Annotated in this window: 53 protein-coding genes, 1 tRNA gene and 2 pseudogenes (1 of these 56 only partly in view); 29 read left to right on the top strand and 27 right to left on the bottom strand. The window is 67.5% G+C overall.

The features are described 5' to 3' along the window. The first annotated feature begins 46 nt into the window (after positions 1-46). The gene (locus C457_RS16395) at positions 47-361 is read left to right on the top strand and encodes a DUF7573 domain-containing protein (protein ID WP_008096429.1); all 315 of its coding nucleotides are present in this window, start codon (positions 47-49) and stop codon (positions 359-361) included. 111 nt (positions 362-472) lie between these two features. Here C457_RS16395 and mutL read toward each other — a convergent pair whose 3' ends face one another. Together mutL and mutS are read right to left on the bottom strand one after the other, a co-directional pair. Then, positions 473-2164, bottom strand: a complete 1692-nt coding sequence (mutL, locus tag C457_RS16390) for a DNA mismatch repair endonuclease MutL (RefSeq protein ID WP_008096427.1) — start codon at positions 2162-2164, stop codon at positions 473-475. Next, positions 2161-4905 carry a DNA mismatch repair protein MutS gene (gene mutS / locus C457_RS16385; protein WP_008096425.1) on the bottom strand — a complete coding sequence of 915 codons (2745 nt, stop codon included), beginning with the start codon at positions 4903-4905 and terminating at the stop codon, positions 2161-2163. Before mutS ends, mutL begins: the two co-directional genes overlap by 4 nt. A 186-nt stretch (positions 4906-5091) precedes the next feature. Here mutS and C457_RS16380 point away from each other — a divergent pair, with 186 nt between their 5' ends. The 6 genes from C457_RS16380 (at position 5092) to yciH (ending at position 12310) form a co-directional block, all read left to right on the top strand. Further along, entirely contained in the window at positions 5092-6048 is a 957-nt protein-coding gene (locus C457_RS16380; RefSeq protein ID WP_004976321.1) for an AAA family ATPase, read from the top strand. 5 nt (positions 6049-6053) lie between these two features. Beyond that, a complete protein-coding gene (locus C457_RS16375) occupies positions 6054-7076 on the top strand; it encodes a DUF58 domain-containing protein (protein ID WP_008096423.1) in 1023 nt (340 codons plus the stop codon). Positions 7077-7137: 61 nt separating this feature from the next. Continuing rightward, complete coding sequence (locus tag C457_RS16370; protein ID WP_008096420.1) at positions 7138-9435, top strand: transglutaminase TgpA family protein; 2298 nt, start codon at positions 7138-7140, stop codon at positions 9433-9435. Between the two features lie 52 nt (positions 9436-9487). Beyond that, positions 9488-10765 (top strand): helix-turn-helix transcriptional regulator, encoded by a 1278-nt coding sequence (locus C457_RS16365; protein WP_008096417.1) that lies wholly within the window; start codon positions 9488-9490, stop codon positions 10763-10765. 147 nt (positions 10766-10912) lie between these two features. After that, the gene (locus C457_RS16360) at positions 10913-11950 is read left to right on the top strand and encodes a DUF7096 domain-containing protein (protein ID WP_008096415.1); all 1038 of its coding nucleotides are present in this window, start codon (positions 10913-10915) and stop codon (positions 11948-11950) included. A 66-nt stretch (positions 11951-12016) separates the two neighbouring features. After that, entirely contained in the window at positions 12017-12310 is a 294-nt protein-coding gene (yciH, locus tag C457_RS16355) for a stress response translation initiation inhibitor YciH (protein ID WP_004976316.1), read from the top strand. Positions 12311-12434: 124 nt separating this feature from the next. Here yciH and C457_RS16350 read toward each other — a convergent pair whose 3' ends face one another. The 8 genes from C457_RS16350 to C457_RS16315 form a co-directional block, all read right to left on the bottom strand. After that, positions 12435-12785, bottom strand: coding sequence for a rhodanese-like domain-containing protein (locus C457_RS16350; RefSeq protein ID WP_008096411.1), 351 nt, complete (start codon positions 12783-12785; stop codon positions 12435-12437). Then, positions 12786-13349, bottom strand: coding sequence for an NUDIX hydrolase (locus tag C457_RS16345; RefSeq protein ID WP_008096409.1), 564 nt, complete (start codon positions 13347-13349; stop codon positions 12786-12788). Further along, on the bottom strand, positions 13346-13849 hold the full coding sequence (locus C457_RS16340; RefSeq protein WP_008096408.1) for a DUF5809 family protein: 504 nt from the start codon (positions 13847-13849) through the stop codon (positions 13346-13348). The genes C457_RS16345 and C457_RS16340 overlap by 4 nt, the downstream gene beginning before the upstream one ends. A gap of 24 nt (positions 13850-13873) precedes the next feature. Beyond that, a complete protein-coding gene (locus C457_RS16335) occupies positions 13874-14362 on the bottom strand; it encodes a DUF5810 domain-containing protein (RefSeq protein WP_008096406.1) in 489 nt (162 codons plus the stop codon). A gap of 233 nt (positions 14363-14595) precedes the next feature. Continuing rightward, positions 14596-14943, bottom strand: a complete 348-nt coding sequence (locus tag C457_RS16330) for a HalOD1 output domain-containing protein (protein WP_008096404.1) — start codon at positions 14941-14943, stop codon at positions 14596-14598. A gap of 161 nt (positions 14944-15104) precedes the next feature. Then, positions 15105-18317: a bacterio-opsin activator domain-containing protein gene (locus C457_RS16325; RefSeq protein WP_049913692.1), complete on the bottom strand. Its 3213-nt coding sequence runs from the start codon at positions 18315-18317 to the stop codon at positions 15105-15107. Positions 18318-18399: 82 nt separating this feature from the next. Further along, positions 18400-18888, bottom strand: coding sequence for a ribosomal protein S18-alanine N-acetyltransferase (gene rimI / locus C457_RS16320; protein WP_008096400.1), 489 nt, complete (start codon positions 18886-18888; stop codon positions 18400-18402). Between the two features lie 166 nt (positions 18889-19054). Then, positions 19055-21019 carry an aconitate hydratase gene (locus C457_RS16315; protein WP_008096398.1) on the bottom strand — a complete coding sequence of 655 codons (1965 nt, stop codon included), beginning with the start codon at positions 21017-21019 and terminating at the stop codon, positions 19055-19057. Positions 21020-21323: 304 nt separating this feature from the next. Between C457_RS16315 and C457_RS16310 the strand changes: the two genes are divergently transcribed. From C457_RS16310 to C457_RS16290, 5 genes are all read left to right on the top strand, one after another. Beyond that, complete coding sequence (locus C457_RS16310) at positions 21324-21797, top strand: deoxyuridine 5'-triphosphate nucleotidohydrolase (protein WP_004976305.1); 474 nt, start codon at positions 21324-21326, stop codon at positions 21795-21797. A gap of 403 nt (positions 21798-22200) precedes the next feature. Further along, positions 22201-23439, top strand: a complete 1239-nt coding sequence (gene pan2 / locus C457_RS16305; protein WP_008096396.1) for a proteasome-activating nucleotidase Pan2 — start codon at positions 22201-22203, stop codon at positions 23437-23439. Between the two features lie 107 nt (positions 23440-23546). After that, on the top strand, positions 23547-24020 hold the full coding sequence (locus tag C457_RS16300; protein WP_008096394.1) for a pyruvoyl-dependent arginine decarboxylase: 474 nt from the start codon (positions 23547-23549) through the stop codon (positions 24018-24020). 93 nt (positions 24021-24113) lie between these two features. Beyond that, a complete protein-coding gene (locus C457_RS16295; RefSeq protein ID WP_008096392.1) occupies positions 24114-24962 on the top strand; it encodes a sensor histidine kinase in 849 nt (282 codons plus the stop codon). A 148-nt stretch (positions 24963-25110) separates the two neighbouring features. After that, positions 25111-25494 (top strand): DUF5811 family protein, encoded by a 384-nt coding sequence (locus C457_RS16290; protein ID WP_004976300.1) that lies wholly within the window; start codon positions 25111-25113, stop codon positions 25492-25494. A gap of 270 nt (positions 25495-25764) precedes the next feature. Here the strand turns inward: C457_RS16290 and C457_RS20230 are convergent, their stop codons facing one another. Continuing rightward, positions 25765-26199, bottom strand: a complete 435-nt coding sequence (locus C457_RS20230) for a hypothetical protein (protein ID WP_152420039.1) — start codon at positions 26197-26199, stop codon at positions 25765-25767. 311 nt (positions 26200-26510) lie between these two features. Between C457_RS20230 and C457_RS20700 the strand changes: the two genes are divergently transcribed. Then, a complete protein-coding gene (locus C457_RS20700; protein ID WP_008096390.1) occupies positions 26511-26672 on the top strand; it encodes a hypothetical protein in 162 nt (53 codons plus the stop codon). A 29-nt stretch (positions 26673-26701) separates the two neighbouring features. Here the strand turns inward: C457_RS20700 and C457_RS21115 are convergent. Beyond that, a pseudogene (locus C457_RS21115) lies at positions 26702-27027 on the bottom strand (hypothetical protein). A gap of 73 nt (positions 27028-27100) precedes the next feature. Continuing rightward, positions 27101-28903 (bottom strand): translation initiation factor IF-2, encoded by a 1803-nt coding sequence (infB, locus tag C457_RS16285; protein ID WP_049913668.1) that lies wholly within the window; start codon positions 28901-28903, stop codon positions 27101-27103. A 195-nt stretch (positions 28904-29098) separates the two neighbouring features. On the opposite strand from infB, the gene C457_RS16280 reads away from it, so the two are divergent. Next, positions 29099-29344: a PRC-barrel domain-containing protein gene (locus C457_RS16280; protein WP_008096388.1), complete on the top strand. Its 246-nt coding sequence runs from the start codon at positions 29099-29101 to the stop codon at positions 29342-29344. 18 nt (positions 29345-29362) lie between these two features. Continuing rightward, positions 29363-29821, top strand: a complete 459-nt coding sequence (locus C457_RS16275; RefSeq protein WP_008096387.1) for an NOB1 family endonuclease — start codon at positions 29363-29365, stop codon at positions 29819-29821. A 39-nt stretch (positions 29822-29860) separates the two neighbouring features. Here the strand turns inward: C457_RS16275 and C457_RS16270 are convergent, their stop codons facing one another. Together C457_RS16270 and C457_RS16265 are read right to left on the bottom strand one after the other, a co-directional pair. Further along, a complete protein-coding gene (locus C457_RS16270) occupies positions 29861-30598 on the bottom strand; it encodes a CPBP family intramembrane glutamic endopeptidase (protein WP_008096386.1) in 738 nt (245 codons plus the stop codon). A gap of 329 nt (positions 30599-30927) precedes the next feature. Then, positions 30928-32220: a hypothetical protein gene (locus C457_RS16265; RefSeq protein ID WP_008096385.1), complete on the bottom strand. Its 1293-nt coding sequence runs from the start codon at positions 32218-32220 to the stop codon at positions 30928-30930. A gap of 72 nt (positions 32221-32292) precedes the next feature. Here C457_RS16265 and C457_RS16260 point away from each other — a divergent pair, with 72 nt between their 5' ends. Then, complete coding sequence (locus C457_RS16260; protein WP_008096384.1) at positions 32293-32826, top strand: hypothetical protein; 534 nt, start codon at positions 32293-32295, stop codon at positions 32824-32826. Between the two features lie 33 nt (positions 32827-32859). Here C457_RS16260 and C457_RS16255 read toward each other — a convergent pair whose 3' ends face one another. Then, complete coding sequence (locus C457_RS16255) at positions 32860-33567, bottom strand: CDP-alcohol phosphatidyltransferase family protein (protein ID WP_008096383.1); 708 nt, start codon at positions 33565-33567, stop codon at positions 32860-32862. Between the two features lie 127 nt (positions 33568-33694). After that, positions 33695-34330 carry a GNAT family N-acetyltransferase gene (locus C457_RS16250; protein ID WP_008096381.1) on the bottom strand — a complete coding sequence of 212 codons (636 nt, stop codon included), beginning with the start codon at positions 34328-34330 and terminating at the stop codon, positions 33695-33697. Positions 34331-34444: 114 nt separating this feature from the next. Here C457_RS16250 and C457_RS16245 point away from each other — a divergent pair, with 114 nt between their 5' ends. Further along, positions 34445-34954, top strand: coding sequence for a DUF5812 family protein (locus C457_RS16245; RefSeq protein WP_008096379.1), 510 nt, complete (start codon positions 34445-34447; stop codon positions 34952-34954). A gap of 57 nt (positions 34955-35011) precedes the next feature. Here the strand turns inward: C457_RS16245 and C457_RS16240 are convergent, their stop codons facing one another. Further along, positions 35012-35353, bottom strand: a complete 342-nt coding sequence (locus tag C457_RS16240) for a hypothetical protein (RefSeq protein WP_008096377.1) — start codon at positions 35351-35353, stop codon at positions 35012-35014. A gap of 127 nt (positions 35354-35480) precedes the next feature. Here C457_RS16240 and secF point away from each other — a divergent pair, with 127 nt between their 5' ends. From secF to C457_RS16225, 3 genes are all read left to right on the top strand, one after another. Then, positions 35481-36344, top strand: coding sequence for a protein translocase subunit SecF (secF, locus tag C457_RS16235; RefSeq protein ID WP_049913667.1), 864 nt, complete (start codon positions 35481-35483; stop codon positions 36342-36344). After that, on the top strand, positions 36341-37918 hold the full coding sequence (gene secD / locus C457_RS16230; protein WP_008096374.1) for a preprotein translocase subunit SecD: 1578 nt from the start codon (positions 36341-36343) through the stop codon (positions 37916-37918). The genes secF and secD overlap by 4 nt, the downstream gene beginning before the upstream one ends. A gap of 285 nt (positions 37919-38203) precedes the next feature. Beyond that, positions 38204-38434: a DUF7511 domain-containing protein gene (locus C457_RS16225; protein WP_008096372.1), complete on the top strand. Its 231-nt coding sequence runs from the start codon at positions 38204-38206 to the stop codon at positions 38432-38434. Positions 38435-38501: 67 nt separating this feature from the next. Here C457_RS16225 and rnhB read toward each other — a convergent pair whose 3' ends face one another. From rnhB to C457_RS16210, 3 genes are read right to left on the bottom strand one after another with little or no spacing between them, the layout of a single operon-like run. After that, positions 38502-39149, bottom strand: a complete 648-nt coding sequence (rnhB, locus tag C457_RS16220) for a ribonuclease HII (RefSeq protein WP_008096369.1) — start codon at positions 39147-39149, stop codon at positions 38502-38504. 26 nt (positions 39150-39175) lie between these two features. Continuing rightward, positions 39176-39805, bottom strand: a complete 630-nt coding sequence (locus C457_RS16215) for a hypothetical protein (protein ID WP_049913666.1) — start codon at positions 39803-39805, stop codon at positions 39176-39178. 39 nt (positions 39806-39844) lie between these two features. Then, on the bottom strand, positions 39845-41128 hold the full coding sequence (locus C457_RS16210) for a tRNA pseudouridine(54/55) synthase Pus10 (RefSeq protein WP_008096365.1): 1284 nt from the start codon (positions 41126-41128) through the stop codon (positions 39845-39847). 193 nt (positions 41129-41321) lie between these two features. On the opposite strand from C457_RS16210, the gene C457_RS16205 reads away from it, so the two are divergent. Next, positions 41322-42299: a DMT family transporter gene (locus tag C457_RS16205; RefSeq protein WP_008096363.1), complete on the top strand. Its 978-nt coding sequence runs from the start codon at positions 41322-41324 to the stop codon at positions 42297-42299. 149 nt (positions 42300-42448) lie between these two features. Here the strand turns inward: C457_RS16205 and C457_RS16200 are convergent, their stop codons facing one another. From C457_RS16200 to C457_RS16180, 5 genes are all read right to left on the bottom strand, one after another. Next, a complete protein-coding gene (locus tag C457_RS16200) occupies positions 42449-43057 on the bottom strand; it encodes a twin-arginine translocation signal domain-containing protein (protein WP_008096361.1) in 609 nt (202 codons plus the stop codon). A 100-nt stretch (positions 43058-43157) separates the two neighbouring features. Further along, a complete protein-coding gene (locus C457_RS16195) occupies positions 43158-43733 on the bottom strand; it encodes a DUF4112 domain-containing protein (protein WP_008096359.1) in 576 nt (191 codons plus the stop codon). A gap of 214 nt (positions 43734-43947) precedes the next feature. Continuing rightward, a complete protein-coding gene (aceB, locus tag C457_RS16190) occupies positions 43948-45249 on the bottom strand; it encodes a malate synthase AceB (protein WP_008096357.1) in 1302 nt (433 codons plus the stop codon). Then, the gene (gene aceA, locus C457_RS16185; RefSeq protein ID WP_004041865.1) at positions 45242-46279 is read right to left on the bottom strand and encodes an isocitrate lyase; all 1038 of its coding nucleotides are present in this window, start codon (positions 46277-46279) and stop codon (positions 45242-45244) included. The genes aceB and aceA overlap by 8 nt, the downstream gene beginning before the upstream one ends. After that, on the bottom strand, positions 46276-46530 hold the full coding sequence (locus C457_RS16180) for a hypothetical protein (protein ID WP_008096354.1): 255 nt from the start codon (positions 46528-46530) through the stop codon (positions 46276-46278). The genes aceA and C457_RS16180 overlap by 4 nt, the downstream gene beginning before the upstream one ends. Positions 46531-46876: 346 nt before the next feature. Between C457_RS16180 and C457_RS16175 the strand changes: the two genes are divergently transcribed. The 4 genes and pseudogenes from C457_RS16175 to C457_RS16155 form a co-directional block, all read left to right on the top strand. Further along, a complete protein-coding gene (locus C457_RS16175) occupies positions 46877-47830 on the top strand; it encodes an ABC transporter ATP-binding protein (RefSeq protein ID WP_008096352.1) in 954 nt (317 codons plus the stop codon). Then, positions 47827-48603 (top strand): ABC transporter permease, encoded by a 777-nt coding sequence (locus tag C457_RS16170; protein ID WP_008096350.1) that lies wholly within the window; start codon positions 47827-47829, stop codon positions 48601-48603. The genes C457_RS16175 and C457_RS16170 overlap by 4 nt, the downstream gene beginning before the upstream one ends. 126 nt (positions 48604-48729) lie before the next feature. Further along, complete coding sequence (locus tag C457_RS20225; protein ID WP_152420038.1) at positions 48730-49593, top strand: hypothetical protein; 864 nt, start codon at positions 48730-48732, stop codon at positions 49591-49593. Between the two features lie 329 nt (positions 49594-49922). After that, positions 49923-50624, top strand: a pseudogene (locus C457_RS16155) (hypothetical protein); the annotation flags it as partial. A 178-nt stretch (positions 50625-50802) separates the two neighbouring features. Here C457_RS16155 and C457_RS16150 read toward each other — a convergent pair. Then, positions 50803-52704, bottom strand: coding sequence for an ABC transporter ATP-binding protein (locus tag C457_RS16150; RefSeq protein WP_008096345.1), 1902 nt, complete (start codon positions 52702-52704; stop codon positions 50803-50805). A gap of 163 nt (positions 52705-52867) precedes the next feature. On the opposite strand from C457_RS16150, the gene trmY reads away from it, so the two are divergent. The 4 genes from trmY to C457_RS16130 form a co-directional block, all read left to right on the top strand. Next, the gene (gene trmY, locus C457_RS16145; RefSeq protein WP_008096343.1) at positions 52868-53464 is read left to right on the top strand and encodes a tRNA (pseudouridine(54)-N(1))-methyltransferase TrmY; all 597 of its coding nucleotides are present in this window, start codon (positions 52868-52870) and stop codon (positions 53462-53464) included. Positions 53465-53548: 84 nt separating this feature from the next. After that, positions 53549-53621, top strand: a tRNA-Pro gene (locus tag C457_RS16140). A gap of 708 nt (positions 53622-54329) precedes the next feature. Further along, positions 54330-55571 (top strand): ABC transporter substrate-binding protein, encoded by a 1242-nt coding sequence (locus C457_RS16135; protein WP_008096341.1) that lies wholly within the window; start codon positions 54330-54332, stop codon positions 55569-55571. A gap of 105 nt (positions 55572-55676) precedes the next feature. Next, a protein-coding gene (locus C457_RS16130; protein ID WP_008096339.1) for a hypothetical protein crosses the window boundary here: on the top strand, positions 55677-55904 show its 5' portion. The gene runs 2079 nt beyond the window's last position; the window shows 228 of its 2307 coding nt (coding positions 1-228); its start codon is at positions 55677-55679; its stop codon lies off the right edge, out of view.

Genomic DNA, 55904 nt, shown 5'->3' with positions numbered 1-55904 from the left:
TGGCTCGGTCGGCACCGATAAGGACCGCGCCCACGGACGCTGACGCATGCCGAACCGCTCGCTCGACGACTTCGCCGGCGGCGACGACGAAGCGGCCGACGACTCCGATTCGGTCGATACCGTCGCGTCGGCCGCCGACCCCGAACCGACCGACGCCGCGACTTCGGCCGACGAACCGGCTACCGCCGACGATGTTGATGGCTCCTCCGATTCGGACGACGCCGACGGCCGCGACGTGAGCACCCTCGCCACCTACCGGTGGACGCCCGAAGCCACGGCGTGCCCGCAGTGCGGCGAGTCGGTGCGAAAGCGGTGGCTCGACGGCGACGAGTACGTCTGTCTGGACTGCAAGGACTGGTAGCGGCCGGGCGCAACGAGCCGGTAACTATGTCGTAACCTTCTCTGCACCGGCTACTGCGCCACTTCGCACGACAGCGTCCGGGTGGCTCGGCAACGTTGTGCCCGCCGAGCGCTATCCGAGCCGACCGCTTCGCCGGCCGAACCCGCGGACGAACGTCTCCTCGTCGATGGCGAGCACCGTGGGTCGGCCGTGCGGACAGGTGTAGGGCGTCTCGCACGACCCGAGTCGCTCGACCAGTCGCGCGGCCTCGTCGTCTGTGAGGTCGTCGCCAGCTTTTATCGACGGATGGCACGCGAGGTCTTTGAGGAGTTCGTCCCGCGGGTCGGCGTCGTCGCCGGTGGCAATGTCGGCGACCACGTCCGCGAGCGCGTCGGGTGCGAACGGCCGGCCGAGCGGCGCGGGCACGGCCTCGACGCGGTAGGTGCCGCTCCCGCTCCCACCGCCGAACTCGGCGACGCGGAAGCCCAGTTTCTCCACGAGGTCGCGGTTCGCGTCGAGGAGCGCCGCGTCGGTCGGCGACAGCGAGACAGTCGCCGGCGGGTCGACGGGGACGGCGTCGATACCCGCCGACTCGACCGCCTCGCGGAGTCGCTCGTAGTTGATGCGCTCGTGGGCCGCGTGCTGGTCGACGACGAGGAGTTCGTCGCCGGCCTCACAGAGCAGGTACAGGCCGCGGAAGCGCCCGATGACGCGGCGGTCGTCGAACACCGACGCGGCCTCGACGGGCGCGAGCGAGCTATCGAGGTCCATCGCCACCTCGCCGCTCCGCCGGAGGTCGGCCGTCGAGAGCGCGTCGCGGACGCTCGCTTCGACCGCCTCGGCGACCGCGTCGGCGTCTCTGAACCCCACCTCGTCCTTCGCGGGGTGGACGTTGTGGTCGACCCATCCGGGCGGTAGACGGAGTCTGACGACGCCGACCGGTTCGCGCCCGTCGGGCAGGAGCGTCCCGTAGCCGTCGGCGACCGCCCGGCGGAGTCGCGGTTCGGCGAGGGCGCGGCCGTTGACCGAGACGTGGACGTGGTCGCGTCGGGAGCGCGTCACCTCCGGGTGACAGAGCGCGCCGTCGACTTCGACCGTGGTCGTCTCGCCGGCCGCCGAGACCTCCCGCGACGACTCGAACGTCGAGGCGTGGCCCGCGGCGTCGCGGCCGTACACCGCCAAGAGCGCGTCGGCGAAGCGGTCGGTGCCGGGCGTCGCGAGCGTCTCGCGGCCGTCGTGCCGCAGGCCGAACCGCACGTTCGGCCGCGTGAGCGCGTAGCGCGTGACGACCGCCGAGACGCGGGCGAACTCGGATTTCGGCGACGCGAGCGACTTCTTCCGCGCCGGCCGGTCAGAAAAGAGGCCGGTCACTTCGACGGTCGTCCCGCGCGCCCGACCTGCGGGTGAGACGGTCTTGCCGTGTTCGCCGTCGGTCGCGTTCTCGGCACCGTCGACGACGACTCGCGTCCCGCGCGGACCGCCGTCGTTCGTCGTCAGTTCGAGGCGGGCGGCGGCCGCGGCGATGCTCGGGAGCGCCTCGCCCCGGAAGCCGAGCGTCTCGACGGTTTCGAGGTCGCCGGCCGCCGAGAGTTTGCTCGTCGTGTGTCGTTCGACCGCGAGCGCGGCGTCGGACTCGGCCATTCCGCGGCCGTCGTCGGCGACGCGGATTCGGTCGGTCCCGTCGCCGTCGACCTCGATTTCGACGGTCTCCGCGCCGGCGTCGAGGGCGTTTTCCACCAGTTCGACCGCGACGCTCGCGGGGCGGGCGACGACCTCGCCGGCGGCGATTTTCGAGCGCGTCCCCGGGTCGAGTCGGCGAATCATTCGAGCTTCCCTTTGAGGTCGGAGAGGAGGTTCAGCGCCGCCAGCGGCGTGGTGTCCGCGAGGTCGGCCTCGCGGAGCGCCTCGGCGACGGCTTCGAGTTCGGGGGTCGGCTCGGCCGTCGCGGTCGTCGCAGTTGCTCGGTTCGGATTCTCGGTCTCTCGGTGGCCGTTCTCCAACCCATCGACGTAGGCCGCGAGCGTGCCGTCTTCGGCCGCCGCCTCGGACTCGCCGTTCGCGGCGGCGACGCCGTCTACCGCTGTGCTCTCGGCGTCGGTCTCGGTTTCGTCAACGAGGTCTCGCGCCCGCTCGACCACGCTCGCCGGCACGCCGGCCAACTGCGCCACTTCGACCCCGTAGGACGACGAGGAGGGACCGTCGGCGACGCTGTGGAGGAACGTGACCTCGCCGTCGCGCCGCGCGGCGGTGAAATGGTGGTTGAACACGCCCTCGCGGTCGTCAGCCGCGTCGGTGAGGTCGTGGTAGTGGGTCGCAAAGAGCGTCGTCGCGCCGACCTCGTCGTGCAGGAACTCGGTGGCCGCGCGGGCGATGGCGAGGCCGTCGGCGGTGGAGGTGCCGCGGCCGACCTCGTCGAGGAGGACCAGCGAGTCGCCGGTGGCGTTGTGGAGGATTTCGGTCAGTTCGCTCATCTCGCGCATGAACGTGGACTGCCCGCCTGCGATGTCGTCGGACGCGCCGATGCGGGTGAACACGCGGTCGAGGACCGGCAGTCGGGCCGACTCTGCGGGGACGAAGCTCCCGACCTGCGCGAGGACGCAGACGAGCGCGACCTGCCGCATGTACGTGGATTTCCCGGACATGTTGGGGCCGGTGACGAGTGCGACGCTCCCCCGCGGGAGGTCGGCGGGGTTCGGGACGAACTCGTCCTGTGCGCGCTCGACGACGGGATGTCTGCCGGCGTCGATGTGGATGCCACCATCGCCGACGCCGCCCGCGCGGAACTCGGGGCGGGCGTAGTCGTTCGCGACCGCCACGTCCGCGAGGGTTCGGAGCACGTCGAGGTCGGCGAGGGCGTCCGCGACGGCCTGAATCCGGGCGGATTCGGTCGCCACGTCGGCGCGAACCTCGCAGAACAGGTCGTATTCGAGGGCGTCGGCGCGGTCCGAGGCGCGGAGAATCTCGTCTTCGCGCTCCTTCAGTTCGGGCGTGTAGAACCGTTCCGAGTTCTTCAGCGTCTGGCGGCGCCGGTAGTCGTCGGGGACGCGGTCGAGGTTCGGGTTCGTCACCTCGATGTAGTAGCCGTGGACCTGATTGTAGCCGACTTCGAGCGAGTCGATGCCGGTGCGCTCCTGCTCGCGGGCTTCGAGGTTCGACACCCACTCGCGGCCCGCCTCGGCGGTGCCGCGGATGTCGTCCAACTCGGCGTCGAAGCCGTCCGCGATGACGCCGCCTTCCGTAATCTCCTGCGGCGGGTCGGAGACGACCGCGTCGCCGACGAGGTCGCGCACGTCTTCGAGTTCGTCCAGCGAGTCGCGGAGGTCCGCGAGGAGGTCGGAATCGGTTCCGGCGAGCGCCTCGCGGACCTCCGGAACCCGGTCGAGCGTCGTCTTCAGGGAGCGCAGGTCGCGGGCGTCGGCGCGCTCGCGGGAGACGCGGGCGACCAGTCGTTCGAGGTCGTACACCGACGAGAGATGTTCTCGCAGGTCGGTGCGGGCGAGCGCGTCGTCGCAGAGGGCGTCCACGGCGTCCAGTCGGGCCTCGATTTCGTCGCGGTCGACGAGCGGGCGGCGGAGCCACGCCTCCAGTCGGCGACGGCCGAGCGCGCAGGCCGTCTCGTCGAGGACCGAAAACAGCGTGCTTCCGGCGCGGGCGCTCCGCGACTCGAACAGTTCGAGGCTCCGGATGGCCGTCGCGTCGAGTTGGAGGAACTCGCGAGGGTCGAACCGCGTGACGCGGGTGACGTACTCCAGTTTCGAGTCGCCCTGGGCGTACTCGGCGTAGGCGAGCGCCGCGCCGACCGCTCGGAGTTCGGCGTTCGACTCGACCACGGCGTCCGGCCGGGGCGCGTAGGCCGACAGCGTTTCGCGGGCCGCGTCGACGTCGAACGCCCCCGGTTCGAACGGCGTCTCCATCGGGTCGAACGAGAGGTCCGGGAGGTCGCAGTCGGGGCCGACGACGAGTTCGGCGGGCGCGAGTCGCTCCAGTTCTTCGAGCGCCAGCGCGCGGTCCGCCCCGGTGACGAGACACTCGCCGGTCGAGACGTCCACGACGGCGAGGCCGTAGGTGTCGGCGTCGGCGTCGCCGTCGCGGGTCTCGGCGTTGCCGCCGCCCCGAGCGACCGCGCCGAGGTAGGTCGCCCGCCCGGCGTCGAGCAGTTCCTCGTCGACGACGGTGCCGGGCGTGATGAGTTGGGTGACCGCGCGGTCCACGAGGCCGGACGCCTCCTCGGCGTCCTCGACCTGCTCCGCGAGCGCGACCCGGTAGCCGGCGTCGAGCAGGCGTTCGAGGTAGCCCGCGGCGTTGTCGATGGGGATGCCCGCCATCGGCCACGTCCCGGTGGAGTCCTCGCGCTGGGTCAGCGTCACCTCGCAGGTGCGGGCGACGGCCTCCGCCGCGCCGCAGAACGCCTCGTAGAAGTCGCCGACCTGAAACAGCACGACCGCGTCGTCGTGTTCCTCGCAGAGGTCGGCGTACTGCGAGAGCATCGGCGTCAGGTCGTCCCGCACTTCCAGCATCTCCGGCGGCGCGCCGTACACCGCCCCCCGCTGGGCGTCCGCGTTCATACTCACAAGGCGGGCGGCCGAGCAATAAAAACGGCCGGGAACGACGCGGTCGGCGGCCGTTTGCCCGAACCACCGCCCGGACTGGGTCGTGCACACACCCAGCAAGGTTAGGTAGACTGAAGCAATAATAGCACACAGAGACCCGTCGTCCCTCTCGGCACGGTCGGCGGGTAATCCGGGATATCAATGACTGATGCACATGCAGACGCCGACTTCGACCCCGCGCTCTCGGTCGAGGCGGTGTCGGACCTCGCGACACGAATCTCCGAGAACGTCGAACGCGTCATCGTCGGCCACCACGACGCCATCGAAGACATCATCGTGGCGCTGTTCGCCCGCGGTCACCTCCTCTTGGAGGACGTGCCGGGCGTCGGCAAGACGATGCTCGCCCGCGCCATCGCCACCTCGATAGAGGGGGAGTTCGAGCGCATCCAGTTTACGCCCGACCTCCTCCCGTCCGACGTGACGGGTGTGAACGTGTTCAACCAACAGACGAGCGAGTTCGAGTTCCGCGAGGGGCCGGTCTTCGGGAACGTCGTCCTCGGCGACGAGATAAACCGCGCGCCACCGAAGACGCAGGCCGCTCTCCTCGAAGTCATGGAGGAGCTACAGGTCACGGTCGACGGCGTCACCCGCCGCGTCCCCGACCCCTTCACCGTCATCGCGACGCAGAACGACGTGGAACCCGACCGAACGTACGACCTCCCGCTGGCCGAACTCGACCGGTTCATGAAGAAGATTCATCTCGGCTACCCCAACGAGGCCGAGGAGACGGAACTGCTCGGCCGCGTCTCGGGACACCACCCCATCGAGTCGCTCGAACCGGTCGCGTCGGCCGGTGACGTGCGCGACGCCCGCGAGCGCATCCTCGACGTGACGGTGAGCGAGCCGGTCCGCCGCTACGTCTCTCGGCTCGCGGCCGACACCAGAGCGCGCGCCGACCTCGGCGTGAGTCCCCGCGGTTCCATCGCCCTCGTGCGCGCCGCGCAGGCCCGCGCCGCCCTCGACGCCCGCGACTACGTCGTCCCCGACGACGTCCAGCGCGAGGTGCGGAGCGTCTGGGCCCACCGCGTCCGGACGACCGACGAGCGCTCCGGCCGCGACGTGGTCGAGCGGGCGCTCGATACCGTCGCGGTCGAGTGAGACCCATGAAGCTCACCCTCCGCGGCTGGGTCGCCGTCGCGGTCGTGGTCGTCGGCGTCGCCAACGCCGTCGCCTACGGCCCGCGGGCGCTCAACGCGGTCGTCGTTCCGGTCGCCGTCGGCCTCGTCGTCGGCGCGGTGCAGGTCTGGCGCGTCTCGCCGCCCCGCGTCGAGCGCGTCGCGCCCGACGACGGCTTCCCCGGCGAGACCCACACCGTCTCGCTCGACCTCGACGCCGACAGGCCGTTTCCGGCGACCACGACCGACGCGCTCTCGTCCGGTCTCGACGGCGACACCGCGGTCGACTCGGTCGTCGGCGACGGCCGCGTCGACTACGAGGTGACCTACCGCGGTCGCGGCCCGGCGACGCTCGGCCCGGCGACCGTCGTCGCCCGCGACATCCTCGGGCTGTTCTCGAAGTCGTTCACCGCCGGCGGGACGACCGAAGTGCTCGTCTTCCCGCGGGTCCGGTCGCTCGGGGCGGCGGCCCGGCGAGATCTCTCGGCGCTCGCCGACGCGGGGCGCACCGACGAACGCGCCGAGTTCGACCGCCTGCGCGAGTACGTCCCCGGCGACCCGCTCCGCGACATCCACTGGAAGTCGAGCGCCAAGTCCGGCGACCTCATGGTGAAAGCCTACTCCGACCGGGTCACGGCCGACGCGGTTCGCGTCTCCACCGGCGCGACCGACGGCCACGAGGACGACGCGGCGGAGGCGGCCGCGACGCTCTGCTGTGCGCTTCTCGACGCCGGCGTTCCGGTCCACCTCACCTCGCCCGCGGGAACCGTGGAGGCGACGCCCGGCGACCGCCGGCGCGTCCTCGTCCACCTCTCGCGGCTCCGGTCGGGGTCGGTCCCCGACGAGACCGCCGAGGTCGTCGTCAGCGGCGACGCCGGGAAGACCCACGTCGCGCTCGGCGGCCGCGAGACCACGTTCGACCGCCTGCGCGCCGAGCGCGACGCGGTGGAGTCGTCGACTCCGACGAGTCGCGTCGGAACCCGCGGTGCCGACTCGGGGGTGTCGGCGTGACGGGTCCACGCGACCGTTCTGACGGGGCGAGACGCACCCCTGCGCGACCGGAGGTGCCGCGATGAGCACCGACACGAACCGGCGCGGCTCGGACTCGTCGCGGTCGGCCGCGAGCGCGTCGGCGTCAGCGACGAGGTCGGCGTCCTCCGCCACGAACACCGTCTTCGGCGTCCCCGCCGACCTCCTCGCGACGGCGGCCTCGCTGGTCCTCGTCGGCGCGTTCCTCGCGGTCGTCTACGACATCACGAACGTCGTGGGTCGCCGCGACCAGTTCGTCCTCCTCGCCGCGGGGACGCTCGCCCTCGCGACCGTCGTGGGCTGGACGCTCCGCCCCCGCTACGCCCTCGGCCTCGCGGCCCTCATCGCCGCCGGCGGCTTCGCGGCGTACTTCCTCGCGCTCCCCGAGAGCCAAGTCGCGTTACTCTCGCCGGAGCGACTGCTGGCCGACACGTTCGCGCTCCTCAGCGGCCTCTCGGCGCTCCGACTCCTGTCGGCCGACGTGTGGGCGCTCGCGGTGACGCCCGGCCCGGTGTTCCTCGCGTGGTACCTCGCGGTCCGCGGACGAATCGCGCCGGCCGTCGCGGTCGCCGGGAGCGGCCTCGGCCTGTTCGTCCTCACCACCGACGCGACGGGGACGCTCACGCTCCTCGGCGTCGGCGCGGGCATGGCCGCAGTCGGCTTCGACGGCATCGACCGCTTCGGGAGCGCAGGCGGCCAACTCGACGTGCTGACGGTCGTCCTCGCCGCGATGGTCGTCCTCTCGGCCACCGTCACGGTCCTTCCCGGCGCGGGCGGGTCGCCGGTCATCCCCGACGAGGGCGTGGCCGAACAGCCGACCGTCGAGGCCAGCCTCGTGAGCGCTGACGACCGCATCTCCATCGTCGGGAGCATCAGCCTCTCGCCGCAGGTCCGCTTCGAGGTCCAGAGCACCTCGCCGGACTACTGGCAGACGGCGACGTTCGACCGGTACACCGGCGACGGTTGGGTCAGAACGGGCGACACCCGCGACTACGAGGGCGGTCGATTGGCCGGCCCCGAGGGGCCGTCGCGCTTGGTCCGCCAGACCGTCACGCCGGCGACGCCGCTCGACTCCATGCCCGCGGCGTGGCGGCCCGTCGCCGTCTCCGGCGACATCGAAAACGAGACGCTCGTCACCCAGCAGGGGAACCTCCGACCCGACCGAGCCGTCGAAATCGGCGAGACCTACAACGTCACGAGCGCCGTCCCGCAGTACACCGCGGCGTCGCTCCGGCGGACGGGCACCGACTACCCCGACGAGATTCGCGAGCGGTATCTCGCACTCCCCGACAGCACGTCCGACCGCGTCCGCGACCGCGCCGCCGAGATAACGGGCGACGCGGAGACGCCGTACGACAAGGCCGTCGCCGTCGAGGAGTGGCTCGAAGCCAACAAGGAGTACTCGCTCCGGGTGTCCCGTCCCGACGGCGACATCGCCGAGTCGTTCCTCTTCGAGATGGACGCCGGCTACTGCACCTACTACGCCTCGACGATGGTGGTGTTGCTCCGCTCGGAGGGCGTCCCCGCGCGCTTCGTCACCGGCTACACGACCGGCGAGCGCGTCGACGGCGACCGCTACGTCGTCCGCGGCCTCGACTCCCACGCGTGGGTCGAAGTCTACTTCGAGGACACCGGCTGGGTCCGCTTCGACCCGACGCCCGCCGGCCCCCGGCAGGACGCGGAGTCGACCACCCTCAGCGACGCCCGAAACGAGGGTCGACTGGGCGTCGACACCAACGAGACGAACGCCGAGTCCAACGAGACCGAACAGCCCACGACGACCGCGAACGACACCGAGACGCCGACCGAAAACGGGTCCGAGCCGAACGGGACGCCCATCGACAGCAACGCACCGGGCCCCAACATCGACGAGCGTCTCGGCATCACGCCCACAGGCGACGGCACGACCGAGGAGGACGAGGACGGCGGACTCGTCCCCGAGATGCCGTCGCGGGAGACGATATTCGTCGGTCTCGTCGGCCTCCTCGGCGTCGTGGCCGGCGTCAGGCGGACCCGGCTCCCGGCGCAGCTCCGGTTCGCCACCGCGGCGTATCAGCGGCGCACCGACTCGCCGGCAGACGACGTGTTCCGGGCGTACGACCGCCTCGAACTCGCTCTCGAACGCGACTACCGCCCGCGCCGCCCCGGCGAGACGGTCAGGGCGTACCTCGATTCGCTCTCCCGGGTCGGCGTGGACGAGCGGACCCGACAGGTCGGCCGACGCTACGAGCGCGCCAAGTACGGCGACGGCGTCACCCGCGCCGACGCAGACGAGGCCGTGGCCGCGGCGAACGCCGTCGTCCGCGCTCGTCTGCCGCTCGTCAGACGCTGGGCGGACTGAGCGGCGCGAAGAACCGCGTCACTTTTTCTGCGTGCGCTCGCACGAACGCTCAATGGCGACACGAGACGCTGTCTTCGCAGTCCTGTGTGCCGCCCTCTGCGTGCTCGCCGTGGTCGCCCCGACCGCGGCCGCACAGGAGGCGCCGGCGAGCGGTCCGGGCGTCGAACCGCTCGTCCAACAGGGCGTCGAACCGGACAGCACGCGAATCGTCGTCGAGGTCTCCGAGAGCGGCGACGCCCGCTGGGAGATTCAGTACTGGACCCGGCTCGACGACGAGAACACGACCGAGGCCTTCCAGTCGCTCCGAGACGACGTGCGGGCCAACCCGGACGACTACACCTCGGCGTTCGCGGAGCGCATCGCCTCGACCGTCGGGGCCGCCGAGAACGCCACCGGCCGGGAGATGGCTGCCACGAACGTCTCGGTCTCGGCGGAGACGCGGTCGCTCCCCGATAGCTTCGGCGTCGTCTCCTACTCCTTCGAGTGGTCCAACTTCGCGGCGGTCGACGGCGACCGCCTCGTCGTCGGCGACGCCATCGAGGGCTTCTTCCTCGACAGTAGCTCCCGGCTCATCCTCTCGTGGCCCGACGAGTACGGCGCGGCGACCGTCGAACCAGCGGGCGACGAGACGCGAGAAAACACGGTCATCTGGCGCGGCTCCCAGACCGAGTTCGTCTCGGGCGAGCCGAACGTCGTCCTCGAACGCGGCGCTGGCGGCTCCGGAACGACGGTGACGGCGACGGCGACCCCGACAGACTCCGAGACGCCCGTCGCGGACGACGACCCGTTCCCGACGACGACCGCGCTCATCGCGCTCGTCCTCGTCGTCCTCGTCGGTGCCGGCGCGCTCTATCTCCGCTCGCGCGGCGCGCTTGGCGGCGGCGACGGCGGCAACGGCGGCGCAAACGTGGCCGGCGCGGCTGGCAGTACGGACGCCGGCGCGTCCACCGACTCGGCCGCCGCGAGCGCGGGCGAAGCCGACTCGGCGGCGGCCGACGACGCAGCGACCGCCGCGGCGAGCGCCGGAGCCGGTGCAGACGAACCCGACGACGACTCCAACGCGGGCGACGAGGACGGCGAGCCGAGTCCGCCGCCGGAACTCCTCAGCAACGAAGAGCGCGTCCTCCGGCTCATCGAGTCCCGCGGCGGCCGCATCAAGCAACAGGAGGTCGCCGGCGCGCTCGACTGGACCGACGCGAAGACGAGCAAGGTCGTCCGCGGAATGCGCGACGAGGGAACCATCGAGGGCTTCCGCCTCGGCCGCGAGAACGTCCTCCGTCTGCCAGAAGACGACGCGGACGAGGACGGCGGCGACGCGAACGGTGAATAAATATCTTACGACCGTTTCGGTCGGTGGTCGGTCCCTAATCGGAAGACAGCGGCGACCCGAATGCGACGCTCGAACTGCCGTTGACTGGGGTTGATTCGCGGGCACGACCGCACGTTTATATCGGAACGGGGTTCCAAAACGAGAGTGATGAGTCGACGAACCGCTGCGCTCGCCGTCGCCGCCGCCGTGTTGCTGGCGACGGTTGGCGCACCGCTCGCTCTTGCCGCCCCGGCCGGACCGATGGGACTGACGGCCACCGATGGCTCGGCCGCCGCTCCCGTCGCACAGACGACCGCGAACGACAGCGCGACCAACGACACGGCGGCCAACGATAGCGCCGCGTCGTCGGTGACGCTCCCCGGTCAGCGCCTGTCCGCCGTCATCGGCGTGCAGGGCTCCGAGACCGACGGGGAGCTCGAACGACGTACCTTCGAAGCGCGCTTCGCGAACGCGAACTCGAACGCCTCGAAGGCCGCGGTCGTCGCCACGCAGGTCGTGACGGTGCGCGAGCGCCTCACCGAACTCGAACAGCGCAGGGACCGCCTCGAAGCCCAGCGCGAAAACGGCACCCTCTCGGAGGGCCAGTACCGCGCGCGGTTGACCCAGACGGTCGCCGACATCGAGCGCACCCGGAGCATGCTGAACCAGACGGCTGACGCCGCCTCGACGGTCCCCGCCGAGGAGCTCTCGGCGCGCGGCGTCGAGACGGCCGAGCTCGATAGGCTCCGCACGAACGCGAGCGAACTCACCGGCCCCGAAGTCGCCGAAATCGCCCGCGAAATCGCGGGGAACCCCGGAAAGGGAATCGGCCGCGACCGCGCCGAAAACGAGTCGGAGACCGACCGCAACGGGCGGCCGGACGAAGCGGGACGGAGCGATGCCCCGGGAAACTCGCGTTCTGAGGCGAGCGGCCGCGCCGATGACGTTCGTGAAGACGCCGGAAACGCGACCGACGCGACCGGCGTGACCGACGACGCGTCCGAGGGCTCGTCCGGCGATGGTGACCACGGCAACGCCCCGGAGACGCCGCCCGGAAACGACAAACGGGCGAAGGACGCCGACGGGAGCGCCCCCGCGGTGACCACCGACGATGAGCAGTCCGACGACGACGGCACGACCACGACCGACGACGCGACGGCGGACGACGAATCGGAAACGTCGTCCACGGACGACTCGGGCGCTTGAAGCCGGGGACGGCGACCCCGCCTCCCGATACTGTTTAATATCCCCATCCTGTAGGTCCACACTGTAATGTCGGAAGTCTGCTCGACGTGCGGGCTCCCTGAAGAGCTCTGCGTCTGCGAGGACGTGGCGAAAGAGTCTCAGGAGATAGTCATCCGCATCGACGAGCGCCGCTACGGAAAAGAGGTTACAGTCATCGAGGGATTCGACCCGAAGGACGTCGACATGGACAGTTTGTCGTCGGACCTGAAGTCGAAATTCGCTTGCGGTGGAACCGTGGAAGACGATTCCATCGAACTCCAAGGCAACCACCGCGGCCGCGTGGAGGACTTCCTCCGCGAAAAGGGGTTCAACGTCGCGTGACCGACCTCTGAATTAGCCCGCCGTCGAGATTTTTCGAAGCAAATCAGCGCACACGAGCCGTTAGTCCGCCAGTCGCCCGACCGCTCGTGTCCGCGGCCGCGTCACGCGTCAGCGACGCCGCCGCTCAGCGGCGTCCATCGCCGCGCCCGCCCTCGTCGATGCCCTCTTCGAGCGGGCCGGCCCACGCGTCGAGTCCGCCGGCCATGCTCTCGATACGGGCGTTTTCGGTCCCCTCGTAGGCCGAAAGCAGGCGGACGGCCTGCACGCTCGCCTCGCCCCGCGGACAGACGGTGACGATGCGCTCTGCGCTCGCGATGCGGTCGAGGTGCGAGACGAGGTCGGAAAGCGGGACGTTGATGCTCCCCGGCACGTGTCCGAGCGCGAACTCGGCCTCGGTGCTCACGTCGACGACGAGCGGCGGGTCCTCTCCGTCGAGGAGTTCTTCGACCGCCGCGGGGGAGATTTCGTCGACCATCTACAGCAGGCCCTCGTCGCGGGCGAGGAGGACGCCCTCGACGGTCGCGTCGTTCGTCGGCGGTTCGGTCGCTCGCCCGATGGCCTCCTCGACCGGCACGGCGCGGACCGAGAGGAACTCGTTGTCGTCGAGGTCGCGTTCGACCGGCGTGAGCCCCTCGGCGAAGACGAAGCCGCGGCGGTGGCGGAGGACGCCGGTCGAACACCACACGTCGCCGATGACCGACGCGGAGTCGGCGGCGAAGCCGGTCTCCTCGCGGAGTTCGCGCAGTCCGGCGTCGGTGAACGACTCGCCCTTCTCGACGACGCCCGCGGGGAGTTCGAACTGGGTCTGGCGGATGTTCGGCCGGTACTGCTCGACGAAGACGACGTGGTCGTCCGCGACGGCGACGACGACCACCGCGGTCGCCAGTTCGGCCCAGTAGTAGCGCTTCGTGGTCCCGTTGGGCTGTTCGACGAGGTCGTAGCCGCCGGTGAACCAGCCGGTCTCGTACTCGGTTTCGGATTCCAGCACGCGCCACTCGGGGTCGGGCAGGCGCTCGTGACGGCGGCCGTCGTCGGTCATCGGTCTGCTCCGGTCGCGTCGTCGTCGGTCTCGGCGTCGTCGTCGTCGGCCGCGGCCGCCTCGTCGCTCTCGGCTTCCTCCCCGAGGAGCGCGTCGCGGTAGACGCGGCCGAAGGCGTTGCGTCGGAGCGTACTGACGGCGGCGTCTCGCTCGTTTTGGAACGTCGTCGCCAGCACCGTCTCGGCGAACGGAACCGCGTGCCACGCGACGCGGTCCACGTCGGGGTTGCCGAGTTCGACGACCTCGTAGCGCTCGTGGGCCGCGCGCCAGTCGTCGAACTCGTCGCGCGTGCCGACGGAGACCGAAAGCGACTCGGCGAACAGCGCGTTGCGGACGGTCTCGATTACGTCGCCGGTCACGCGCGCTCGGTACTCCTCGCGGTCGAAGTCCATCGCCTTGGCCGTCTCGCGGACGACCACCTGTGCGGTCGGTCCGACGCGGTCGAAGGCGGCCTCGGCCTCGTCGAGCGACGCCGGAGCAATCGTCCCGTGGGTTTCCATCGCCAGTCGATTCGGGGCCCGGACTTACGACTCTTTCCTGTCCGCGTCGTCATCGGCACTGTCGGCGTCGCCGGCGTCGTCACGCCCCGCGTGCTCGTCGTCGCCGGTTTCCTCGCCGTCTTCTCCCTCCTCGTACATCTCGCGAGTGAGCGACTGCGCCTCCTCGAAGATGCGCGCCGCGTCGCCAGACAGCGACTGCGACCCGCCGGAGCCGCCGAACTGCTGCGGCTGTCGGTCGGGGATGTCGTGGCCATGATTGTGGTCGTGACCGTGACCTCGGCCTCCCGTGCGGTCGACCGTGTCCTCGAACACCTCGTCGAACTCCCGTTCCTCGGCCAGGTCGGAGACGAGCGGGCCGAGCGAGTCGGCGTTCAGGTCGGCCCACTCGGGAGCGTGTTCGTCCAGCCACGTCTCGTGGTCGTCGCCGTGGACGATGGCCTGCAACGCGAGGTGGTTCGCGAGGTGCGTCTCGTCGCGCTGCGGCGCGTCGCAGACCGGACAGGCGTATCCCATGCCCTCCGGTAGCGGCTCTGTGTACCAAAACCCGTCGCACTCTCGCGTCGTGCTCTGTCGCGTTGCATCGCATCGCGCCGCGTCGGCGTCGTCGGTCGTCAAAGGAAATGTGGCCGCGTCGCCCGCGCGGTGGTGGGTGGGTCGCAGGCGACAGGTGGCTCTCGCGGCACCTCGTTCGGTGCCGCGTCGTGTGGTGGTGGGTGGTGATACCGATTCGTTCGTGTGTCGATGCGTCAGGCGGACTTGACGATGACCGTTCCGTCGGCCCAGACGGTCACGTCGCAGGCAGCGTACCGGAACCCGATTCGACCGCGCGATGGGACGACCGACCCGCGGGTGCCGCCGTCCGTCGCCGGTGTCCGCGCCAGCGGAGCGAACAGTTGGCAGAGCGCGTCGGGGTCGATAGTCTCGGACAGCGGCGGGAGGTTGACGGCGTCCACGTCTTTCAACTGGGCGGCCGCGGTGACGACGGTCACCGCGAGGGTGTCTCGTCCGCCCCAGTCGTGTCGGGCGACGACCTCGTCGGTCGCCCCCGTATTCCATCCCACATCGTTGCCCGGTAACACGCGAGTTTCGTCCATGGTTCGGTTCGCGTCGGCGCCTCGCCGACACCCGTGCCGACGACGCTCGTGGATATATCGGTCGCTGCTATCCAACTAGTGGTGGCGCGCGCGCCACCTCTAGGTACCTAGAACCGTAACTGAAAATCAGCTGGTATCGCTGGGCCCCATGTGGTATGGTATCATTCGAAGACGCGCTCGACCAGTTTTCGCTCGGCCGCGCGCAGGTGGTACTGGTAGGTCGGCGCGCTGATGTCGAACGTCTCGGCGAGCGTCTCGGCGGTGCTGCGGCGCGGCCACTCGTAGAATCCGGCGAGGTGGGCCGCCCGAATCGACTCGTACTGTCGGCTCGTCCACGCCTCGCGCATCTCGGCAGCGAACGTCTGCGGCGACTCGGTGCCGTCGTCCGTGGTCCGCCGCGACAGCAGACTCGTCCCCGGGTAGTTCGAGTCGAGCGCGTCGACGAACGAGCGGACCCGGATTCGTTCCGGCACCTCGGCGGTGAGCGTGGTCTGGGTCGGCGTCGCGTCGAGCGCGCGCAGGGTCGCCTCCGAGGCGTACAGCGTCTCGAACAGCGACTCCCGCGGGAGGCGGAGTTCGAACAGGGACCCCGAGTCGTCGGTCGAGACGTGGCGCACGCGCGTCGCGATGTCCCGCCCGGCGGCGACGACCTCTTCGGGTTCCGCGTCGCTGGCGACGAACGCGATGACGGAGCCGTCGGAGTTCGGGATGACGCCGCCGAGGCTCACCGCGCGACCGACGCGCCGGGCGAGCCGCGACAGCGACAACCGGTCGCCGCCGAGTTGTACCTGCACGTCCGTCCGGCGCTCGGTCAGCATGGCGTCGGCGCGCCCGGTGGCTGCGAGGGCGTAGCCGACCGTCTCGCCCAGGTCGGTGAGCAGGCCGTCGTCGTCGGCGAAGGCGTCCGGGTCGGTGGCGTGGACGACGAACAGCGCCTCCACCCGGTCGTCGGCGACCGCGGGGATGACCGCGATAGCGCGGAACCCGTAGCTGAGGGCGTCGCCGCGGTGGTCGGCCCACGCGGGGTCGTCGAGCACGTCCGCTATCACCTGTATCTCCCGGGTCTCCACGGCAGCTTCGAGCAGGGGAAACAGCGGTTCCGCGGACGCAACCTCTCCGAGTCGGTCGGCGTAGGCGGTGTCAGCGCCGTGGACCGCGTCGCTCGTCGGCCGGTACGTCTCGTCCACGTCCCTGGCCTCTGCGTGCCAGACGATGGCGTAGTCGTCGGCGTCGACGAGGTGCTTGGCCACGGCCGAAAGCGCCTCGCCGCGGGTCGGCGCGCGGATGAGCGACTGGTTGATGTTCCGGATGGTCGCGTTGATTCGGTCGAGTCGGGTGAGCGCCTCGTTCTGGGCCTCGAGCCGCCGGTCGCGCTCGCGTAGCTCCGCCTCGGCGTCGATTCGGTCGAGCAGTTCCTCGACGGTCGCAGAAAGCAGGTTCACGAGCTCCACGTCGACCTCGTCTGGCGCGACGGTGCCGGGGTGGCCGGTGACGAGGACGCCGTGACGACCGAGCGGCGCGGCGATGACGCGCTCGACGCCGTCGACGACGCCCCCGTCGGGCGCGATTTCGATCACGCGGACCTCGCCGGAGACGAACGCGTCCCAGACCCCACCGCGGTCGAGGCCGCCCCCGACCGGCTTGTCGCCGAGGCCGGTTCCGGCCGCGCCGACGCGGACGAGGCTCGTGTCCGCCTCGTCGAAGACGAACAGCTCCGTCCGGGCGTCGCCGAGCACCTCGTCGCAGGCGTCGACGGCGGCCCGGAGGACCGCCTGTCGGTCGGTCGCGCCCATCATCTCTCGGGTCCGGTCGTGGAGCGTCGCGAGCAGGCGCTCGTAGCGGTGTCGCTTCGTCACGTCGCGGAGGACGCCGACCGAGCCGACTTCCTCGCCGCCGACGACCAGCGGCGTCCGGTGGTCTTCGACTCTGACGACCCCCTCGTCGGGCGTCCGCAGGTCCAACTCCACGATTCCCTGCGAGGTCGACGCGAACGCCTCGTCGCTGCCGTCGGTCGCGCTCGCGTTCTCGGTGAGCAACGCCGTGGACGACCCGATGACGCGGTCGCGCTCGAGTCCGGTGAGGCGCTCGAACGCGGGGTTGACCGCCGCGAACCGCCCCTCGTCGTCCAGCGCGTACACCGCGTCGGCGACGGCCGCTAGCATCCGCCCGTACTGCTCGGCTTCGACCTCGTGTTCCAACTGCTCCGTGATGTCTGTGAAGTAGACGGACAGCCCCGTCTCTGAGGGGTACGCCCGAACCGCGTACCACGTTTCGAGGCGGTCGTAGTACTGCTCGAAGGTCGCCGGCTCCTGTCGCTCCATCGCTCGCTCGAACTCCTCGCGGAAGACGGCCGACTCGGGCACCGAGTCCCAGATGCGCGTCCCCAACACCGCCGCGGCCGACATCCCGAGGCCGTGTTCGGCCGTCGAGTTGACGTAGGTGACGCGCCAGTCCGCGTCGAACCCCATCACCGCCTCGTCCATCCGCTCTAAGACCTCCGAGAGGGCGCTTTTCAGCTCGTTCCGTTCGGTCGCCGCGCCGACGACGGCGGCGATGTTCTCCAAGAAGAGCACGTCGTCGTCGGAGAACTGCCCGCGGGCGACGCCGTGGACGGCGATGACTCCCCACCGGGTGTCGTCGCCGCCGATAGCCGCGCTCATTCCGCTTTTCGGTCCCGACGGGCCCGCGCCGGTCGCGTGCTCGAAGCGCTCGTCGTCGTCGAAGTCGTCGACGAGCGTCGAACGCCCGGACCGGTATGTCTCGACCGCCTGCGTCCCCCCGGCCGCGGCGAGTCCGTGGCCCCGATTCGCCGACCAGCCCGCGGCGGCGGCGACGCGGAACGCGCCGTCGTCGAGGCCCTCGAAAATCGTGACCGAACTGGCGTCGAGCACGTCGCGGACGCGACTCGCGGCGTGGTCGAGCGTCGAGTCGAGGTCGACGGCGGTCAGCGCCCGCGTTCCGATTTCGGAGACGACGCGCTGCTGTTCGATTCGGTCCCGGTGGCTCCGCGCGAGGGTGCACTCGCCGAGCGCCCGCTCGACGCGGAAGGCGAGCCACGACATCGTCTCGGGGTCGTCGTCGCGGACGACGTAGTCCGTCGCGCCGGCTTCGACCGCGCGGGTCGCGGTCTCCTGGTCGGCGGCCGCGACGACGACCGGAACGTCGATGCCCTGGGTGTAGATGTCGCGGACGAACGCCCCCTCGTCGCCGGCCGCCGTGGGGGCGGCCAGGACGATACAGGAGATGGCCGCCGGGGCGGAAACGAGTTCCGCGCGCGCCGCGGCGGGGGTGCGGACGTGCCGGACGGTCGTCGCTCCATCGAGCGACGACAGCGACGAGTCGAGGGACGCCGCGAACTCGCCGTCGTCACTCAGACAGAGCACGGTGGGGGACGGTAACACAACCCGTGTACGCGGCTCGTCGTGATAAGCGCTCCTTCGGCCGCGAGCGGTCCTGTCAGGCGCGCTGCCACTCCGCCACATCGAGGACCATGATGTACGCGTCCTCGCCGTCGCCGTAGTAGCTCGGCACCCGGCGGGCGGGCTCGAAGCCGAGGCTCCGGTAGAGGCCGATAGCCGGGTCGTTCGAGACGCGGACTTCGAGCTTCACGACCGTCGCGCCAGCGATGGCCATCGCCGTCAGCGACTGAACGAGCAGCTGCCGGCCGAGGCCGTTCCCGCGGGCCTCCGGGCGGACCGCGAGGTCCTTCACGTGGCCGATGTCGTTGCCGTGGTTCGGCATCACGTCGGCGACGACGTAGCCGAGCACCTCGTCCCCGCGGGCGGCGACGAGGAACGCCGGCTCGTCGACGAACATCTCGAACGCGGAGTACGGCCACGGCTCGGAGAAACACGTCCGCTCGATGCGGAGCACGTCGAGGAGGTCCGCCCGGTCGACCCGCCTGACGACCAAGTCGCCGGCGAGCGCGTCGTCGAACGCCGTCACGCCCGGCGCTACGTGGTTGGCACGCAAAAGCCCGACGGCACGGGTGCGGACGGACGCGGAACCGACGCCGAGACAGACGCGCACGGGAGCGGGCAGTGCACTACTTCCGGCCGCGCGGTGGCCGCCGCTCGCCGGGCGAAAAAGTGAGAAGGCGTGTTGGTCGCGTTCAGTCGTCCGCGGGGGCAGCGCCGCCCTCGGCCTGCTGCTTCGTGAGGGGGAGCTTGCCGCCGGCGGTGAGGATACGGCGCTCGCGCTCGGAGGCGTGCAGGTTCGCCGTCGCTTCCCAGTCGTCGTTCACGCGGATGGTGAACTCTTCCTGGCCGGATTCGACGGCTTCGGCAACGTCGTCGACGATTTCGACGTCGTCGCCCTGTTCGATCTTCGCGTAGGTCTCCTCGTCGATGGCGAGGGGGACGATACCGAAGTTGAACAGGTTCGCCTTGTGGATGCGAGCGAACGACTGCGCGAGGACGGCCTCGATACCGAGGTACATCGGACACATCGCGGCGTGTTCGCGGGAGGAACCCTGACCGTAGTTCTCGCCCGCGACGAGGACGCCGGTACCGGCATCCTTGGCCCGCTGGGCGAACGTCTCGTCAACGCGTGAGAGCGTGAAGTCCGAGAGGCGCTCGATGTTCGAGCGGAACTTGAGGATGTCGGACGTCGCCGGGATGATGTGGTCGGTCGTGATGTTGTCCTCCATCTTCAGGAGGGTCTCACCCGAGATGTGGGAGCCGAGGGGGTCCTGCAGGGGGACTTCGCCGATGTTCGGGCCCTTGATGAGCTCGTCGTCGATGGCGTCTTCGGCGTAGATGAGGTCCGTCTTCGAGCCGTTGTACTTGTCGGGGAGCTCGACGCCGGGGGCGTCGAGACCGAGTTCGTCGGCGAGGTCGCGCGGGTCGACGATTTCGCCCTTGAGCGCCGCGGCGGCGGCGACCTGCGGCGAGCAGAGGTAGACGTTGTCCTCTTCGATGCCCGAGCGCCCCTCGAAGTTGCGGTTGAAGGTGCGCAGCGAGACGGAGTCGGAGGCGGGGACGTGGCCGATACCGATACACGGACCACAGGTCGCCTCGGAGACGTTGACGCCGGCCGCCATCATCTCTGCCGTCCAGCCCTCGCGGGCGAGCATCTCGCCGGCCTGCTTCGAACCGGGCGCGACGATCATCTCGAGGTGCTTTGCGACTTCCTGGTCCTTGACCATCTTCGCGGCCGGGAGGACGTCCTCGTAGCCGCCGTTGGTACAGGAACCGACGAGGACCTGCTCGACCTTCTCGCCGGCGACTTCGCGGACCGGAACCACGTTGTCGGGCATCGACGGGCAGGCGATGAGCGGTTCGAGGTCGCCGAGGTCGATGACGATTTCGTCGGCGTATTCGGCGTCGTCGTCGGCCGTCAGCTCGATGTACTCGTCGCCGCGACCCTGGCGCTCGAGGTAGTCCTTGGTCTTCTCGTCGGTCTCGAAGAGCGACGAGGTGGCACCGAGTTCGGTCCCCATGTTGGTGATGGTGGTTCGCTCGGGCACGGTGAGCGATTCAGCACCGGGGCCGGTGTACTCGAACACCTTGCCGACGCCGCCCTTGACGGTCTCGCGGCGGAGCATCTCGAGGATGACGTCCTTCGCGGAGGACCACTCGGGGAGTTCGCCTTCGAGGCGGACGTTCACGACTTCCGGCATCTCGACGTAGTACGCGCCGCCACCCATGGCGACAGCGATGTCGAGGCCACCGGCACCGATGGCGAGCTGGCCGAGGCCGCCGGGCGTCGGCGTGTGGGAGTCCGAGCCGAGGAGCGTCTTGCCGGGCGCGGCGAAGTTCTCCTTGTGGACGTTGTGGCAGATACCGTTACCGGGGCGGGAGAAGTGGGCACCATATGTCCCGGCCGCGGAACGGAGGAAGCGGTGGTCATCCGTGTTCTTGAAGTCGAACTGGTAGGTCTGGTGGTCGCAGTACTGGGCGGCGAGTTCGGTCTGGGCCTCGTCGAGGTCGAGCGCCTCGAACTGGAGCCAAACCATCGTCCCAGTCGTGTCCTGCATCAGGACTTGGTCGATTTCGATTCCGATCTCCTCTCCGGGGGTGAGGTCACCCTCGACGAGGTGGTCCGAGAGAATCTTTTCCGTGAGCGTCTGTCCCATAACACCCGAACGTCGATGGTCCTCGGATATAAATCCCGCGTACTTCCCTATCTTCGAACGTGAACGATAGCGCCGTCTCGGGGTTTCTAGCGTCTAAGGGCCATTAAACTCCTTGTTGGTTCTCCCATGTGACTTGTCACCGCGGGGGCCGTCACCGCCCCAAATGGAGGGTGATTCGGTCCCTCTATCAGCTCGAAAACGGGGTGGTTTAGACCGCGTCACGACCCCGGTACCGACACCATCCCCGGGCCGCCGGCCGACCGAGGTTCGGCACAGTTTTGCGCCCCCTGAACGGGGTTCGGATATGCACCGCGCTGGCTCGTTCGTCGCACAGCACATCTCGCCGGTCACGGCCGAACAGGTCCAACCGAACGGCGTCGACCTGACGCTCGAAGCGGTCCTCGAACAGGTCGAACCGGGCCGCCTCGGCCGCGAAGGGAAGACCATCGGCGAGCGTCGGCCCCTCGAGTTCGCCGACCCGGACGCCGAGACGTACCGACTCGACCCCGGCGGCTACGTCCTCCAGTACGCCGAGACGGTCCACATCCCGGAGGATCACGTCGGCTTCATCTACCCGCGGTCGTCGCTCATGCGGAACTCCTGTATGCTGAACACGGCCGTCTGGGACGCCGGCTACGAGGGGAAAGGAGAGGGGCTCTTGCAGGTCCACCACCCGGTCGAACTCGAACGCGGCGCGCGCGTGGCTCAAATCGTCCTCGCGGACGCGAACCACGACGGGACCTACGACGGTAGCTATCAGGGCGAGCGGACCCGCTGACGGTTCCGGTCGATGGCTCTCCGGAGGCATCGCTCGGCGGATAGTACCGAATGAATACCGACATCTCGATTTACGGGACGTTCTCGGCGATGACGAATTCCTTTCAAGTCGATGGGCGTCGTATCTGTCTTCGCGGAGGGCATGTCGGGCCGAAACGAGGGGCGACCTGTACACACCGAACCTCCGCAACTTCCTCCTTCCACATCTTCTTGAGTGCGCCCGTGTTCCTGCTGGACCTGTGTTCGCTTCGCGCGAGTCGTAGACACCGCCCGCGGGCCTTCGATTCGCCCGGCAGGCGAGCGGCCACGGTGGCGCTGTCACCTAAAACCGCTTCGAGCGGCGCACTCGTGTTCTCTGACCCAAAGGCACATTTACGCGCATGCCTAAGTGTGGCCAATCACTGATGTCACGGAGTCCATCTCTCCCGGAACGTCCTCATCTCGATCTGGACCCCGAGATGTCGGATGCAGAGCGCCTCTCTGCACTCCGCCAGCACTTCGAACGCATGGTCGACGTCAACCGCGAACTCGACCAGCGGCTCCAGAACGCCGACGACCGTCACGCCGAACTGGTCGACGAGGTCGACCAGATGAAGGCGCGAAACGAGGCCCTGAAGACGGCCTCGTACTACATCGCCACGGTCGAAGAACTGACCGACGACGGCGTCATCATCAAGCAGCACGGGAACAACCAGGAGGTCCTGACCGAATTCGCACCGAGCCTGAACATCGACGACATCGAACCCGGCGACCGCGTCGCCATCAACGATTCGTTCGCCGTCCAGACTATCCTCGACGACGAGACGGACGCGCGGGCGCAGGCGATGGAGGTCGTCGAGTCGCCGACGGTCACCTACGACGACATCGGCGGCATCGACGAGCAGGTCCGCGAGGTCCGCGAGGCGGTCGAACAGCCCCTCGAGAACCCCGAGATGTTCGAGGAAGTCGGCATCGACCCGCCCGCGGGCGTGCTCCTGTACGGCCCGCCGGGGACCGGCAAGACGATGCTCGCCAAGGCCGTCGCCAACGAGACCAACGCCTCGTTCATCAAGATGGCCGGCTCCGAACTCGTCCAGAAGTTCATCGGCGAGGGCGCGCGGCTCGTCCGCGACCTGTTCAAGCTCGCCGCCGAGCGCGAGCCGGTGGTCATCTTCATCGACGAAATCGACGCCGTCGCCTCGAAGCGCACGGACTCGAAGACCTCCGGCGACGCCGAGGTCCAGCGCACGATGATGCAGCTCCTCTCGGAGATGGACGGCTTCGACGACCGCGGCGACATCCGCATCATCGCGGCGACGAACCGCTTCGACATGCTCGACGAGGCCATTCTCCGGCCGGGCCGGTTCGACCGCCTCATCGAGGTTCCCAAGCCCGCCGTCGAGGGCCGCCGCCGTATCCTCGACATCCACACCCGCGACATGAACGTCGCCGACGACGTGGACCTCGACGCGCTCGCCGAGGAACTCGACGACTACTCCGGCGCGGACATCGCGTCGCTCACGACCGAGGCCGGGATGTTCGCCATCCGCGACGGCCGGACGGAGGTGACGGGAGCGGACTTCGACGCCGCCCACGAGAAGCTCTCGAACGTCGAGGAGTCCGGCACCGGCCCCATCTCGGGCTTCACGGACTACCAGTACTGAACCGGTCGGGAACCGGCGTCGCGGCGGTCGTCGACGCCTCCGCCTCACCCCGGCTTTCGAGCGCCACTATTCGTAACCCCCTTTTCCGCCGCCGCGAGAGTTCGGACATGAACACGATTCGCGTCGTCCGCGGGGTCGGCACCGCCCCCACCGAGATGGCGTCGTACGACGCCGCCCTCGCCGCCGCCAACGTCCACAACTACAACCTCGTCGCCGTCTCCTCGGTCGTCCCCGCCGACGCGACCGTCGAGGCGGTCGACGTGGCCCCCGACCTCGGCCCGGCGGGCAACCGACTGACCGTGGTGCAGGCCCGCGAGACCACCTCGACGCCCGGCGAGACGGCCGTCGCCGGCCTCGGCTGGGCGACCGGCTCCGGACCCGGCCTGTTCTACGAGGCGTCCGGCACCGACGAAGCGAGCGTTCGCGCGGCCGTCATCGACGGGCTCGAATCGGGCCGGAACCTCCGCGAGTGGTCGTTCGACGACGAGGACGTCGCGCTCACGACCGGGACCCACGAGGGCGACGGCTACACCACCGCCGTCACGGTCGCGGCCTACGGGCAGAGCGAATCTGTCTTCTAAACCGCCCGTGCGGTGACCGACGGACTCATCAGCTTTTGTGAGAATCCCTCCAGCATGAGTGGTGACGCGCCGTTCGACCTGTCTCCCGGGCGAGTGGCGCTTATCTACGCCGCCTTCGGCTTCCTCTGGGTCGCGACGAGCGACAGTCTCGTAGAGGGACTCCCGAACCACGAACTCATCCAGACGGCGAAGGGATGGCTGTTCGTCGGCCTCTCGGCGCTGTTGGTGTACGCCCTCGTCAACCGGAGTCAGTCCAAACTAAACCGGACCTCCGAGCAACTGGAGTCGACGCTCGCACACACGAGCGTCCTCCATCGAATCCTCAGACACGACATCAGAAACGCCTGCACCGCCATCCTCGGCTACGCCGAACTCGTCGAGTCGAAAGGCGACGCGGGTTCGAACATCGACCCGGTCCAGGCGATTCAGGAGCGCGCGAACCGGCTGGTCGAAGTGAGCGACGAGGTCGCGCTCCTCCGCACCGTCGAACTCGCTGAGGGGAACGAGGTCGACGTCGACCTCTCCTGTGCGGTCGCGGACGCCGTCGAGGACCTCGAAATGGAGTACCCGGAGGTGCAGGTATCGGTCGCCTCGCCGGAGACGCTCGTCGTGCGGGCGCACCCGGCGCTCCCGCGCAGTCTCGCGGAGTTACTCGACAACGCCGTCGTCCACGCCGACTGCGACGAACCGGAGGTGCACGTCGGCGTCTGGAAACTCGGCGAAGTCGCCGGGGTTACCGTCACCGACAACGGCCCCGGTATCCCCGATGCCGAGCGCGACGCCCTCCTTTCCGGCTCGGAGACGCCGCTTTCGCACACCAGCGGCGTCGGCCTCTGGCTCGTCCGCGCCATCGTCGACGCCTCCGGCGGGTCGCTCGACATCTCGAAGCCGAAGGCCCACGGAACCGTCGTCACCGTATCGCTCCCGCGGACGGCGTCGTGACCGCGCCGCGACCGAGCCGAGACGGTCTCGTCCGCGTCGCGACGGTCTCGTCCGCGTCGCAACCGCGTTATCTCCCGGTTTCGATTCGCTCGCCACATCACCGCCGACGACGGCTTTTTACACGTCCTTCCCGTATCGCAGACGACTGATGAACGGGAACAACCCATATGCGGGCGCTCCCGGCGTGGCTGGGGCCGGCCAGCCGTCGGCCAACCGAGAACTGACCGTCGAGCAGATGGACGCACTCCGGCGGGCCGTCGCCGGCATCGTCTCGCGCACCGAGTCGTACCTCCCCGAGGGGTTCGCCGTCGGCTCGGAGCTCTCGACGGGGTCGAACGGACCGCTGGCGACCGTGGCCGTCCACCCGCCCGTCGGCCACCCCGTCAGCGCCGGCTTCTCGCCGGACGCCGACGAACTCGATGCCGGACTCACCGACGAGGACCGAAACGAGGTCGCCCGCGGACTCGCCGCGACCGCGGCGTTCCAGGTGATGAGCGCCGTCGGCGACGACCTCACGCCCGCCGCGCGGTAACCCCGAACGACCCCCGTCGCCGTCGGGGCCCGAGTGGCCACTGACGCGAGCGCTCCGCTGACGCTCGTCGGCACCGACCGCGGCCCAATTTTTTGGCTCTGTTGAAACCCTCAGAGCTTGATACGTGTGGCGTGACACAGACAGCGGGTGAGTTCATCACGCCCTCAACATTCTACTGTCAATCTGTCAGAACTGGCTCATCGGATTGAGTGATCTCATCTTCGATGAATTTAGTCCAGAAGCGTTCCCGCGAGATTACTTACAATTGCTTCAACAATCATTCGAGGAGAAAAACGAAACATGAGGTTCGTCAGTACGATCAACAACTGCCAAAACCTCATGACACCCTTCGTCTTGTTCATCAAGTGTGAGAGAATTCCACGATGTTTGAGCGTCAAGTCTTACGTGAATTGCGAACTTTGCAGAACCGTCTGGCCACTCGTCCTTGATGACTCTGCTGTCAACCTTCGTGATATCTGTCTGCTGATTTGCCGCTTGTTTCAATTCAAATGAAGACCAGTACACGATCTCGTCATTACGCTCAATAAGTAAGTGAGCTGTATGTTGTTCCGGTCGTTGATTGAAAATTTCCACCTGACTGAGGCTGGTACTTGATTGTTCGAAGAAAGAAGTGCACCCGGCAAGACTCGTAGTGAGAGCTGCACCACCCAGCTGGAGGACTTTTCGCCGAGGGACACCTTGCATCATTTCAGAACACTAACAAAGTCTTCAAAAACGTTCTGTTCACACATTGGGTTGAGAAATTTCACACGCGGTTGCTTATTCGATAATCTGAATTACAATTCAACCTTGCAAGACTTGCGCTCTGTATTCAGCACGCTTTCAACAAACTATCAGCTGCTGAGGGGTTCAACAGGGCCAATTTTTCGTCACTGCCGACTGGCACTCGCCGCGCTCGTTCTCTCGCTCCGCTTCGCGTGCAGTCTCGTCTCCGAGTTCTCTCGTCAGTTCACAACGAGAACAATACACTTCACGGAGGCGGTCGAAAGGGAAGTATGGTTTCGCTTTTCGGCTACGCGGACGAGATTGGCCCGACGACGCTCATCATCGTCGGCTTCCTGCTGTTTGTCTTCCCGGAACCGGCGACGTCGGCCCTCGGCGCGGGACTGATGCTGTTCGGCGTGGCGTACTGGTTCTGGGAGTGGAACCGACCCTGAGCGCGAGACGAGCGTGCGAGTGACCCCGCTCAGACGCTCCCGCGACGGCGGTTTCGACCGTCGTCGTCACGGACGCGAGAGACGTAACGCTGTCCAGTGTGACGTCGGTCTCGGCGGTCGTACCCGACCCGCCGGCCGGACCGGTCACCGACCGCGGCGTCGCAACGAACAACCCGTAGGCGAGCACGGCCGCCGAGACGAGGCCGCTCGCGCCGACGAGGAGTGAGAGCGGGAGCGGCGAGAGCGTGCCGACCGCCGTCCCGACGAGAAGTGGGAGCGGCAGTGTCGCGAGGATGGCGTCGTACCGCGTCGCTTCCGAGACGATGCTGTCGCTATGGGGTGTTCGTGTGCGCATGATACCACTCGGCGACGAGTACGAACGTGTGAATAGTAGTTATTTCGCCGGACGGCACGGTCCCGCGGGTCGCCTACTTCCCCCAGAAGGGGTCGCGGCGGCGGTGCTTTTCGAGGTAGCCGGACAGCGCCTCCAGTTCGTCGGTGGGGATGTCGTCGCGGAGTTCCTGTTCGAGAATCTTCGCGTGCTTCTCGGGGAGTTCGATCCAGAGTTCGTCGCCCTCGTCTATCTGCCGGCCGACCGTCGGACCGTCGATGGCGACGCTGACGCGCGACCCGGCGCGGGCGCTCGACACGTCCTCGCCGTTCTCTTGGATGCCCGATAGCTGGCCGACGCGGTTGGGCTCGCCGTCTTCCCACTTCACGACGTTCATGTTGTTCTTGATGGTCCCGGACATGATTTCGACGCCGACGACGGCGGGGTTGTTCTGCCGGAAGACGTGGTCCTGGAGGATACGGAAGCGACACGGGCGGACGATTTTGTCGAGAATCGTCTCCTGCTGGGCGCGTTTCATCTCGTCGACGTACTCCTCGTACTCCTCGACGAGCTGATAGATGACGTCGTCTTCGAACAGCTTCACGTCGTTCTTGTCGAGTTCGGCCTCGGCGTTCGAGAGCACGTCCACGTTGAAGCCGAGGATGACCTTGTGTTCGGGCTCGCGGGCGGTCGAGGCGACGGCCACGTCGCGCGGGGCGATGTCGCCGACCTCGGCGCGAAGGATGGGGACCTCGGCCTCTTGGAGGGCGTTCGCCATCGCTTCGAGGCTCCCGAGCGTGTCGGCCTTGACGACGACGCCCTCCTCCTCGGTGGTGACCTCGATGTCGGCGAGTTCGGCTTCGACCTCGCGGATGACCTCGTCGAGGTCGCGGTCGCCGACGACGCGGACCGGCGCGCCGGCCATCGCGTCTTCGAGGTCGGGGGCGGCGATTTTCACACCGGCCGCGGCACCGACCTCGTCGACCTTGTCGAACCGCTTTTCGGTGCGAATCTCGGCGTTCGGGCGGGGCTGGAGGAGCGCGCGGACCTCGGTGACGATAGGGTTGTTCGCGCCGCCGACGACGATGGTGTCGCCCGCGCGAATCGTCCCGTCGTAGAGAACCACGTCGAGGGTCGCGCCGAAGCCGCGTTCCTCCTTGACTTCGAGGACTGTCCCGGAGCCGGGGCCGGCCACGTCGATGGCCATCTCGTCTTTCATGTAGCGCTGGGAGAGACCCATCAGGACGCCCAGCAGGTCCGGAATGCCCTCGCCGGTGAGCGCCGAGACGGGGACGACGCCGATGTTGGACTGGAAGTTCTGGACGCGCCAGTAGAAGTCAGAGGAAAAGCCCCGGTCGGAGAGTTCGCCGATAATCTCGTACAGCTTCTCGTCGAGTTTCGAGCGGGCGCGCTGTGACTGTTCCTCGTAGGTCTTCTGGATGGGGGCCCCCTCTTGGGGGTTCCAGCCCGGCGTCGTGTCTATCTTGTTCGCGGCTACGATGAACGGCGTCCCCGTTCGTTTGAGGATGTCGATGGCCTCCTCGGTCTGCGGCTGGAAACTGTCGTTCACGTCGACCACGAGGATGGCGATGTCGGCGAGCGCCCCGCCGCGAGAGCGGAGGGTGCTGAAGGAGTGGTGGCCCGGCGTGTCGATGAACAACAGCCCCGGGAGGTCGAAGTCCTCGGGTTTGACCAGGCTGCCGGCCATCTGCGAGACGGTGTCTAAGGGGACCGCGGTCGCGCCGATGTGCTGAGTGATGGCACCTGCCTCACCCTCGCTGACGGCGGAGCCGCGAATCTTGTCGAGAAGACTCGTCTTCCCGTGGTCCACGTGGCCGAGGACGGCCACGATGGGTGTGCGAAGCGTATCGGATTGTGACGTCGAATCAGTGTCGGACATGGAGAATCGCCCCGGAGAAAGCTCTTACCGGAATCGAGTCGGTGACTCAAGTTAAGTCCATCGTCACGGGCGCACGACCCCGCGATTCGCCGTGTCGACTGTTCTCGCGGCTCATGTTCGGGTCCGGACTCGCTCGTCGGCCGCCCGTCAGACGTGCCCGTGTCGTTTATGTGAACCGGCGAGGAAGGGGTGTGTATGGCCGACATACTCGCCGAGAACCTCTCCGGAAAGGCCGTCATGGGGTCCGACGGGACGGAACTCGGGATGCTGTACAACATCACGATGGATCTGAAATCGGGCGAGCTTCACGACCTCCTCGTCCAGCCGAACGAGCAGGTCGCCCCGAGCCGCGTGGCGTTCGACCAGGACGACCGCGGTCGGTTCCGAATCCCGGTGAATCGCGTGCAGGCGGTCAAGGATTACATCGTCGTCCAACGGTAGTTTCAGGATAGATTCTCAATGCGGATTCTCGACGCTTCTGCGTTCATCAACGAGTACCACACCGACGACGAGACGGCCTCGATTCCCCTCGTCAAGGAAGAACTCACCGGCGAGCACGCCTTCCGGTTCGACGCGCTCGAAGGCGCGGGCATGCACGTCCACATCCCCGGACAGGGAACCGTGGACAAGGTGCTCCGCGCCGCGGGCGAGACCGGCGACCGCGACGTGCTCTCGGAGACCGACACGCGCCTCATCGCCGCCGCGTTCGAACTCGACGCGACGCTCGTCACCGACGACTACGCGATGCAGAACGTCGCCGAGCGGCTCAACGTCGGCGTCGAAGTCATCGCCCAAGACGGCATCGCAGAACAGCGGAGCTGGAAGTTCCAATGTCAGGGCTGCGGCCGCGAGTTCGACGAGAACAAAGAGCGCTGTCCCATCTGCGGGATGGAGCTGTCGCGGAAGAACCCGGCATAAGCCGGTCGACCGCTCGACTCGACTTTTCGTCGTTCTTTTTCAGACCATGCCGGTCGCCTGCGCGTAGCTCACGAGGAACTGGACCGCGTTGTACAGCCCGTGGACCAGCGCGGCGACGAGCAGGTTCCCGCTTTTCTCGTAGACGAGCGCGAGGACGCTCCCGAGGAGGAACACCATCCCCAGCGAGACGAAGGCTCCCTCGCCGGAGAACGACCAGACGTGAATCGACGCGAACACCAGACTCGACAGGACGACCGCGGGCGCGGGACCCCAGAGTCGGCGGAGTTCGCCGAAGGCGATGCCCCGGAAGATGAGCTCCTCCGCCGGGCCGACGAGGACGATAGTGACGACGGTGAGATACAGGAAGTACACCGGGTTCTCGCGGCCCTGCTGGGCGATGACGCTGTCGCCGCTCTGGATGCCGAGCGCGGACATCAGCGCCGACGCGCCGAGGTAGACGCCCATCACGGCGACGAACCCGCCCGCAATCCACAGGGCGTCGCGCGCGGTCGGTCGCTCGAATCGAATCAGGTCCCAGTCGTCGCGGGCGGCGAGGTAGCCCGCGCCGACGACGCCGAAGCCGACGAACTGTCCGGCGCTCTGTATCGCGCCGATGAGTGCGGAGTCACCCGGGAACACGCCGCGAGCGAGGCCGCCGGCGAGCGAGCCGAACGTCGCGCCGACGATGAGCGAGAGGGCGACGACGATGATGATGCCACCGTACGCTTGGAGGTGGTCTGCGGGGCTCGCAGACGCGCGGGCGGTGTCGTGTGCCATTGCCCTCCCCTTCGGAACGGGGTCGGATAACCGATTCGGGTCGATTCTCGTGATGCTGTGAAGTCACGTGAGTCTGCGTCGTTTGCGCCGTCTCGAGAGGAGAACCGGACTGCGGGAACCTCTCGAAAGCCCCCGCCGCGACGGCTCCCGCGGGCCGCCGCGGTCCTCAGCCTCCGGCCTGCGGTCCTCACCGCCCCGGGGTTCGCCCTCGCGGCGGCCCCTTTCAGTCCCGCCCCGTGGACTGTTCGGTGGTCGTCGCTCGTTGGTTGTTCTGTGGTCGTCGCAAAAGCTGGTTCTCGGCCGTGGTCGCCGTGAGCCTCTCGCTCCGACTACTCGACGACCAGCCGCGACTTCTCTTCGACCGCGTCGGCCTCCTCGAAGTCGCCGCCGCCGAGCAGGCCGCGAGCGGCGCGTTTGCCCCACTCGACCGCCGGCTGGACGAACGCGTCCACGCTGGCGAGTTCGCCGTAGAGAACGCAGGCGGCCTCCATCGCGTAGAGCAGTTCGCCCAGTCCGTGCTCGTCCACGCGGTCGAGTTCGATGCGGACGTTCGGGCGGTCGGCGGCGACGAGGCTCGCCTCGGTCGCCTCGAACTCGGCGTCGAGCAGTTCGCCGAGCGACGAGCCGCCGAGGTACGCGAGGCCGTCGAGGTCGGTCTCGGGGATGGCAACGTCCTCGCGCTCGGTCGCGCGGACGAGCGTCACGAGCTTGTCGCGCGGGCCGGCGCGGTACAGTTGAAGCTGGGAGTGCTGGTCGGTCGCGCCGAGCGCCCGCAGGGGCGTCTGGCCGAGGCCGTCCTTCCCGAGCGACTCGGCCCACAGCTGGGCGAACCACTCGGAGAACGTTTCGAGCGACTCGGCGTAAGGCATCATCGCGTTCTGGTGCATGCCGCGCTCGGCGAGGGCGTAGGAGACCGCGCCGTAGGCGTACGCGGGCGAGTCGAAAAGCGAGTCCGACAGGCGCGCTTCCTGTGCGGCCGCGCCCTCTAGCACCGCCTCGATGTCGTGGCCGCAGAGGGCGGCGGCGGCGAGGCCGACCGTCGAGAGCACCGAAAAACGGCCGGGGACGCCGTCCGGGACGGGGAGCGACGGGAGGTCGTGCTGGTCGGCGAGGTCGCGGAGGTTGCCCTCCTCGCCGGTCGTGACGAACGTCCGGTCGGCCCAGTCGACGCCCGCGTCGGCCATGGCTTCCTGCACGACGAGGAAGTTCGCCAGCGTCTCGGCGGTCGTGCCGGACCGCGAGACGACGTTGACGACGGTCGACGAGAGGTCCAGCGAGTCGAGGAGGCGCTCGACGGCCTCGGGGTCGACGTTGTCGAGGTAGTAGGCGTCAACGTCGCTTTCGAGGGCGTCGGTGAGGGTGGCCGCGCCGAGGGCGCTGCCGCCGATGCCGACGGTGACGACCGCCGAGGGGTCGTCGAACCGGCTCACGGCGTCGCGAATCGCCGCGGGGTCGGTGCTGTTCGGGAGGTTCAGCGATTCGTAGCCGTGCTCGCCGGCTGCTCGGCCTCGTTCGATGCGGTCGTGGGCGGCCGCGACGCGGCCGTCGAGTCGTTCGAGCGCCTCGCGCGAGACGCCGTGGGCCGACGCCGTGTCGAGGACGTTCCCGAGATCTACCTGCATACAGGATGCCGCGTCGCCCGGCGTCAAAACGACACCGGTCGCTTTAATCGCGGCCGCTCCCAAGGGCGACCGATGGCAGACGACTACGGCGGCGTCGTCGGCGCGTTCCCGTACGCCTTCCGGCACAGCGAGTCGTGGCTGTTCAAGTGCTACGTGCTCGTCGGTGCCCTCGCGACGGGTATCGTCTCGTTGTTCGTCGCCTTCGGACTCGTGGTCCTCATCGGCGCGACCGCCGGCGTCCCCGGCGGCTCGCTTACCCTCTCGCGGTCGTTCTACGTCCTCGTGGGGCTGTTCGTCGTCGCGCCGCTCGTCGCCCCGGTGCTGTTCGTCGCCCGGCGACACCGCCGAACCGGCTCGGAGCCGCGGTACGACCTGAGCCTCGCGCTCGCTGGATTCGTGTTCATGGCGTCGGTGTACGTCGGGCTCGTCGCGTCGGTGCCGGCGGAGCTTCAGACGCCGGCGGAGCCGTTTACTGTGGGTCCCGTGACCGTCTCGGCGCTCGTTCCCGTCGTCCAACTCCTCTACGACCTCCCCGCAATCTACGGACTCGTCCCGCCGGTCGCGTGCGCGGTCGGAATCTACGGCATTCACCGACTGCTCCGATAATCGTCGCCGACTCGTTCTCACCTGACTCCGTTCTCACCCGACTCTCGCCGCCAACTCGTCGCGGTAGCGGTAGACGACCGCCGAGGCGACGACGCCGACGCCGACGAGGAGGTGCCCCGCGTCGGTCTTGTACGCCTTGTAGTCGGAGGTCATGAGCGGGCAGACCGCCACGATGGTCGCGCCCGCGACCCAGCCGTTCCACGGCGGGACGAACTGGAGGAGGAAGTAGTTCGCCAGCACGACGAGGTGCGTGTGGACGACCGTCGTTCCGCGGTAGTACGAGGTCCCCGAGTCGTCGCCGAAGCCCTCGCTGTTGTGGCGGATGAGTCGCAGGCCGCCGAAGGTGAGGACGACGAAGCCGACGACGGCGCTCACGACCGGGTTGGGCGCGAGCGCGACGTGGTACAGGAGCGCCGCCGACACGAGGTACGCGAAGATGTCGATGAAGGAGTCTATCTGTCGGCCGAACGCCGAGGCGGTCCCGGTCTTGCGGGCGTAGTAGCCGTCGGCCTTGTCGAAGGCGAAACCGACGAGGACGGCCACGATGGCCCAGTTCGGCTCGCCCGACACGAACAGTATCGCGCCGACCCACGCCCAGAAGAGCGCGCCCAGACTCAACCAGTCGGCGGCCCCGAGCCGCGAAATCATGTTCTCCCCCGTCGATGAGCGCACGACCTCGCTCGCCCGCGCGTCGACCGCGTCCAGCCTCCCGCGAAGTGCTGACCTGAGTTCGTCCGTCATGCCTGTCTGTCCGACACACTCGACCGATTGAGTATAAATTTAACCGCTATAGTATATATAAATCAAATATCTATATATCAACGTTCCCGAACGGAGCGCTCGGGACGGAACTGAGCGCTCTGTACCGCTATGAACGGGGTTTGACGCGCCGCCGTCGCAACGGTCCGGCCCGGTAGTACGCCCGGGTTCGGACGACTCGAAAGCCGACGCTCTCGAAGGTCCACTGCGACGGTCGGTTGTCGCGGGCGACGAGCGCGTGAACCGTCTCGGCCCCCCGCTCGCCGGCGACCGCGACGGCCCGCGAGACGAGCGCGGTGGCGATGCCGCGGTTCCGCGCCTCGGGCGCGACGAACACCCGGCGGACGTAGCCGCCGGGAAAGCTCACGTCAGTTTCCAGCGGGTGGACGTGGTACGTCAGGCCGGGGTCACCGAGGAAGAGGTAGCCGACGAGGTCGGAGTCCGCGACTTCACCGTTCTCACCACCCTCGCCGTCTCTCTCGCCTCTCCCGACGTCGAACGCGCACACCGCCGTCTCGTCGCCTCTGAGCTCGGAAAACGCGTCGTAGCGGGCTTCGAATCGCCGAGCCACTTCGGGTTCGAGCGCGCGAATCTCGACGCCCGCCGGGGGGCCGCGGCCGACGTCCGCCGCGTCGGCGTCCGCGACGTACTCGTCCATCTGCGTCGCCGTGAGTCCGCGAGCCTTGAGCGCGTCGTAGACGCGGTGGGCCGTCTCGGTCCGGGTCAACCGCCAGAGCGCGGGCATCGTCAGTCGCGTCGAAGCGCCGCGAGAAAAGCCCACCGTCGCCGTGGGTACAGGTGGCACACGCGGTCGAACGCGCCCGAAACGGGGAAAAGCCCCGGTGGCTTACACCGGGTGATGACCGAGTCCGAGTCCGAGTCCGAGTCCGAGTCCGAGACCGAGTCCGAGCGAACGGGAACGTTTCTCGTCACCGCCGCCGACGGGGAGTCGGCCGTCCTGAAGGACGTTCACTCCGGGCAGGTTCACGCGCTCTCGTCGAACCCCGGTGTCTCCGAGGACGAAGCCGTCCGGGGGACTGTCGCGCCCGACCCGCCGATGAACGTCTCGTGGCAGCTCGTCGAGGTCGACTCGCGCTGGACCGTCTCCGTCGAGCGCTCCACCGAGTCGCCGACGACGAACTCCCGCGACATCGCCGCGGACAACCCCGACGGCGAACTCGTCCGGGAGGAACGCGCCGGCACCGGCGAGATTCACGTCCTCTCGGTTCCCGACGACATGACCGAACAGGCCGTCGACGATGTCCTCTCGGACCGCGAGGGGCTGCTCTCGCGGGCCGCCAGACTCGACGTGAACCGCGTCGAAGTCCGCTCGCAGCCGGGCGTCGTCGCGGTCCGCTACATGCCCTGAGTCGGGTCTTTTCTGCCCTCCGCTCGCTCGTCTGCTTCGCTCCCGCTCTCGCTCTCACTACCGCTGTGTTCCGGTCGAGGAGACGGGGCCGTCCGCGCTCTGGACGCACCACCCGCCGTGGACGCTCCCCTCGCGCTCGACGAACTCGACGGTCGTCTCCTCGCCGATTCCGGCCGCGTCCGCCGGGTCGAGCCTCTCCACTCGGAGCGTCAGCGTCAACGCGTCGCCGCAACAGCCCACGTCGAGGAACTCCTCCCACTCGTCGCCCGGCGCGGCGTCCTCGTGGACCCGCTGCAGGTAGGTCACGAAGTGGTCGGTGGTCAGCTGGTCGCGGCCCCACGCGCTGAGTTCGTCGGGAACGGAGACGACCACGCGGGTCGCCGTCTGGTCGGTCGCCATACCTCACGATTGTCGGCCAACGATTATGGGCCTGTCGCGGGTTCGCCGCGCGCCCGTCAGACCGTTTTACGGCCGAGGCCGTCCGCGGATAAGAAACCTTATTCGGCACCGCTCAGGACCGCAACCCATGGTTGAGTTTACGGTACCGGAGGTAGACTACACCCGGTACACGAATCGCCAACTCGTGGCCGTCCCCCTCGCGGTCCTCGCGGTGGCCCTGCTGGTCATCGGAGGGTGGTACGTCGCGACTGGCGCGCCGGTGAACCCGGGCGTTGATTTCACCGGCGGGACCGAACTCCGTATCGCAACGGATGCCCCGCAAAGCGAGGTCGCCGCGGCCTTCGACAGTCAGCCCGAATCGATTCGTTCCGTCGCGGCCGACGGAACGTACGTCGTGACCTTCCAGTCCGGGAGCGCGACGTCGAGCGAACTCCAGACGCAGGCCGAAGACGCCGGCTTCGAAGTCCGGTCTATCGACGCGGTGTCGGCTAACTTCGGCTCCGAGACGCAACTGCTCGCCCTCGGTGGCCTCGCGGTCGCCTTCGCGGGCATGAGTATCCTCGTGTTCGCCATGTTCCGCTCGTTCGTCCCCTCCATCGCGGTCGTCATCTCGGCGTTCTCCGACATCGTCATCCCGGTGGCGCTGATGAACCTCCTCGGCATCGAGCTATCGCTGGGGACCGTCGCCGCCCTCCTGATGCTTATCGGGTACTCGGTGGACTCGGACATCCTCCTGAACAACCACGTCCTCCGACGGTCCGGTGACTTCTACGAGTCCACCGCGCGCGCCATGCGCACCGGTGTGACCATGACGCTCACGTCCATCGCGGCGATGATCGTCATGACCATCACGGCGACGCTGTTCGGCATTCAGTTGCTCGCCGCCATCGGAACGGTCCTCGTCTTCGGCCTCACCGCCGACCTGATGAACACCTACATGCTGAACGTGACCCTCCTTCGCTGGTACAAGTTCGAGGGGGTGGCCCGATGAGCACGCTCCGCGACAACTGGCGGGTCATCTTCCTCGTCGTCGCCGTCCTGCTCTCGACGTTCGCCCTCTTCTCGCCGACCATCGGGGGGCAGACCCAGGGCCCCATCGCCGATGACGACGGCGCGACGAACCTCAAGTTCGGCCTCCAACTCGACGGCGGGACGCGCATCCGCGCGCCGCTCGTCGGCGTCACGGCCGAGGACGTCGAGTTCGAGGGCGATTCCGACCGCGTCGTCGAGCGACAGGTCGCCGCCCAGTTGGATGGTGCCGACGCCGCAGACGTCATCGCCCGTGTGGGCGCGGAGTCCAACACGGTCGAAGTGACCATCGAGAACGCCACGACCGACGACTTGGCCGCCGCGCTCGACGCCGCGGGCTACGCCCACGGGGAAGTCAGAGACGGCGTCACCGAGACGACCCGCGCCGAGACGGTCCGCGTCCTCCAGTCGAAGATCAACGAGGCCGGGCTCTCCGGCGGGACGGTCCAACAGGTGACCACGGCGACGGGCGAACACTTCATCCTCGTCGAGGTCCCCAACCGCGACCAGTCGGACGTCGTCGACCTCGTCGGCGAGCGCGGGACGGTCCAAATCGACATCTATTACCCGGTCTCGCAGAACGGCACGCGAACCTACGAGACGCGCGAGGCCGTTCTGACGCAGGCTGACTTCACCTCCATCGGGACCGCACAGGAGTCCCAGGCCGGGAGCGGGGCCTTCGTCCCCGTCTCCGTCCGGGACGAACCCGCACAGGAGTTCCAGTCGGCGGTCGTCGAGACCGGCCTCGCCCAGAACGGCGGGACCCGGTGTACCTACATGGAAGACGGCGGACAGAACACGACCGAAGGCTGTCTCCTCCTCGTCGTCAACGGCGAGGTCGTCAACGCCTTCGGAATGAGCGGCGGGCTCGCCGACACCATGCGGTCCGGCGAGTGGGCCGGCGCGCCGAGCTTCCAGCTCCAGACCCGCAACACGTCCGAGGCCCAGGAAATCGCAATCAACCTCCGCGCTGGCGCGCTGCCGGCCAAGCTCGACCTCTCGGGCGAGGACAGCGGCACCTCGTCGTACATCTCTCCGAGCCAGGGTGAGAGCTTCAAGTTCAACTCGCTCATCACGGGTATCATCGCGGTCCTCGCGGTCGCTGGCGTCGTCTTCGTCCGCTACGGCAAACCGCAGGTCGCCCTGCCGATGATCGTCACCGGCCTCTCCGAGGTGTACATCCTCCTCGGGTTCGCCGCGGCCATCGGCTACCCGCTCGACCTCTCTGTCATCGCCGGCTTCATCGCCGTCATCGGGACGGGTGTGGACGACCTCATCATCATCGCCGACGAGGTGATGGCTGAGGGCACGGTGAAGTCGCGGAAGGTCTTCCAGTCGCGGTTCCGCCGGGCCTTCTGGGTCATCGGCGCGGCCGCCGCGACGACTATCATCGCTATGAGCCCGCTCGCCGTGCTCTCGCTTGGCGACCTGCAGGGCTTCGCCATCTTCACCATCCTCGGCGTCATCATCGGCGTCCTCGTCACCCGCCCGGCGTACGGTGATATCCTCCGAATCCTCCTGACCGAGGACCGCTGAGGTCGACCCGTTTTCGACCGACGCTCTCTTTCACTCGCCCGTCACGCGTCCAGCGCCGCGAGCGGACGACCCCGCCCGCAGGCCACCGTCGAAATTCTCGCAGTTGATACCTCTCCGACCGCTCAATCGTTCCCCATGTCAGAATCGGGTGGCGGCGACGGTTTCGGTCGTCCTCATCGGGACGTACTCGCCGACAGAATGATATAGACTGTCTATAAAATACTGACCGAACCGGCAACCGACCAACCGCCGCCCGTCGGTACTCACGGTGCACGCACTCCACTCATGGAAGACACGCCACTTCGACGCGACGACACGGACGCGACGACCCGGCCGGACGCTCCGCGACGCTCCGCCTCCGCGGACGACGAGGAGTTCGTCGCCATCGTCGCCCCGTACGAGGACGCACCAGACGAGTGCACCATCTTCCCCGCAGGACTCGCAGAAGACGAGTTGCTGACGACGTGGCTCTCCGCGCAGGAAGGCTCGTACGTCGCGCTCGCCGAGATGCGGTGAGCCGTCCCCGCAACTCGCCCTCGAACCACCGACCCTCCACTTTTTCGACCGCCGGTCCCGCGACGCCTCAGAAATCGCCCAGCGACGACTGTTCGTGTGCGGCCATGAGGTCGGCGCAGGTCGACCACGACTTCCGCGCGCAGTCCGGGAGAATGCCGTGTTCGCGGACGTACTCTCGCAGGAACTTGCGGGTCGTCCCGTCGCTCGGGTAACCGCTTCCGACCTCGCCGTACGCCGCGGCAATCTCCTCGACCCGGCGGTCGCGTTCGACCTTCGCCACGATGCTCGCCGCGCCGACGATGGCGTGTTCGTCGTCCGCGCGGTGCTGGGCGTGGACCTCGACTTCGACGCCCGCCTCGGCCACCCCCTCGCGGACGCGGCGGCCGAATCTGGACTCGCTCACGTCGCCCGCGTCGCAGACGAGTTCGTCGGCGTCGACGGCGACCTCGGCGGCGGCCTCGACCTGCGCCCGGACGGTCAGCAGGTTCATGTTCGTCTCGGGGTCGTCGATGGTCTCGGGTTCGACGAACGCGACCCCGACTTCCACGTCGTCTCGGTCACGGAGTTTCGCGGCGAGTTCCTCGCGGCGCTCGGGAGCGAGTCGTTTCGAGTCGGCGATTCCGTCCGGGAGGGCGTCGGGGTCCCCTCGGACCGCCGCAGCGACCATCGGACCCAACACGGGTCCCTTTCCGGCTTCGTCGACGCCGATGTGCATACCTCGTCGGGTGTCGCGGGCGAGAATTAGAGATTGCGGTCCGCGACGACGCCGGCCCAGCCAGCGAGTGCCGGGCTGCCCACAGTGAGAGCCGTGACGCTCAGCACGGACGCGAGGGAGTGTGTGTTCACGTGGATTCCGAAGACGAGGACCGCGGCGAGGGACGCGGTCGTGAGGGAGAGCGCCTGCTTCGATTCGCCAACCGCTCGGGAGAGAACCGGCGTGGCTAACGCGCTCGCAAGCGAGAACAGTCCGCCGAGAACGACGTAATCGAGAATCTGCGAGCCGCCGCCAGAGGACCAGACCTGATACACTGTCTCCTCGTATTCCACGTAGTACTCACCCTGTCCGAGTGCGATGGTGTCGCTGTAGAAGAACTCGGGTGCGCCCGTTCCACGAAGGACAACGGTCGTGGACTCGGCAGCCTCGCCGATTCGTTCGTGCGCAGTCGTCACCACCTGCCGGGCGGGTGGGGAGAGCGAATCACCGCCGCGAAAAACCGCACCGTCAACGCTCTCGGCCTTTTCGGGAATCGAGTCTTCGACAGTCACGTAGTGGTCGTCCTCCGGGGCTCCGGGCGCGGGAACGACGACAAACGCGGCAGCGACGAGGGCGACCGCGAACACCAGACGAGCCACACCGAGGATGGAGGGCATCGCCTCGGAAGAATCACCCTGCCGACAAGTGCCTTCCCCTCAGTCTTTGAAGAACTCGTCGTCCTCGAACGGTTCGTCCTCGCCTTCGACTGCGATGACGTCGAGCGCGGTGACGACCGCGCCCGTGTCGAGGATACCGGCGAGACTCGGGTTGGTTCGGCCCTCGTCGCCCGAGACGAGTTCCTTGATGTAGAGACCGCCCTCGCCGTGGACTTCGACGGTCGCGTGGCGCGCGTCTTCGAGGTCGCCGGTGGCGTCGTAGACGTGGCGGGTGCGGGTGATGCTCGCGCGGCGGTGGTCGACGCGGTGCGGGGTGTACTGCTCGATGGTCGCGCCGGTGAGTTCGTCCAGCGCGGCCTGCAGGTCCTCGTCGGTCACGTCGTCGTCGAATTCGACGGCGGCGCGGTACTCCTTGCTCGCGTCGAGTTTCTTCACGCGTTCGACCATGTCGTAGGTGGCGAGGCGGAGCCCCTCGACCTCGATTTCGCCCTCGGCCATCGCGTTGATATCGCCTTCGAGCTGTTCCACGTCGATGGAGCGGCGGCGGGGCTCCATGATTTCGACGACGAACGGCCGGCCCGTGCCGAGCATGAGCGCGTCCACGTCCTCGCGGCCCGCGCCGTGGAACTTCGCGTCGACGCCGTCCATCACGTCCATCACGACGGGGGCGACGAAGCCCTCGACGCTGTCCTCGTAGAGGTAGCCGGAGCCGCCGCAGTAGTCGCAGGGCTCTTTGCCCTTGTAGCCCGAGCCGTCGCACTCGCGGCAGGGCCACTCGGTCTGCGGGATATCGCGCGCGAGCTTCCGGTAGCGCCCGTAGACGAACGCGGAGTTGAGCTGCGCCTCGACGGCGTCGGCTTCGATGTCGAGGAGGAACTGCACGTCCGGTCGGGTGAAGTCGACCTCGGTGCCGGTGAGTCGGCCCACGCGCTTTCCGACCTCGCGGTTGAACTCGGATTTGAACAGTTCGCCGGCGTCCTCGGGGAGGCCCGCCCCCTCGCGGAGCAGTAGCTCGTTTTCCTCGACGAGCGGCGGCGCACGGGTTCCGACTTGATACGTCTCGACTTCCACGTCCTCGATGGCCTCGGCGCAGCGTTCGGCCCACGCGTCGAACTCGGCGCAGGCCCCCTCGCAGACCCAGCAGTCCTCGGTTTCGACGGCCTCGTAGGGCTCGTCCGCGTCGAGGGCGGCGGCGACCCGGAGCGACTTGCCCCGCTCGGCGTTCGTCAGCCCGAAACTGCGCTCGGCGAAGGCCCGGCCCAGACAGGCGTCGCAGACCGGCCCGCTCTCGGCGAGCGCTCGCGCGTCCTCAAGGATGCTCATGTTCGGTCTCTATCGGGGCGCGCGTAACTAGCTTACTTTGTTCGCCGCGTCGCCGCGGCACGGCTTGTCGACGTACATCAGACCAGCGATGTTTGTCAACACGACCCGAGTGGAGTGCTATCTCGGCTCCGAGAAATTTGATGTACGGCGGCGTGGTAGCCGCTTCAACACCTGGGTCTACGGTCGATATCTCGTGTCTATCAATACGCAAACGAATCGGACGCTCGCACTGTTCGCGACCATCGCGGTCCTCTGGGGAACCTCGTTTATCGCCATCGAGGTCGGTCTCGACGTCCTCCCGCCCGTACTGTTCGCCGCCCTCCGATACGACGTGGCCGGCGTGGTGCTGTTCGCCTACGGCCTGCTCGCGGCCGAGGACTGGCGGCCCCGCGGCCGCGACGAGTGGCTCGTCGTCCTCGTCGGCGGGGCGCTCCTTATCGGCGCGCACTTCTCGCTCCTGTTCTCCGGCCAGCGGTACGTGACGAGCGGCGTCTCGGCCATCGTCATCAGCCTCGCGCCCGTCCTCACGCCGGTTTTCGCGTGGCCGATGCTGCCCGAAGAGCGCCTCGACGGATTCGGCTTCCTCGGAGTGTTTCTGGGGTTGGCCGGCACGGTGGTCATCGCCCTCGCGTCCGGGTCGGTCGGCGGCCAACTCCTCGGCGTCGTCCTGCTCCTTCTCGCGGCCGCGGCGTGGGCGTTCGGCTCGGTGCTCGTCAAGCGCCTCCCCGGGAACCCGCCCGTCGTTCCGATGCAGGCGTGGATGATGCTCCTCGGCGCGGGCATGCTCCACGTCACGAGTCCCGTCCTCGGCGAGCCCGGCCTCGCGAGCGTGGCGTGGTCGCCGGTCGTCGTCGCCGCGTTGCTGTTCTTGGCCGTGCTGTGCAGCGCCGTCGGCTTCATCGCCTACTTCGTCCTGCTCGACCGCATCGGGGCGGTCGAAATCAGCCTCGTCAACTACGTCACGCCGGTCGTCGCCGCCGTCACCGGCTGGGCGTTCCTCGGCGAGCGCATCGGCCCCGTCACCGTCGTCGGCTTCGCGCTCATCCTCCTCGGCTTCGCGTTCATGAAGCGCGACGCGCTCGGCCCGCTGGGTCGTCGTCTCGGCGTCCACGTCGGTCTCGTCGCGCCCGAACCGGCGACCGACCCGGACGGCCTTCCGGCCGACGACTGAGCGGCGTTCCGTCGCCGACCATCCGGGAGTATCGCAGCGCTATCGGGGTCCCGTTGCTCCGCGACAGCGCGAACGTCGAACCGCTTTCGAGTCGAAAAAAGCCTCGTCGCGTCCGACGCCGGTGTCCGCGTCGGCGTCGGCCGTCGTTCTCAGTTGCTGGTCTCGTTGTCCGACGACGTGGTCGTCTCGTTCGTCGTCGTGACCGTCTCGTTGGCGGTCGTCGTCTCCGTGACCGTCTCGTTGGTGGCGGTCCCGTTCGTGGTCGTCTCGTTCGTCGTCGTGGTCGTCGTCGTGGTCTCCTCTGCGGCGACCTCGTGGGTCGCGAGGACTTCTTCGGCACCCGCGCGGCCGACCCAGACGACCTCGACCGTCGAGCCGTTCTCGGCGGACTCGATTTTGAGGAAGTTACCCACCGAGACGGGGTAATCCTGCCCCTCCTCGCCGTCGGCGACCCACGTCGCGGTGCGCTCGTCGTCGACGGTGACGTAGACCTCGCTCGTCGCCTCGTCGGTAATCTTCTCGCCGTCCATGTGAACCACGCGGAGGACGCCGCTGTTGGTTCGGAAGGCGAGTTCGGGGTCCGGGACCTCGGCCGGCTCGACGTCGGTCGTCGTCTCGCCCGCCGTGCCGTTGCCGGTCTCGTTACCTGTCTCGTTGCCCGCAGTCGGCTGCGACCCGGAGCCACCGCCCATACATCCGGCGGTGGTGAGGAGGGCTCCTGTCGCGGCGGCGCTCTTCAGGAAGGTTCGTCGTTCCATACGCCATGATTTGCAAGCCCGTATATATGTCTTGTAGTTTACAGTTTGGGAGTGGATAACGACTCACACGGCGGATTTCTTCGTTTCGAGAAATGGTAACTTACAACAGTCCAACCTGTCCGAGCACCCACAGGGCGACGAGCGCCGTGGTCGCGCCGAGCGCGACGAGCAGGACGGTAATCGCGGCGACCGCGGCCAAGAGGAAGCGCCGGTCGGCCTCCGCGGCCGCGGGGGAGGCGTCGTCGTACCGGGCTTCCAACAGTCGGACGTTCCGGGCGTTCGCCTTCCACGCCGCGTCGAACACGTCGCCGACGACCGGGAGCGACCCGACGGTCGCGTCGAGGACGACGTTGCCGAGCATCCGCGCGAGCGTCGCCCGCGGCACGCCGAGCATCGCGGCCTCGACGAGGATGTACGCCGAGAGCGCCGAGGCCGTCGCGTCGCCGACGCCGGGCACGAGCCCTAGAATCGGGTCGAGACCGATGCGGTAGTTCGTCCCCGGAATCTCGAACGCCTCGTCGAGGTAGAAGCTCACCGTGCGGAGTCGCGCGAGCGTCTCCTCGTCCGCGACGCCCGCCGACTCGAAATCGACGACTGCGTCGGGTTCCAGCGACTCGTCTGCGTCGCCGTCGCTCGTCCCAACGGGCGTCGCCGGGGTGTTCGTCGAATCGTTCACACGTGTCAACTCGCGCGGGTGGAACTTGAGAATAGCGTCGGTCGGCGTCGTGTTGAGTCGGAAGCTGCGCGCCGAGTGGAAAAAAGAGCGCGACGCGCCGCCCCCACGGTTCGGGCGGGCGCGTCGTCGGAGCTACGAAGCCGGACGCCGTCGCGTGACCAAGCCGGAATCGGGGTCGACGGCGGAACCCCTGCGGTGGAGTCGGTTCCCGAACTTAGAGCCCCACCTCCATCGCGCGCTCGACGACGTCCGCGCCGTAGCGTTCCGCTAACTCCTCGTGTTGGTCGGGGCGGTGTTCGTACACGTCTTGGAACAGGCTGATGGGCGTCATCGCGGCCTGATACGTCGCCTCGTCCCACATGCGGTCCTTGGCGATGTCGATTTCGGTGCCGCCGATTCGGAGCGTCGCCGACTGCGTCATGGCGATAGCCCCGCGGCCCGCCTCCTTGGCCGCCTCGAACTCCTCCATGGAGTCGACGATGTCGTCCATGCTCGGGACGTACGAGGTCAGGCCGAGCAGCTCCTCGCGGAGTTCGTCCGCGGTGAGTTCCCGCGTGTCGCCGCCGACCCGGAGTTCGTAGCCGTCGTCGGTGGCTTCGAGCGAGAGGCGGTCGCCGTCGTACACCTCGGCCCCGTCCTCGGACGCGAGTTCGACCTCCTCGCCGTCCGCGTCGAGGAGCCAACTGCCGGTCTTCGGCGGGAGCGGCGAGGTGTTCGCCTCGACGACTTGGCCGGGCGTGAGCGACCAGATGCCGAGCATCCCCTTCGCCTGGTTCTCAGTCATGCGCTCGCGGTAGCCCTCCACGTCGCGGATGTCGTCGTAGGGGCCGTCGACGGCGACACAGCCGGCGGCGCTGGCCCCGCGAGAGGTGTTGTGTCGAAGCTCCGGCCACGCCGGAAGCTCGCCGGTCGGCGTCATGGCGCGCATGTCCTTCGTGTAGTCGACCTCGCCGTCGACGAGGAGGAACAGCCGTTCGAGGTTGTTCGTCGGCTTGCCCATCTCGTCGCGGAGGTCGCCCATGGCGAGTTCGGCCTCGCCGCTCTCGATGATGACCGACATGGCGAGGCTCCCCTCGTCGAGGCCGTGTTCGTTCTCGACGATGGTGAAGCACTCGTCGGCCTTCTTCCAGTCGTCGATGCCGCCGACCTCGGGGATGACGAAGCCGTCGATGTGCTCGACCGCGCCCTGCTCGGGGTCGGTGATGTCGAGCATGTGCTGGAAGCCCTGATACCGGGTCTCGGGGCTGTCGCGGTGCCAGACCATCCGCGGGTGAATCTCGCCGGGGAACTCCGCGCCGTGTTCGCCGATGACTTCGACGATGTTCTCGGCTCCCTCGTCGCGCATCGACGGCGCGGTGGCGTCCTCGTTGTCGGGGACCCACACGTCGGGCGCTTGCATCCCGCGGAGGCCGGCCGCCCGGCGGAGCATCTTCGCGGAGTCGGCTTCGCCCTCGACGGCCGTCGGCGAGGTGAAGAACGTCCGCACGAACTCCCGGTCGTGTCTGCGCTCAGTCATCGTCGTTGCTCGTGATGGGGTCGGCCTGCTCCTCGCTGAACCCTTCGGACTCCTCGATGCGGCGGCGCGCCTCGGGGTCGAACTCCGTCTCGATGTCCTGGTACCGCGAGACGAACGACAGCTCGTGGTGGCTCTCGGTCGGGTGGTCGAGGTAGCGCTGTTCGAGGTCGAACTGGCCTTCCTCGTCCTGTTCGGCGAGCTTCTTGAAGTCCTCGTAGACGGCGTGCGCGCCCGAGTGGAGGCCGAACAGCGTGATGAAGATGTACTTGTAGCCGAGGTCGCCCAGCTCCTGGAACGTCAGCGGGTCCTCCTCTTCGGACCACGCGAACGACGACGAGTAGTTGAACGCGAGCTTCAGGTCCGGGTGCGTCTCGTGAATCTCCTCGGCGTAGGCGACGGCGTCCTCACGCGAGGGGTTCGGCATCTCGGGCCAGACGATGTCGACGCCGGCGTCGGCGTAGATGCGGCCGCGTTCGACGTGTTCGTCCCAGTCGCCGTTCGAGGAACCGTAGGCGTCGGTGCGGGCGATGACGACCGTGTCCTCCGACTGCTTGGCGTCGACGGCGGCCTCGAAGCGAGCCTTGGCCTTCTCGCGGGAGACGATCTGCTTGCCCGCGATGTGGCCGCAGCGCTTGGGCGTCGTCTGGTCTTCGATGTGGACGGCGGCGACGCCGGCCTTCTCGTACTCGCGGACGGCGCGGCGGACGTTGTGGATGCCGCCGTAGCCCGTGTCGCAGTCGGCGATGACCGGGAGGTTCGTCGCCTCGACCATGCGCTTTGCGTTCTCGACCATCTCGGTCATCGTGACCATCTCCAGGTCCGGGAAGCCGAACTGCCCGAGGACCGTCGAGTAGCCGGACATGTAGGCGGCGTCGTGGCCCGTCATCTCGGCGAGGCGGGCGTCGAGGGCGTGGTACATGCCGGGGGCGAACACGAAGTCCTGCGTGTTCAGCATCTCCCGCAGTTCGCGGGCCTTCTGGTTGTCAACATCCTGTGCGAAGACGTCGCTGTCGAGTTCGGTCGGGTTCATTGGGTGTCGGTGGGCTGCATCGTTCGCTCGATGCGGTTCAGTTGGGCGCGGAGCGCGGCGAGTTCGCGCCGAATCGTCGTCATCTCGTCGTCCTCACCCGGTTGTCGGATGAAGGGGACGAGCGGCGCGTCCATGTTCTCCTCGTTGTTGGGGTAGCGCCGCGCGGCGCGAGGACGAGTCGTCGTCGAGCGAGCGGTGGTCTGCGTGCGGGTCGTCGTGTCGGTTCGGGTCGTGTTGTCGCGGTTTGTCATCGGTTACGTCGGTGGGGTCGGCGGTCGGTAGCGGTCGGTTCGGGTCGCGGTCGTCGAGCGGTCGGTTGCGTGGTGTGCTGCGGATACTACCATCGGATGTCTCCTCACCCGGTTCGACTGCCGAGTGGTACTAATAGTTAATGATTGATAATGATAATATTAGTTAATGACTTAGTTCTGTACGAACGGATATTAGGCCCTAATTTGACACATGGTAACATATCTACTCCGTGGGCAGGGTTCGAGCGTCGTCGACTCCACCCGGTGACCGGGCGTGCCACGCCGTGACGGGGCGTTCCGCGGACACTACGCTTAATCGCGTCCACGCCCGACGACGCACCAGCGAATGGCATCCGCGATAGAGATACGCGACTTGACGAAGTCCTACGGCGACGTCCGCGCCCTCGACGGCGTCGATCTCGACGTTCCCGAGGGGTCGTTCTTCGGGCTGTTGGGGCCGAACGGGGCGGGGAAGACGACGTTCATCAACATCCTCGTCGGTCTCGTTCGCAAGACCGGCGGTGAGGCGAGCGTCTTCGGCTACGACGTGGAAGACGACTACCGCGAGGCCCGCGACCGAATCGGCCTCGCGCCGCAGGAGTTCAACGTCGACCGATTCTTCCCCATCCGCGAAGTGCTCGAACACAAGGCTGGCTACCACGGGATTCCGCACGACGAGGCCCGCGAGCGCGCCGACGAGGTGCTCAAGCGCGTCGGCATCTACGACAAGCGCGACACCCGCTTCGACTGGCTCTCCGGCGGGATGAAACGCCGCTTCATGCTCGCGCGGGCGCTCATCACCGACCCCGACCTGCTCATCCTCGACGAACCGACCGCCGGGGTCGACGTGCAACTGCGCCACGAACTCTGGGAGACCATCGTCGACCTCAACGACAGCGGGACGACCATCCTGCTCACGACCCACTACATCGAGGAGGCAGAACGCCTCTGCGACGAGGTCGCCATCCTCGACTCCGGTTCCGTCATCGAGGTCGCAAGCCCCGAGGAACTGATGGACCGCGGCACCGACGACATCGTCGTCCAACTCCGCGACTCGCCGACCGCGGTCCCCGACTTCGCGGCCGACGACGACCGCGTCGAGGCCGTCGAACTCGACGGCACCCGCCTCGTCGTGACGGCCCAGCAGGGCGGTCTCGTCGCCCCCGACGTGGTGCAGGCGCTCGACAGGCAGGGCCACGAACTCGTCGACCTCGAAATCTCTCGCACGTCGCTCGAAGAGGTGTTCGTCGAGATGACGAGACAGGGTGAAGGCCGCGCCACCGCGGAGGTCGAGCAATGAGTCTCACGAGCCTCGACGTGACCGGTTTTTACGCCCTGCTCCGCCGCGAAGTCCTCCGGTTCGTCCGCCGCCCGCGCAACACGTTCGTCCCGCCGTTTATCACGAACGTGCTGTACTTCTCCGTCTTCGGCGTCATCCTCGGCGAGCGCATCAACGAAATCGCGGGCGTCCCGTACATCCTGTTTATCCTCCCCGGTCTCATCGTCCTCGGAGCCGTCTCGAACGCTTTCGAGAACGCGTCCTTCTCCATCTTCCACGGCCGTTGGAACCGCTACATCGAGGAGGCGCTGACCTCGCCGCTGTCGTACACCTCGATGGTCGGCGCGTACGTTCTCTCCAGTGCGACCCGCGGGGTGCTCGTCGGCGCGCTCGTCGCCCTCATCGGGGCGTTCTTCACGTCCGTCGGCGTCGCCCAACCGTTCTACCTCGTCGCGTTCATGCTCGTCATCACCCTGCTGTTCGCGGGCCTCGGCGTGGTCGGCGGCCTCTGGGCCGACGACTTCGACGACCTGACGATGATGAACCAGTTCATCCTCCGGCCGCTGGTGTTCTTCGGCGGCGTCTTCTACTCGCTCAACGAGATTCCCGCGACCTTCCAGCAGGCGTCGCTGCTCAACCCGATGATATACATGGTCAACGGCGTCCGCTACGGCTTCCTCGGCGTCACCGAGGTGGACCCGAACCTCTCGCTCGGCGTGCTGACGGCGCTCACGCTCGGGGTCGTCGGTCTCAACGTCGTGCTGTTCCGGCGCGGCTACGGACTGACCGACTGAGTCGGTCACGACTCCCGTTTTCGGTGTCCGGCGTCGAGGTTTCCAGACTGTATCTGAAAGACAATTCTTGTTGAGCTAACAACAATTCATAAAAGCTTATAATATTGTCAATTCTCGACGTGAATGATGTCAGATGAGAATCAGACAACCCGGCGTACTGCATTGAAAATTGTTGGCGGCTCGCTTACTGGGCTGGCTAGTGCGTCAACAACTGCTCTCGCGGACAAGAAAAATCAGCCAGTAGGTGTCGAAGAAGCGGGTGTGAAGAAAAAATACTACAAGCTACTTGATTCTCACAAGTTCACAGAAGCTCGGAGACTACTTAATGATCATAACGTGGAATTTTCTAGTGAAACGTTTGTCCGCCAAGACAGCTCGGACACGCAGAATAGCCCTGAGGTTCAAGACAATTCAGACACGCCTTTAGTATCGCCTGCCGATTACTACGGTAAAAGTTCGAGTTCGGCTACTTTTGATACAGTCTTGTTTAACAGTTCTACTGAAGAATATGCCTTAACACTCGAGTGGCATCTTCGAAACGTTCAGACCGATATTGATCTTCCTGCTCCTAAAGATAAGGCTGCCCTCGCCTACAGACCGGATGCATTTATTTATCAGGATGATTCCCTCCGACATAGTGGTAGTCTTGAGTTGACAAATGCAGACGATAAATGGACGGGTGTGACAAGTGTTGTTAAGGAACCCCCATTTGAAACAGGGGGCGCGGTCGTGAGTTTTGATGATCGTCTTCATGATGCACAAGGTGGCGACACCAAGGGAGATGGCTACATGCAGATTCGGATTAAGCGCGATGGTGGAACTGGTTCAGGTCCTGTTGGCGGTACCTTTTCACATGCTTGGTCTCCTGCAGGCGTTTCAGCGGGTGGCCAGACGATCACCTTCTCTCTTGGTGCGATATCGGTAAAGACAGATACGCTTGTGGATAATTGGACTCTCCCCAATTCAGAGGACCGAGATAAGAATCTCTAAGTAGTTTCCTCACCCCCTCACAACAAGATTTATATCTATCCATTCAAATATTAATATATGGAAAGAGACAGCGGGAAACAATCCGTTTACTACTTCCTTGACTTAATAGGTCTACTCCTAAGTGTGATACTCATTCAGATCTCGGATATATATTTCCAGCTCACGATTCTAACACACACATCTACTGGGCTAGCATACGATGTTTTCTCAGTTTTCCCGTATATCATTATATTGGTTGTACTTGGTGATGTGGTCTATCGAATGTCTAAGTAGCTACTTTTGGCCTGATGGAGTCGAGTCATTGTCAGGGATACAGATAGACGGGATTGTACCGAACCAGTGACGACGCGTGGCAGAACTTCAATTCCTCCCTCCGGAAGGCCAATGCGTTTGTCGTCGCCAATCCAGAAAAGCCATACACCAGTAAGCAACTCGAAGCGCTTCGGAAGTTCGAGGACGCCGGCGGCCGCGTCGCCCTCCTCGGGGACCCGCAGTCCGCGGGCACGACGAGCGTCCTCGGCCTCATCACCGTCTCGGTGTCGACTGGCGCTGTCGGCGGCGACGCCGGACTGACATCCGACTACGGGGTCTCGTTCGGTTCCTCGTCGCTGTACAACATGCACGACTACTACCTCAACTACGAGAACGTCTACGCCACGCCCGAGGGCGAAACCGCCCTGACCGAGGGCGTCGACGAGGTCGTGTTCCGCGACGCCGCGCCGCTTTCGGTCTCGGCCGACAGCGTCTCGCCGGCGCTCGTCTCCGGCGGCGAGACCCGCGTCGAGTCGATTCGAAAGACCGGTCCGTACACGGTCGCCGCCCAGAGCGAGACGGTCGTCGCCATCGGTGACGCTGACTTCCTCGCGCCCGAATCGGCCTACGAGGCCGACAACGAGGTGCTCGTCGGCAACCTCGCCGACTTCCTCGTCTCCGGCGACAAGGAATCCGGCGCGCCCGCCCCGGCCACGCCCGAATCCGGCGGCGAGGCCGGTTCGGCACCCGGACAGGGAACCGCCCCAACTCCGGCGTAACCAACCCGAACCGACACGTATCGACGCGACCGGCCCACCCGTCTCAGCCATCGCGGGCGGCCGGTTGCCCGACACCGACGACCAGCCATCACTCACGCGACCGAAGCCGGACTCCCGGCTTCGTTGCCCCGCCCCGTTTTCTTTCGTCTTCTTCGCCTAGCGTCGCTCGACGACTTCCTCAGGCGTCTTCGCCGCCGTCGGCGCTGACGTCGGCGGCGATGCGGTCCGTGTCGGCCTCGTCGGCCGCGCGGCTTCGCTCGACCAGTCGCGCGAGGATGTCCGCCGAGACGCCCGACACGTCGCCGGCTTGGACGCCCCAGAGCGTCGCGTAGAGGCCGCCGAGTTCGACGAGTTCGTCGTGGGTGCCCGACTCGACGACTTCGCCCTCGTCGAGGACGACGATGGTGTCGGCCCGGCGGACCGTCGAGAGCCGGTGGGCGATGACGAGCGTCGTCCGGCCCGCCGAGAGTCGGTCGAGGGCGCGCTGGATGAGCAGTTCCGTCTCGGTGTCGACGGCGCTCGTCGCCTCGTCGAGGACGAGCATTCGCGGGTCTTGGAGCATCGCGCGGGCGATGGAGAGCCGCTGGCGCTGGCCGCCCGAGAGCTTCACGCCGCGCTCGCCGATGCGGGTGTCGTAGCCCTCCGGGAGCCGCGAGACGAACTCGTGGGCCTCGGCGGCTTTCGCGGCCGCGACCATCTCCGCCTCGGTCGCGTCGAACGTCCCGTACAGGAGGTTCTCCCTGACCGTCCCGTCGAAGAGGTACACGTCCTGACTCACGTAGCCGATGGCCTCGCGGAGGCTCCTGATTTCGACGTCGCGCACGTCGTGGCCGTCCACGCGGACCGCCCCGTCCGTGGGTTCGTAGAGCCTGAGGAGGAGCTTCGCGGCGGTGGATTTTCCCGCACCCGTGGGGCCGACGAGCGCGACGGTCTCTCCCGGTTCGGCCGTGAACGAGACGTCGCGGAGCACCTCGCGGCCGGTCGCGTAGGCGAACGAGACCCCGTCGAATTCGATGCGGCCGTCGATTGCGTCGAGGGACTCGGCGTCGGACGCGTCGCGGACGACGGCCTCGCGGTCGGCCAGCCCGAAGATGCGCTCGCCCGAGGCGCGGGCGTTCTCGTAGGAGTTGACGATGCGGCCCGCGCCGGACAGCGGGTCGATGAACCGCTGGGTCATGAACAGGAACGTGACGAACTCGCCGACCAGCAGGTCTCCGGTGAAGGGGGCGGGCGGGCCGAAGATGAGCCAGACGCCGCCGATGGCGAACGTGGCGGCGAACGCGACGCCGGCGAGGAGTTCCATCGACGGCTGGTAGAGGTAGTCGAGCCTGACCACCGCGAGGGCGCGACGGTAGTAGTCCATGGAGGCGTCGGCGACGCGGTCGGTCTCGTAGTCCTCGGTCGCGGAGGCCTTGATGACCTCCATCCCCGAGACGTTGTTCTCGATGCGGGTGTTGAGCGCGCCGACGCTCTCGCGGAGCGCGCGGTACAGCGGCCGAATCGTCCGCATGAACCAGACGGTGAAGACGGCCAGAAGCGGGACGGCCACGAGCGTGACGACCGCGAGCTGGGCGTTCAAGTAGAACAGCACGCCCGCGATGCCGACGACGGCGACGACCAACTGGAGGCCGCCCGAGAGCGTGCTGTCGAGGAACGTCCGAAGATTTCGCACGTCGCCGTCGAGAATCGAGAGCACCTGCCCGGTCTGCTTGTCGTCGAAGAAGGCCATATCGAGGCGCTGGAGCGCGTCGTAGGTGTCCACGCGGACGGCGTGTTGGACGCGATTCGAGTAGACCGCGAGGCCGAGGCCCTGCACCCACGAGAGCGCGACCCCGCCGACGAACGCCCCGATGACGAGCCAGAAACTCAGCCAGAACTGCCCGGAGACGGTCGTCGGCAGCCACGACGGCGGGACCAGCGGGAGGGCGTACGCCGTGTTCCGGAAGAACACCGCGTCGATGGCGACCCCGAGGACGAGCGCCGGGACGATGGCGACGAGTCGCCCGAGGACGCTCGCCAGTAGCCCGACGACGAACCACGCGAGGTTCTCGCGACCGTATTCGGCGAACAGGCGGACCATCGGGTCGCGCCCGGACTTGTGGCTCACTTACCTGCGGTAAGCGTCCGGCGGATATGACGTGCGCGGTCGGGGAGATTCGCGCCCACTGCTGGCGTCGCTCCGACCCGTCCGCTCGCCCGCCCGAGTGAACAGCGATAAGGTTCCCACGCGCCGAATCGGAGTCATGCGCCAATTCATCGTCATCGGCCACGACGCGCCGACGACGCCCGACTTCTCGCTCGACGACATCGCCGGCGGGGCCGGCCGACTCGACGTGCTCTGTCGCTGTGTCAACTCCGCGTTCTTCCTCTCGCACGACATCCGCGAGGACGTTCGGGTTCATCTCGTCCTCGGCGACGAGTACACCATCCGCTTCGAAGGCTCGGAACTCCGTCGGCTCAACCCCGACGAGCGCTCCACCGCCGCCCTGATTCGCAAGGCGCTGGAGAAACGCGAGGAGGCAATCGGCCACATGCCCGCCGAGTCGTCGCCGGGGGTCTCCATCCGCCGGGTGGGTTTCGAGACGACGCTGGAGGAGGCCGCCCGCGACGCGACGGTGGTCGAACTCCACGAGGACGGCGACCCCGTGGTTCAGGTCGAACCGCCCGAGAACCCGCTTTTCGTCCTCTCGGACCACCACGACTTCACCGACGAGGAAGCCGAGTTGCTGGCGGCCGCCGCCGACGAGCGGGTCCGACTCGGTCCCGAGATTCTTCACGCCGACCACTCGATTACGGTCGCGCACAACTACCTCGACACCGCGGGCTATTCGCGGTACTGAGGCGGGGTCGACGGTGTGTCACGCCGTCTGACGGTGGCCCGCAATCACAACTGTTAAACGCGACGGTGGCTTGCCTCAAAATGCGGGCCGGTGGGGTAGCTTGGTATCCTTCGGCCTTCGGGTGGCCGTAACCTCAGTTCGAATCTGAGCCGGCCCATATTCTCCCCACCTTTCACGACCCACGAGCGACAGCGAGTGGTCTGAAAGGTGTGGGAGGTTTCACCCGGCGAAGATTCGAATCAGGGAACGAACGAAGTGAGTGACCGTGGTTCGAATCTGAGCCGTACTCGCGAACGAAGTGAGCGGGTGCTTGTGACGAGCGCCAGCGAGTCACAGCGGCCCATTTCTACCCCTTTCAACGCCAACGAGCACCGCGTAGCGTGTGCGAGTCCCCCCGAAACGGCTGTCTGGGCGACCGAAGATTCGAACGCCCGAGCGACAGCGAGGGAAGTTCGAATCTGAGCCGCCACTCCGCACGTCCTCTCTTACTAGATGAAACAGGAGGTTCTGTTAGGAGAATCACAGTCCCGCCCGCAATTCGCTCATCAATACGTCGAACGCGACACACCCCCGCCACCAAACCGAAAACCTTCAATAGTTTAGGCCAACCTAAAACAAATGAGGGCGAGCGGTACCGACGGCTCGGCCGCCGCCTCGTCGCCGACAGACCCAAGGTGAGCACGGAATCGGCCGAACGGCCGGAGGCAGTCCAATCGCACCAAGCGGCGACGCGAGGCCGGCGCCCGCAGTTTCCTGTCAGAGCCGACGCACGGCCGAGCCGGCGAGGCGCTGCTCGCGCTCGTGACGGCCCCGCTGTCGTCCGAGAACCGAAGCAATTATCTATTTTAGGCTGGCCTAAAAAACTATGGAGCGCGACGAGACGCCACGGAAGGGACTGACGCGGCGCGACTACGTGAAGTACGGCGGCGCGGCCGTCGGCGGCGGGCTGCTCGCCGGCTGTACCGGAGAGGGCGGTTCGGAGTCGACGACGGACGCCGAGACCGAATCGACGACCGAGACCGCGACCGAGACGGCAACGGAAACGGAGACCGAGACGCCCGAGGACAGTTCGTACTCGGTGACGATGTCGCCGGTCGGCACCGTCGAGTTCGACGAGCCGCCCCAGAGCATCTTCACGCGGCTGACCCACCACGCGGGGATGGCGTTCGCGCTCGGCCGCGGCGACGACGTGAACGCGGTCAACGGGCCGGCGTACTACGACACGACGTGGAAGCAGTTCACGGCGCGGCTCCCGGGCGTCGAGGTCGACTGGGCGGACCTGTACCCCTCGTGGGAGACGAGTAAGGAGAAGCTCTACGAACTCGACAGCGACGTGCATCTGGCCGACCCCGCGTGGGTCGTCCAGCTCGAACAGTGGGACATGGACGACATCGAGGAGGTCGACGACAACATCTCGCCGTGGTTCGGGAACTCGCTGAGCGGTCGTCACGCGTCGCCGACCGACGAGTGGACCGGCGACTACGAGTACTACACGCTGTGGGAGCAGTTCGAGAAGGTCGCGCAGGTGCTCAACGAAGAGGAGCGATACGAGGCGCTCGCGGCCGTTCACGACGACCTGCTCGCCACCATCGAGGCGGGTCTGCCGCCGGAAGACGAGCGGCCGAGCGTGGTGCTTCTCACCGCGGCCGACATCGAAAAGCAGATCTGGGCGTACACGGTCGGCAACCCCGGCTTTATGACCTCCCACATCCGGCCGCTCGCGCCCCGCGACGCGTTCGAAGGCGCTATCGAGTCCGGCTCGAACGTCGACTTCGAGGCGCTGTTGGAGGCCGACCCCGACGTCATCCTCTTCCTGAGCGGGATGCAGCCGAACGTCAGCATGAACGACCTCCGGGCGACGCTCGAAGACGACCCCGTCGCCGCGGAGATTTCGGCGGTCCAGAACGGCCGCGTCTACCCGCAGGGCGCGCGGTATCAGGGTCCGATCCTCAACCTCTTCCAACTGGAGATGAGCGCCAAGCAGTTCCATCCCGAGGAGTTCGGCGCGTGGCCGACCTCGGACGGCGGCCCATACCCCGAAATTCCCGAGGAAGAACAGCTGTTCGACCGCCAGCACGTCGCCGACATCATCAACGGCGAGTTCTGAGCGGTCAGCCACGCCACACCGACGGCCCCGCCGACCGGCCCCGCACCCGCCGTCACCGGACGACACAAGAGATTTGTTCCGTCCTCGACTCCACCACATAGACAGATGACGGACCGACCCGCGTTCGACCGACGGGCGTTCCTCGCCGCGCTCGGGAGCGCCGGTCTCGGGTCGCTCGCCGGGTGTTCGGCCCTCGGCGGCGACTCGACCGAGACCGCCAGCACCGCCGCCCCGACCGCCAGCGTCGACGCCGAGGTCGCCCGCGGCCTCGCCGCGCGGTTCGCGCCGACGCTCTACTTCGACGCCGACGAGACGTGGTTCCCGACGGACCCG

It is taken from the genome of Haloferax prahovense DSM 18310, assembly GCF_000336815.1.
Classification (GTDB): Archaea; Halobacteriota; Halobacteria; order Halobacteriales; family Haloferacaceae; genus Haloferax; species Haloferax prahovense.
The sequence above is the reverse complement of the archived record's forward strand: the minus strand, read 5'-3'. Positions and strand labels throughout refer to the sequence as shown.

Coding starts and splice junctions, on each gene's coding strand:
- C457_RS16395 (WP_008096429.1), top strand. CDS start 47: ATGCCGAACCGCTCGCTCGACGACTTCGCCGGCGGCGACGACGAAGCG.
- mutL (WP_008096427.1), bottom strand. CDS start 2,164: ATGATTCGCCGACTCGACCCGGGGACGCGCTCGAAAATCGCCGCCGGC.
- mutS (WP_008096425.1), bottom strand. CDS start 4,905: ATGAACGCGGACGCCCAGCGGGGGGCGGTGTACGGCGCGCCGCCGGAG.
- C457_RS16380 (WP_004976321.1), top strand. CDS start 5,092: ATGACTGATGCACATGCAGACGCCGACTTCGACCCCGCGCTCTCGGTC.
- C457_RS16375 (WP_008096423.1), top strand. CDS start 6,054: ATGAAGCTCACCCTCCGCGGCTGGGTCGCCGTCGCGGTCGTGGTCGTC.
- C457_RS16370 (WP_008096420.1), top strand. CDS start 7,138: ATGAGCACCGACACGAACCGGCGCGGCTCGGACTCGTCGCGGTCGGCC.
- C457_RS16365 (WP_008096417.1), top strand. CDS start 9,488: ATGGCGACACGAGACGCTGTCTTCGCAGTCCTGTGTGCCGCCCTCTGC.
- C457_RS16360 (WP_008096415.1), top strand. CDS start 10,913: ATGAGTCGACGAACCGCTGCGCTCGCCGTCGCCGCCGCCGTGTTGCTG.
- yciH (WP_004976316.1), top strand. CDS start 12,017: ATGTCGGAAGTCTGCTCGACGTGCGGGCTCCCTGAAGAGCTCTGCGTC.
- C457_RS16350 (WP_008096411.1), bottom strand. CDS start 12,785: ATGGTCGACGAAATCTCCCCCGCGGCGGTCGAAGAACTCCTCGACGGA.
- C457_RS16345 (WP_008096409.1), bottom strand. CDS start 13,349: ATGACCGACGACGGCCGCCGTCACGAGCGCCTGCCCGACCCCGAGTGG.
- C457_RS16340 (WP_008096408.1), bottom strand. CDS start 13,849: ATGGAAACCCACGGGACGATTGCTCCGGCGTCGCTCGACGAGGCCGAG.
- C457_RS16335 (WP_008096406.1), bottom strand. CDS start 14,362: ATGGGATACGCCTGTCCGGTCTGCGACGCGCCGCAGCGCGACGAGACG.
- C457_RS16330 (WP_008096404.1), bottom strand. CDS start 14,943: ATGGACGAAACTCGCGTGTTACCGGGCAACGATGTGGGATGGAATACG.
- C457_RS16315 (WP_008096398.1), bottom strand. CDS start 21,019: ATGGGACAGACGCTCACGGAAAAGATTCTCTCGGACCACCTCGTCGAG.
- C457_RS16310 (WP_004976305.1), top strand. CDS start 21,324: ATGCACCGCGCTGGCTCGTTCGTCGCACAGCACATCTCGCCGGTCACG.
- pan2 (WP_008096396.1), top strand. CDS start 22,201: ATGTCACGGAGTCCATCTCTCCCGGAACGTCCTCATCTCGATCTGGAC.
- C457_RS16300 (WP_008096394.1), top strand. CDS start 23,547: ATGAACACGATTCGCGTCGTCCGCGGGGTCGGCACCGCCCCCACCGAG.
- C457_RS16290 (WP_004976300.1), top strand. CDS start 25,111: ATGAACGGGAACAACCCATATGCGGGCGCTCCCGGCGTGGCTGGGGCC.
- C457_RS20230 (WP_152420039.1), bottom strand. CDS start 26,199: ATGCAAGGTGTCCCTCGGCGAAAAGTCCTCCAGCTGGGTGGTGCAGCT.
- C457_RS20700 (WP_008096390.1), top strand. CDS start 26,511: ATGGTTTCGCTTTTCGGCTACGCGGACGAGATTGGCCCGACGACGCTC.
- infB (WP_049913668.1), bottom strand. CDS start 28,903: ATGTCCGACACTGATTCGACGTCACAATCCGATACGCTTCGCACACCC.
- C457_RS16280 (WP_008096388.1), top strand. CDS start 29,099: ATGGCCGACATACTCGCCGAGAACCTCTCCGGAAAGGCCGTCATGGGG.
- C457_RS16275 (WP_008096387.1), top strand. CDS start 29,363: ATGCGGATTCTCGACGCTTCTGCGTTCATCAACGAGTACCACACCGAC.
- C457_RS16270 (WP_008096386.1), bottom strand. CDS start 30,598: ATGGCACACGACACCGCCCGCGCGTCTGCGAGCCCCGCAGACCACCTC.
- C457_RS16265 (WP_008096385.1), bottom strand. CDS start 32,220: ATGCAGGTAGATCTCGGGAACGTCCTCGACACGGCGTCGGCCCACGGC.
- C457_RS16260 (WP_008096384.1), top strand. CDS start 32,293: ATGGCAGACGACTACGGCGGCGTCGTCGGCGCGTTCCCGTACGCCTTC.
- C457_RS16255 (WP_008096383.1), bottom strand. CDS start 33,567: ATGACGGACGAACTCAGGTCAGCACTTCGCGGGAGGCTGGACGCGGTC.
- C457_RS16250 (WP_008096381.1), bottom strand. CDS start 34,330: ATGCCCGCGCTCTGGCGGTTGACCCGGACCGAGACGGCCCACCGCGTC.
- C457_RS16245 (WP_008096379.1), top strand. CDS start 34,445: ATGACCGAGTCCGAGTCCGAGTCCGAGTCCGAGTCCGAGACCGAGTCC.
- C457_RS16240 (WP_008096377.1), bottom strand. CDS start 35,353: ATGGCGACCGACCAGACGGCGACCCGCGTGGTCGTCTCCGTTCCCGAC.
- secF (WP_049913667.1), top strand. CDS start 35,481: ATGGTTGAGTTTACGGTACCGGAGGTAGACTACACCCGGTACACGAAT.
- secD (WP_008096374.1), top strand. CDS start 36,341: ATGAGCACGCTCCGCGACAACTGGCGGGTCATCTTCCTCGTCGTCGCC.
- C457_RS16225 (WP_008096372.1), top strand. CDS start 38,204: ATGGAAGACACGCCACTTCGACGCGACGACACGGACGCGACGACCCGG.
- rnhB (WP_008096369.1), bottom strand. CDS start 39,149: ATGCACATCGGCGTCGACGAAGCCGGAAAGGGACCCGTGTTGGGTCCG.
- C457_RS16215 (WP_049913666.1), bottom strand. CDS start 39,805: ATGCCCTCCATCCTCGGTGTGGCTCGTCTGGTGTTCGCGGTCGCCCTC.
- C457_RS16210 (WP_008096365.1), bottom strand. CDS start 41,128: ATGAGCATCCTTGAGGACGCGCGAGCGCTCGCCGAGAGCGGGCCGGTC.
- C457_RS16200 (WP_008096361.1), bottom strand. CDS start 43,057: ATGGAACGACGAACCTTCCTGAAGAGCGCCGCCGCGACAGGAGCCCTC.
- aceB (WP_008096357.1), bottom strand. CDS start 45,249: ATGACTGAGCGCAGACACGACCGGGAGTTCGTGCGGACGTTCTTCACC.
- aceA (WP_004041865.1), bottom strand. CDS start 46,279: ATGAACCCGACCGAACTCGACAGCGACGTCTTCGCACAGGATGTTGAC.
- C457_RS16180 (WP_008096354.1), bottom strand. CDS start 46,530: ATGACAAACCGCGACAACACGACCCGAACCGACACGACGACCCGCACG.
- C457_RS16175 (WP_008096352.1), top strand. CDS start 46,877: ATGGCATCCGCGATAGAGATACGCGACTTGACGAAGTCCTACGGCGAC.
- C457_RS16170 (WP_008096350.1), top strand. CDS start 47,827: ATGAGTCTCACGAGCCTCGACGTGACCGGTTTTTACGCCCTGCTCCGC.
- C457_RS20225 (WP_152420038.1), top strand. CDS start 48,730: ATGTCAGATGAGAATCAGACAACCCGGCGTACTGCATTGAAAATTGTT.
- C457_RS16150 (WP_008096345.1), bottom strand. CDS start 52,704: ATGGTCCGCCTGTTCGCCGAATACGGTCGCGAGAACCTCGCGTGGTTC.
- trmY (WP_008096343.1), top strand. CDS start 52,868: ATGCGCCAATTCATCGTCATCGGCCACGACGCGCCGACGACGCCCGAC.
- C457_RS16135 (WP_008096341.1), top strand. CDS start 54,330: ATGGAGCGCGACGAGACGCCACGGAAGGGACTGACGCGGCGCGACTAC.